Source organism: Mesorhizobium sp. WSM4904 (genome assembly GCF_029674545.1).
Classification (GTDB): domain Bacteria; phylum Pseudomonadota; class Alphaproteobacteria; order Rhizobiales; family Rhizobiaceae; genus Mesorhizobium.
Window position 1 is genome coordinate 1,578,401 of record NZ_CP121354.1, and the last position, 56,618, is coordinate 1,635,018.

Genomic DNA, 56,618 nt, shown 5'->3' on the forward strand with positions numbered 1-56,618 from the left:
GCCCCGGAAACGCCGATATATCTGGATGCAATCCTGGTCGATGCGCCGCTTACCGGTGGCCTGGAGCCGATGCTGGGTGAGCAGCATCTTCGCACACTGACCATCCTCGGCTTTCCGAACCTCACCCGGCCCGGAATCCTCGATACCCTCAATCATCAGGATTTCGCCTATCGCTGGATGACGCGCTTCATTCCGCTCGAGAAAACGGAAGCCACGAAGACGCTGACGCGATTGCGCCGGCAGTGGTTTGCCAAGCGCAAATCGATCGTGGCAATCCTACGCGAGGTCATTACCAACGAGCCGGTCCCGCTTGTCGATAGCGATGCCGACAACAAGGCGCTCGATGCCGACGAAGCCCTTCAGGCATTGGGCGGTGATCATGTGAGTTTCGGCTATCTCACCACCACCGTGACGGTGTGGGGCGAGGATCGCCAAGCCGCTGCAGAGAAGCTTCGCGCGGTCGAGCGCATCATCAATGGGCTCGGCTTCACCACGATCCGAGAAGGCGTCAATGCGGTCGAGGCTTGGCTCGGCTCATTGCCTGGCCATGTCTACGCTAACGTTCGCCAACCGCTCGTTCATACATTGAACCTTGCCCATCTCATGCCGCTGTCGTCGGTTTGGGCCGGTCCTGCGACAAACGAGCATCTCGCGAAAGTCACCCAAACCGAAGCGCCACCGCTTTTCGTTGCCGAGACCAGTGGGTCGACACCGTTTCGGCTTTCCACCCACGTCGAAGATGTCGGCCACATGCTGGTTGTTGGTCCGACCGGCGCCGGCAAGTCGGTTCTGCTTGCTCTGATTGCTCTGCAGTTCAGGCGCTACGCCGGCGCCCAGGTTTATGTCTTCGACAAAGGCAATTCGGCCCGTGCTGCAACACTTGCCATGGGTGGAGAACACCACGCGCTAGGAGCGGACGGTTCCCTTGCCTTTCAGCCACTGCGCAGCATCAACGACCAGGCTAGCCGAAGCTGGGCGGCCGAATGGATCGCCAGCCTTGTTGCCCACGAGAACGTCACCGTCACGCCGGAGGTGAAGGAGGCTATTTGGTCAGCGCTGGCCAGCCTTGCCACCGCGCCGGCGCAGGAACGCACACTGACCGGTCTTTCGGTCCTGCTTCAATCCAATGCGCTGAAGACCGCATTGATGCCCTACACGCTCGACGGTCCCTTCGGCCGCCTGCTCGATGCCGATCATGATGGGCTGGCCTTGTCGGATGTGCAGTGTTTCGAGACCGAGGAGTTAATGCACAGCCAAAGCGCTTTGCTGCCGGTGCTTACCTATCTGTTCCAGCGACTTGAGGAACGGTTCGACGGACGGCCCACGCTGATCATGCTCGACGAGGCGTGGGTCTATCTCGACAATCCGCTGTTCGCCGCCCGCATCCGCGAATGGCTGAAGGTGCTGCGAAAGAAGAACGTGTCGGTTGTCTTCGCTACGCAGTCGCTGGCTGATATCGCGGGCTCTGGCATAGCGCCGGCAATCATCGAAAGCTGCCCGCAGCGCATTTTCCTTCCCAATGATCGTGCCGTGGAACCCCAGGCGCGCACAGCCTACGAGCGCTTCGGTTTAAGCGAGCGGCAGATCGAATTGATCGCCCGCGCCACGCCGAAGCGTCAGTATTATCTGCAATCGCGCCGCGGCAACCGTCTGTTCGAGCTCGAGCTTGGCCCCATCGCTCTTGCGCTTTGCGGTGCTTCCGATCCGGCCACGCAGACTCTGATCGACAGGATCATGTCCGAAGACGGGCAAGGCAGCTTTGCCTCGCAGTTCCTGATCGCGCGCGGCCTCGATTGGGCCGGCGAACTTCTCAAGCAATTCCCTCAACCAGACAAGGAGCAATTCTCATGATGCGGCGACGCCTTCTCTCCGGCCTGATCACCGTTTCCCTGATCGCCAAGCCTATGGCCGACTATGTGCAGCCCGCCTACGCCCTTATCGTGTTCGATCCGTCCAATTATGCGCAGAACGTGCTGACGGCCGCGCGCGCATTGGAGCAGATCAACAACCAGATCCAGTCGCTGCAGAATCAGGCGACCATGCTGCAGAACATGGCGCGCAATCTTCAGCGTCTGGATTTCTCTTCCGTTGGCCAACTCACCGGTTCGCTCCATCGCATCGACGGCTTGATGGACCAGGCGAGTGGCCTCAGCTTTGATCTGGGCAAGCTTCAAGACCAGTGGCGCAGCCAATATCCGGAAAGCTACGACGCCACGATCAAAGTCAGCGATGTGGCGAGTGCTGCGCGGGAGCGTTGGCAAACCGCCATGCAGGCGTTCCGCCAGACCATGGGTGTCCAGTCGCAAATCGTCGAGAACGTCCGCGCCGACGGCGATCTGCTCGCCGATCTCGTCAACCGCAGCCAAGGGGCGGCCGGTGCGCTTCAGGCAAGCCAGGCCACCAACCAGCTGATGGCGCTTTCGACAAAACAGCAGATGCAGATCCAGACGCTGCTCGCAACGCAGTTTCGAGCTGAGGCCGAGGATGCCGCCCGCAAGGCCCAGTCAGACGAAGCCGCCCGCGAGATGACGAAGCGATTCTTGGGTACCGGCTCGGCTTATCCCGGCAATTAATCACGAGTTCATCACGACGAGAAAGGCAGCGGCATGAACGACCTTGGCGTCATCGATCGCTTCATGGAGACCTTCATCCGCTACATCGACAGCGGGTTCGGTCTGCTATCGGGCGACCTCGCCTTCCTCACTACCATTCTGATCGGCATTGACATCACACTTGCCGGCCTGGCGTGGGCGCTCGGCGACGAAACCAGCGTTCTCGGCCGGCTTGTCCGCAAGGTGCTCTATGTTGGCGTCTTCGCCTTCATTCTGAACAATTTCAAGAACCTCGCCGATATCGTTTATCGTTCTTTTGCCGGTCTCGGGATTAAGGCGTCGGCCGGCAATCTGTCGGCAGACAATCTCTTGCGCCCGGGCCGCATTGCCGCGACCGGTTTCGAAGGTGCTTGGCCAATGCTTGACCAAGCCAGTCAGCTCCTGGGCTTCCCGGAAATCTTCGGCAACGCACTGACCATCTTCGTGCTGCTGATGGCCTGGTTCCTGGTCATCATCGCCTTCTTCATCCTTTCCATCCAGCTTTTCATCACCATCCTTGAGTTCAAGCTCACCACGCTGGCAGGTTTTGTTTTGGTTCCATTCGCACTTTGGAACCGTTCAGCGTTCCTGGCCGAACGCGTGCTCGGCCATGTTATCTCGTCAGGCATCAAGGTGATGGTGCTCGCCGTCATTGTCGGTATCGGCTCCACGCTCTTCGGGGAGTTCGCTTCCGCATTGCAAGGCAAGGAGCCGGATCTTGCCGGTGCCATGTCCCAGGTACTGGGCGCACTGGCATTGCTTGGCCTTGGCATTTTTGGGCCGGGGATCGCGTCGGGTCTTGTCTCAGGCGCACCGCAGCTTGGGGCGGGCGCCGCCCTCGGCACGACCGCGGCGGCAGCGGGTGTATCACTCGTTGCTGGAGGCACAGCATTTGCTGGCGCGCGTATGGCAACCAGCGGCGGTGTCGCCGCCATCCGAGCCGGCACAACAATGGGATCGGCTGCTTCCACGTCATGGCAGATCGGGCGCGCAACCTCGCCCGACGCTGGCCTCTCCGGTGTGGCTGCTGGAATGCATGGTGTAACCAGTGCAGCTGGCGGCGCCGCTATACGCATAGCGCGATCCGCCACTGCAAGTGTTGGGCGCAACGCCGATGCCGGGCGCGATGCCGCGTGGACCGCGACCGGCGGCACGCCGACAGCGCCAATGACCGAACGCTCTGCCGGTTCGGCCACTGTTTCGGCGCCGACGTGGGCAAGGCGCCTACGTTCTGAACAGACCGCCCGTGCAAATCGCCACGCTGCCATGCAAGCTGTCCGAGACGGAGACCGGCCGGGAGGCAGCGCCACCCCCTCTCTCAACGACAAGGATGACTAGATGCTCTTCAAGCGACCCGTGCACCGTTACGGCAAAACACCCGAACCGGTCACGCCGTATCAAAAAGCCGCCCAGCTGTGGGACGAGCGCATCGGCTCATCTCGACTGCAGGCCAGGAACTGGCGGATCATGGCCCTTGGCTGCCTGGCCTTGGCGACCGGGCTTTCCGGCGGACTCGTATGGCAGTCGATGCAAAGCCGTGTCGTGCCTTATGTCGTCGAGGTCGATGGCTTCGGCGAGACGCGCGCCGTCGCGCCGGCGATCCGGAATTATGAGCCCTCGGATGCTCAGATCGCCTGGCATCTCGGCCGCTTCATCCAGAATGTCCGTTCCGTTTCCACCGATCCGGTTTTGGTACGGCAGAACTGGTTGGCAGCGTACGACTTTGCTAGCGATCGCGCAGCGCTCTTCCTCAACGAATACGCCAAGGCGAACGACCCCTTCGGTCAGATCGGAACGCGCAGTGTTTCGGTACAGGTCACCAGCGTGGTCAGAGCCTCCGAAAGTTCATTCCAGGTCAAATGGACCGAGCAGGTGTTTGAGCGCGGAAGCCTTGCCAGCACGATGCGCTGGACTGCGATCCTCACGATCGTGATTCGCTCGCCAAGCAATACGGATCAGCTGCGCAAGAATCCGCTCGGCGTCTTCATCAATGCCATTGACTGGTCACGCGAGCTCGACAGCGCCGTCCCAACCCCCCTTTCTCCGACGGAGTCCACCAATGAAAGGTAAAATGTCACCGATTCGTGCCGTGCTGATCCTATCGGTGTCGGCAGCGGTCGTTTCCGCTTGTGCATCGAAGAAGGTGCCGCCGCCTGAGATTTCCTATGACGCTGCCGACTTCAAACCGGCCGCGATCGAAAAGGCGCCGGAGAGGCCGATTAGAATTGTCGAGGTGCCAAAACCACTGCCGCTGCCTGGCCAAATGCAGCCCGAGCCCGGCAAGGCCGAGGACAAGCGCCCCCCTGAAGAACGCGTCGCTGATGCCAACAAAGCCGCGACCCAGCAACCCACCAAGTACGGGTATGTTAATGCCGTGCAAGTCTACCCCTTCACCGATGGCGCGCTTTATCAACTCTATGCCGCGCCGGAGCGCGTGACCGACATCGCTCTGCAGCCGGGCGAGAAACTAACCGCCGTGTCGGCTGGCGACACCGTGCGCTGGGTCATTGGCGATACCGCAAGCGGCACCGGTGACAATCAGCGCACCCATGTTCTGGTAAAACCCTTCGCGCCGGGTCTTGCCACCAATGTCGTCATTACGACGGACCGGCGGACCTATCATTTGCAGCTTCAAAGCACCGAGAAGACCGCAATGGCGGCAATCTCCTGGACCTACAGCCAAGACCAGATCATCGCGCTTCGCCAGCGCAATGCTCAAGCCGAGGCAGTTACACCGGTCGCGTCGAATATCGCGCTCGAAAACCTTCGCTTTCGCTACTCAATCAGTGGCGACACACCGCCCTGGAGACCGACGCGAGCCTTCGACGACGGCAGCAAGGTCTATATTGAGTTCCCTCGTCGCATAGATCAGGGCGAGGCGCCACCACTCTTCATCGTCGGCGCAGATGGGAGCAGCGAGCTCGTCAACTATCGCGTGCGCGGCAACTATTACATCGTCGATCGGCTCTTCGCCGCGGCCGAACTTCGCCTCGGCACCAAGCGGCAGCAGGTGATCCGCATCAGCAGGATTGACGGCAGGCAACCGCAACGGCGGATCTCGCTCTTTCGCGGCAGCCGGCGAGGTGAGGACTCATGATCGAAAATTCCCGCTCTGGCATCCCGCCGAAACTGGATCCCGAGGAACTGCAGCTTCGGGCCTCTCCCCGCCGCGTGGTGCGGTTCAGGCGCGGTGTGATCATCGCGATCGCAGCGCTCGGATCCGGCGCTGTCTTCGGCGTTACCATGATCGCCCTCCAGGGGCCGGCCCTTCGCATCAGGGATCAGGCGGAAGATCTCTACAACACTGAGCGCAAACCAACCGCCGAGGGGCTCGATACGCTTCCCCATGACTATTCCGGCATGAAGCCGAAGCCTCCCGTCCTTGGGCTACCTTTGCCGGGCGACCTCGGCCGCCCCATCCTCGAGCGGCAGCGCCAGCTCGGCATCGTGCCGGGCCAAGACATCTCGGCCGAGGAGCAGCGTCTAGCGCAGCAGGCGATCGAAGCGCGTGAATCGCGGGTGCTTTTCCGCGTCGAAAATCGAGCTCAAAAGACAGATGTCGGAGAGAGCGTGCAAACTGCTCAGCATCCATTTGAGGCGCTTCCCCAATCCGAAGCAGGACGCGCGTCAGCCTCGGTGGCGGCGGCGGAAGGCGACCAGAACAATCAGCAGCGAAAGCTTGATTTTCTCAGCCAGCGGAGCACTGGCGGGATCTACAATCCGCATGCGCTGCAGACGCCGATCTCGCCATATCAACTGATGGCTGGCAGCGTGATTGCCGCCAGCCTGATCACCGGCATCAATTCCGATTTGCCGGGCCTTGTCGTCGCGCAAGTCACCGAAAATGTGCACGACACGGTCACGGGCAACATATTGCTGATTCCGCAGGGCTCACGTCTTATCGGCGTCTACGACAGCGTCGTCGCGTTCGGGCAAAAGCGAGCGCTGCTGGTCTGGCAGCGCATTCTGCTGCCCGACGGCTCGTCGGCCGAAATCGACAATCTGCCCGCGAGCGACACCGCCGGCTACGCAGGGCTGGAAGACGAAGTCGATTTCCACACTTGGCAGATGATCAAGGGAGTGGCGCTTGCCACATTGCTCGGTGTCGGCACAGAATTCAGCCTCGGCGAAAACGAGAGCGATCTGGTCAAGGCGATCCGGGAATCAGCCCAGCAGAACGCCAGTCGAGCCGGCCAGCGCATCACCGAAAAAAACCTCAATATCCAGCCCACCATCGTCGTCCGCCCAGGTTGGCCACTGCGCGTCATCGTGCACAAGGACATCGTGCTGCGGCCATACGCCAGTTGAGCAGGAGTTATCATGGCTGACCTGAAACTTGGAAAACTTCCGGACCGAACAGCTTCGAAGATCACCATTACCGTCAGCGCGGAGCTGAGCCAAACACTCAAGGAGTATGCTGCACTTTACCGTCAGACCTATGGTCAGTCTGAAACCGTGGCAGAACTCATCCCTTTCATGCTGGCGGCGTTTCTGGAAGGCGACCGAGCCTTTGCCAAGGCCAGAAAGGAACGTCTGCCGACGGAGCTTGCCGGAAAATCGTGACTCCTCCGCTAGGGCAGCTGGAACATTGCCTAGCTGTCGCGACCTACCTGCTCCTCGCGAAGCATAGGATCAAACACCTTGGAATGCAGGTATGCGCAAGAGATGATGTGGAAGGAGATACCGCGCAACAGCCTAAGTTTGCATTTTCGATTTGGTCGGCCGTGAACTATCCGCAAGCCATTGATCTGGCCTGTTGATTGAGGCGGATAGCGGCTTTGGAATTGCAGGATTAGCGGTATTTGGACGCTGTTTTCCTGCAATTCGGTTTTGCGATTCCCTTGTGGCGCGGAGCGTGATTCACTCGGTTCGGCGGCGGCGAATCGAGGGGACAGCGAATGTCCAGGCCACGCGAGAAGCGCGAGACGGGAGAGCAGGACCTGTTCCGCTCCCGGCTCGACCAAATCATCAACATGAAGCACGAGCTGGTGCGGCTGGCGCAGGCGATCGACTGGCCGGTGCTGGAGGAGCGTTTCGGCGCCGTCTATTCGGACGGCCCCGGCATGCCGCCGCTGCCGACCCGGCTGATGGCGGGGCTGGCGATCCTCAAGCACACCTTCAACCTGTCGGATGAGGTGCTGTGCGAGCGCTGGGTGGAGAACCCTTATTTCCAGTATCTCACCGGCGAGACGTTCTTTTGCCATACGCTGCCGTTCGACCGCTCCTCGATGACGCGTTGGCGCAGCCGTATGGGCGAGGAGCGGATTATGGTGCTGTTGCAGGAGAGCCTCAGCCTCGCGGTCAAGACCGGGGCGATGAAACCGGCCGACACGCGCCAGGTGATCGTCGACACCACCGTGCAGCCGAAGAACGTCATGTTCCCGACCGACGCCAAGCTCATCCATCGGGCACGCGAACGGCTGGTGCGGCTGGCCAAGAGGACGGGTCTCCATTTGCGCCAGAGTTATGTGCGGGTCGGCAAGCTGGCGCTGATCAGCCACCAGCGCTATGCCCACGCCAAGCAGTTCAAGCGGGCCAACAAGGCGCTACGCAAGCTCAAGACCTATCTCGGCCGGACCATTCGCGACATTGGTCGCCAGATCGCCGGCGATCAGGGGCTGGACGCGCTGTTCAAATGGCCGCTCTACCAGGCCGCCACCGTTCTCGAGCAACGCCAGCGCCAGCGCGGCCGCAAGATCTACAGCCTGCACGCACACGAGGTGGAATGCATCGGCAAGGGCAAGGCGCATGCGCCCTACGAGTTCGGGGTGAAGGTGTCGGTGGCCACCACGCTGAAGCGCTCCAGGGGCGGCCAGTTCGCCCTGCATGCAAAAGCACTGCCCGGCAATCCCTATGACGGCCACACGCTGGCAAGCGTCATCCCCGACATGGAAAAGACCATCGGCAACGAGATCGGCCGCATCCTCGCCGACGCCGGCTATCGCGGCCACAACGCACCGCAGAGCCACAAGCTCAGGGTCTTCACCGCGGGCCAGAAACGCCGCGTCACCCCAGCCATCAAGCGCCAGATGCGACGGCGGTCGGCGGTCGAGCCCGTCATCGGCCACATCAAGAGCGAACACAGAATGGGCCGCAACTACCTCGCCGGCCAGCAGGGCGACACCCTCAACGCCATCCTGGCCGCCGCCGGCTACAACTTCTCCCTCCTGCTCAGGTGGCTGAAGGGGTTTTTGTCGCTCTTGATTGCCCTGCTTCAAATCCGGCCGAAGCCGGTCGCCGCTTAGGGCTCGGATTGTTCACGGTCGACGATTTGATGCGGTAGTCGCCTATGAGCGGTCAAAACGAACGCAGCTGGTTCGCCGATCGACCAAACGGCGAGCGCACTGTGCTTTGCTCAGACCGCCACCGAGTGCCTCGCCGTTCCCCCTTTGAAATATGTATCGAACTTGGCCGCGATGGTTCGAATGAAGGGGCGACTTTCAGTCCGTACGAGGAAACTGTCACCATCGAATTCAAGCGCTCGGGCAGGATCGTGGAGTGCGATGGACCTCGAGCGATGAAGGAGCTGCTCGCCGGCTTTGCCGAACCGCTCCACCAGGTCGACTGCCGAGAAGGCAAAATCACACATCAGCCGCTCGATGATCCAGCCACGGACGCGATCGTCGTCGGAAAGGGCAACGCCGCGGACGGCAGCCAACCCGCCATCCGCAACCATGCGCCCGTACCCGGCAGTCGAAGCCATGTTCTGCACGTAGCCTTGGCGAAAACGACCGATGGACGAAGGGCCAAGTCCGATCAGTGTCGGGCAGCGATCCTCAGTGTAGCCCTGAAAATTGCGATGCAAAACCCCTGCGCGGGCCGCTATGGCCAGCGCATCGTCGGGCTTCGCGAAATGATCGAGTCCTATTGCCTCATATCCCTTGGCGACAATTGCCCGCGCCGCGAGTTGAGATTGGGCGAAACGCTCAGTGGGACTCGGCAGCCATGCCTCGTCGATCATCGTCTGATGCTTCTTGAACCAGGGCACATGTGCGTAGCCGAACAGGGCCATCCGGTCTGGCTCCAAGGTCAGTGCCTGCGCCACCGTGGAACAGATCGTCTCGCGTGTCTGATTCGGGAGCCCGTAGAGCAGGTCCAGATTGACCGATTCGACGCCCCGCGAACGAACCCCGTCGACGACTGCCTTGGTCTGCAAAAAACTCTGCTCACGATTAATTGCTTTTTGCACTTGCGGATCGAAATCCTGCACGCCGAGGCTCGCCCGCGTTACGCCGATTTGAGCAAGTGCATCAAGGCGCGCCTTGTCCATGTCGTTGGTTTCGATTTCGATGCTGACCGTAGCATCCGGGAGAAGGTCGAAGCTGTCCCGCAAGGCCGCTCCAAGAGCAACCATATCATCGGGCCTCAGAATAGTTGGCGAACCGCCACCGAAGTGGATTGCACGGACATGTGCCTTGCCGCTCACCAGACCGGCAATCGTGACGATTTCGGCATTCAGCGAGCGCAGATAAGCGGCCACCGGCTCATATTGGTGCGTCTGCTTGGTGTGGCAGGCGCAGAACCAGCAGAGCTTGTCGCAGTAAGGAATGTGCAGGTACAGCGAGATTTCGTCGCCGCTTTCCAGCGTCTCCAACCAGCCACGGTAAATGGCAGCATCGATCCCCGAATGGAAATGCGGCGCCGTCGGATAGCTGGTGTAGCGTGGGACGTTCTCGCTGAGTTTGACAGCTATTTCCGATTGCATCTCGCGTTCACCGTGTTGCCCGCCGGAACACTGCACGCATCGCTGAAGCAGACCCTGATCTCGATCAGCCGCGCTCATGGACAAACCGCCGCAGGATTTCTCTACCCTGGATGGGTATCCTGCCGGCAGTTAGGATCGGGTAAGGCGAACGCATGACCTTTCGGCAAGACATTCATAGTTCCGGCATTCCTGTTCTTTGCTTCCCTTGCGAGGCACGGCGTCGCGGTGTCTGCGGTGCGCTCGATCCAGACAATTTGGTTGGGCTCGCCAAGACTTGCTCGCGTCGCCGGATCGAGTCAGGAATGGAGTTGACCGGCGAGGCACAGAACGTCGACAGCTACTCCAACGTGCTTTCAGGCGTGGTAAAGCTATCAAAGAGCCTGTCGGATGGGCGCCAGCAGATCGTCGGTCTCCAGTTTGCACCGGATTTTCTGGGACGTCCTTTCAAGGAGGAAAGCTCGATCAATGCGGAAGCGGCAACAGCAGTCACGCTGTGTTCGTTTCCGCGAGCGGCCGTCGAACGGATGATGAAGGCGTCACGGGAATTCGAGCATCGCCTGCTCAAACAGACGCTGAATGAACTCGATGAGGCGCGCGAGTGGATGGTGACGCTGGGGCGCAAGACAGCTCCGGAAAAGGTGGCGACTTTTCTCCTCATGATGGCCCGGAATATCGATTCCAGTCTCGATGCGGCTTCCGGGTCGGCCTCCTTCGATCTGCCGCTGACGCGTGCCGAAATGTCTGATTTCCTTGGAATCACCAGCGAGACCGTGAGCCGCCAACTGACGCGATTGCGGGCTGACGGGGTGATTCGGATTGAGAACGCACGCCATGTGACGGTGGACAGCATAAGCCGTCTGGAGAAGCGCTGTGGCGGCGGACGCGAGCGGCCCTAAGCGGCGAGGCCATGTCGCATGACTCCGGGGCGGGCCGTGTTTGCCTTTTAATGCGATGTCGCCGCGCCTTCGACGAAGCGGCGTCACGGTTGTCGAGACAAACAGCTTTCGGGCTTTGATAGGAACGTGACCAATCGCCAGGTGTGTTTCGGCACATACCGGCGAAGCATGGTCCTTAATCTGCCACGGCTCGGCGGAACGATCGCGTTCGTTTCCAATGGGATCCGAACAACGTTTGGCAGGGCATCGGCAATAGCATCCAACGCGCGCAGAGCCTCAGCTTTCGCCTCAGCGATCGCGTCTGCGCCCGCCCAACCCAGGGAACGCCTTCCATGAGGGAGTGAGCCCGCGCTGCGTTCCTCGTTCATTCGCCACCTGCTGATTGCGCCGCACAAAATCGTGCGGCCTGACATAGATCAGGGCGAGGGGGCGGCGGCTGCGCGATTAGTGCGCTGCGGATTTGGCATCCACCAGATTCGAGATCGGGATCTGCAATGAAATTCGGCACAGAGATCGTCCTTCTAAGCGTGTTCGCTTTTGCGGCCCTGGTGGCCGCCGGCTTCGGCGTGGATGAACCTTTCCGCCGACACATGTGGGTGTTGTTCTTCGCAGTGGCTGGTTTCACTGCGATCCTGTTGCGCAACACGGAGTTCAGGCCAGCAGCTCCGATTGACCCATCCGCTTACATGGATGGTCCGATCCGCTACGGCGCGATCGCCACCGTGTTCTGGGGTGTCGTCGGCATGCTGGTCGGCGTGGTGATCGCGCTGCAGCTCGCCTACCCCGATCTCAACATCCAGCCCTGGTTCAATTTCGGTCGTTTGCGGCCGTTGCACACATCCGGTGTCGTTTTCGCCTTCGGCGGCAACGCGCTGCTTTGCACGTCTCTGTATGTCGTGCAGCGCACCTGCCGCGCGCGCCTCTTCGGCCGTGATCTCGCCTGGTTCGTCTTCTGGGGCTACCAGCTGTTCATCGTCATGGCCGCGACCGGCTACCTGCTCGGCATCACCGAGGGCCGCGAGTACGCCGAACCCGAATGGTATGTGGATGTCTGGCTGACCATCGTCTGGGTCGCCTACCTCATTCTGTTCCTTGGCACGATCCTGAAGCGCAAGGAACCGCATATCTACGTGGCCAACTGGTTCTACCTGTCGTTCATCGTGACCATCGCGATGCTGCATGTGGTCAACAACCTGTCCATACCAGTCTCGTTCCCGGGCTCCAAGAGCTACTCCGCCTTTTCAGGGGTCCAGGACGCCTTGACGCAATGGTGGTACGGCCACAACGCGGTCGGCTTCTTTCTCACCGCCGGCTTCCTCGGCATGATGTATTATTTCGTGCCCAAGCAGGCGAACCGGCCAGTCTATTCGTACCGGCTGTCGATCGTCCATTTCTGGGCTATCATCTTTCTCTACATCTGGGCCGGGCCGCATCACCTGCACTACACCGCCTTGCCCGATTGGGCGCAGACGCTCGGCATGGTGTTCTCGATCATGCTGTGGATGCCGTCCTGGGGCGGCATGATCAACGGCCTGATGACGCTGTCCGGCGCCTGGGACAAGCTGCGCACCGATCCGATCATCCGCATGATGGTGATGGCCGTCGCCTTCTATGGCATGTCGACCTTCGAAGGCCCCATCATGGCGATCCGGGCGGTCAATTCGCTGTCGCATTATACCGACTGGACCATCGGGCACGTCCATTCGGGTGCGCTCGGCTGGGTCGGCATGATCTCGTTCGGCGCGATCTACTACATGGTCCCGAAGCTCTGGAACCGTCAACGGCTCTACTCGCTGAGGCTCGTCACCTGGCACTTCTGGCTGGCGACACTCGGGATCGTCGTCTACGCCGCGGTGATGTGGGTGTCCGGCATCATGCAGGGCCTGATGTGGCGCGAATATGGCGAGCAGGGCTTCCTGGTCTACTCCTTCGCCGAAACCGTCGCCGCCATGCACCCCTACTATGTCCTGCGCGCCATCGGCGGCGCCATGTACCTCTCCGGCGCCCTGATCATGGCCTGGAACATCACCAGGACCATCCTCGGCCACCAGCGCGAGGAGGAGCCGATGCCGAGCCCCGTCGCCATCCGACCTGCGCGATCAGGAGCCAGGTAATGGGCTTGATGGACAAACACGCAATCATCGAGAAGAACGCCACGCTTCTTCTCGTTGGCTCGCTGCTCGTGGTGACGGTCGGCGGCATCGTCGAGATCGCGCCTCTCTTCTATCTCGACAACACGATCGAGAAGGTGGAAGGCATGCGCCCCTATTCGCCGCTCGAACTTGTCGGGCGCAACATCTATATGCGCGAGGGCTGCTACCTCTGTCATAGCCAGATGATCAGGCCGTTCCGCGACGAAGTTGAGCGCTATGGCCACTACAGCCTGGCTGCCGAGTCCATGTACGATCACCCCTTCCAGTGGGGATCGAAGCGCACCGGGCCGGATCTCGCCAGAGTTGGCGACCGCTACTCGAATGCATGGCATGTCGCGCATCTTACCGACCCGCGCTCGGTGGTGCCGGAATCGATCATGCCGAGCTATGGGTTCCTGAAAGACACGCCGATCGACGTGAAGGATTTCTCGACGCATCTGGTCGCCAACAGGCTTGTAGCCGTCCCTTACACCGATGACATGATCGCCCACGCCAATGCGGATCTGGCGGCGCAGGCCGATCCCAATGCCGACACATCAGGCCTTGAGGCGCGTTACCCAAAAGCCAAGATCGGCGACTTCGACGGCAACCCGCAACAGGTCACCGAAATGGATGCCCTGCTCGCCTACCTGCAGATGCTTGGCACACTGGTCGACTTCAAAAATTACGACGAAGCCGCCGGCTACCGCTGAGGAGAACGCTGATGACCTACAATTTGATGCGGGCGTTTGCCGACAGCTGGGGCCTGGTTGCGATGGCGCTGTTCTTCGTGGGGTGCATCGCCTTTGCCCTACGCCCCGGCAGCCGAAGGCTGGCCGACGAAGCGGCCCGCATTCCGCTCGAGGACGAGTGATCATGAGCGACGAGCATATCGATGAAATCTCTGGCGTCTCGACCACCGGCCACGAATGGGATGGTATCCGGGAGCTGAACAACCCGCTTCCCAGATGGTGGGTTATCACTTTTTACGTCACCATTGTCTGGGCGATAGGCTACACCATTGCCTATCCAGCATGGCCTCTGTTGCACTCGGCGACAACGGGTGTGCTCGGCTATTCCAGCCGCAACGAGGTCAGGAACGAGCTGACCGCGGCTGAGGCCGCCAAGGGCAAATATATCTCGGCGGTGGAGTCCAAGAGCGTCTCGGAAATCGCCGCGGACGACGGCCTGCGCGAATTCGCAATCGCCGCCGGTGGCGCCGCTTTCAAGGTCAATTGCGTACAATGTCATGGCTCCGGCGCCCAGGGTTCCAAGGGCTTTCCCAATCTCAACGACGACGACTGGCTGTGGGGCGGCAAGGCCGAGCAGATCCAGCAGACGATTACGCACGGCATCCGCTTCGCATCCGATCCGGACACGCGCCTGTCGGAAATGCCGGCCTTCGGCGACATCATTACCGCCGACCAGATCGCACAAGTCAGCGCCTACGTGGCCAGCCTTTCCGGCAAGGTCCGCGATGCAAGTCTGATCCAACCCGGCGCCAAGGTCTTTGCCGAGAATTGCGTGGCCTGTCACGGCGACAATGCAAAAGGCAACAGGGAATTCGGCGCCCCCGACCTGACCGATGCGATCTGGCTCTATGGATCCGGTGAGACAGCCATCGCCGCACAGGTCCGTGCGCCAAAACAGGGCGTCATGCCGGCCTGGGTTGGCCGTCTCGGCGAGATCAAGGTCAAGGAACTTGCAGTTTATGTCCATTCGCTTGGCGGCGGAGAATAGGAATGGAAGGTCCTATTCTTCGGTCCCCCCTGCCAAGCGGACGAGGCCCGGCGTGAGCCGGGCCTCGACACCATCCCTAATGCGATCTGCACAACCCGGCAAGGCTATCCTACGGCGAGGCTTTACGACAGGTGCCCCTGACATTGGCTGGGAAAGTGGAGTTGCACATGCGTGACAAGACGCAGTTGACAGGGCTCGAAACAGAAACTGTCAATTCCGCCAAAACCCGCAAGCCGCTTTATGCCGCGCGTCAAAAGATCTTTCCGAAGCGCGCCTCGGGCAACTTTCGTCGCTTCAAATGGCTGGTGATGACGATCACACTTGGCATCTATTACCTGGCTGCGTGGCTGCCTTGGGCTCGCGGTCCATTTGCCCCGGACCAGGCAGTCCTGCTCGATCTCGCGAACCGGCGCTTCTACTTCTTCTTCATCGAGATATGGCCCCAGGAATTCTTCTATGTGGCCGGCCTCCTGGTCATGGCGGGCGTCGGTCTTTTCCTGATCACCTCGACTGTCGGCCGTGCCTGGTGCGGCTATGCATGCCCTCAGACGGTGTGGGTCGATCTGTTCCTCGTCGTCGAACGTGCGATAGAGGGCGACCGTAACGCTCGCATGAAACTCGATGCAGGCCCCTGGACCGCCCGCAAGCTGATGCTGCGCTTATCGAAGCACGCCGTCTGGCTGGTCATCGGTGCGGCGACCGGCGGCGCCTGGATTTTCTATTTTGCCGATGCGCCGACGCTGGTTGGCGAACTCTTCACCGGCACCGCGCCACCCGTCGCCTACATCACTGTCGCCGTGCTGACGGCTACCACCTACACGTTCGGCGGTCTGATGCGCGAGCAGGTCTGCACCTACATGTGCCCATGGCCGCGCATCCAGGCAGCGATGCTCGACGAAAGTTCTCTCACCGTCACCTACAATGACTGGCGCGGCGAACCGCGTTCTCGCCACGCCAAGAAGGTCCTTGCCGCAGGGCTGCCGGTCGGTGACTGCGTCGACTGCAATGCCTGCGTCGCGGTCTGCCCGATGGGGATCGACATCCGCGATGGCCAGCAGATGGAATGCATCACCTGCGCGCTGTGCATAGACGCCTGCGACGGGGTCATGGACAAGCTCGGCAAGGAGCGCGGGCTGATCTCCTATGCGACACTGTCCGACTACAACGCCAACATGATGCTGGCGACCGCGGGCGGCTCCAGTTCAGTCAACCCGTCGCAGGTCAGGACCGCTGATGGCCTGTTCTCCGACAAGGTGGCGCATTTCCATATCCGCAAGATCTTTCGGCCACGCACCTACGTCTACATGGGTATCTGGTCGCTGATCGGCCTGGGTCTGCTCTATTCGCTGCTGACGCGCGATCGGCTCGAAGTCAACGTGCTGCATGATCGCAATCCGCAATTTGTCACGCTGTCCGACGGCTCGATCCGCAACGGCTACACCGTCAAGCTGCTCAACATGATCCCCGAGCCAAGGACGATCGTTGTCGCGATTCAAGGCTTGCAGGGCGCCGAGATGAGCGTGGTCGGCGACGACATCCCGGAAGGCCGTTCTTTTGCCATTCCGGTCGAACCCGACCGCCTGAAAATGCTGAAGGTCTTCGTGCGCCAGCCGGCGGATCAAATCCAGGGCACAGCGCAGACCTTCAAGTTCCGTGTCGAGGACAAGGCGAGCTTCGAGGCGGACGAATACACCGCCACCTTCAACGCGCCGGAGACTGCCAGATGACCGCTAACGCTGAAAAACCCCGCGTATTCACCGGCAGGCACATGCTGGCCATCATCCTAGCCTTTTTCGGGGTGGTCATCGCGGTCAATCTGACGATGGCAACGCTCGCCAACACGAGCTGGACCGGCCTTGTCGTCGAAAACACCTATGTGGCGAGCCAGCAGTTCAACAAGAAGGCCGAGGAGGGGCGGGCGCAGGCAGCGCTCGGCTGGACCGGCAAGCTGACCATCGCATGGGGCGAGGTCCGCTATAGCCTTACCGACGCCGTCGGCAAGCCGATTGCCTTGCATGGCGTCAAGGTGCTGTTTCGCCATCCCGCCTACGAGAAAGAGGACAAGGCGGTCAACCTCGCCCTCGCCTCCGGCCAGGAATTCGCAGCCCAGCACATGCCGAAGGATGGCGTCTGGATCGTCGAAGTCGACGCTGACGCCGGTCTGGCCGAGCCCTACCGCGAAGTCCGCAGGATCATGATTTCCCATGGAGCGCTGAAATGAGTTGTTGTGCACCGGGCGCCGAAATGGCGCTTGATCTGGGCAGCACCACGTCGGTCCTGCCGTCTAGTCAAGAGATCAGGCTGGCGAGCCGATCGCTTGGAGATGATCTCCGCCAAACCGATCTTTCGGTGCCGAGCGTTCATTGCGCAGCTTGTATCCAGACGATCGAGACGGCGTTGGGAACGCTCGATCGCGTCGAGAGCGCCCGCGTCAACCTGTCGACGAAACGGGTCTCGGTCCGCTGGCGTGGCGACGAGGTTCCACCGTTCGTCGCCGCGCTTGGACGGCTCGGCTACCAGGCGCATCTCTTCGCCCCCGAGATTGATGAAAAGGACAGGACGCTTTCGGAGTTGATCCGCGCCGTCGCGGTTGCCGGGTTCGCGGCGGGCAATATCATGCTGCTTTCGGTCTCTGTCTGGTCCGGGGCCGAAGGGGCTACCCGCGACCTGTTTCACTGGGTCTCCGCATTGATCGCCATCCCAGCGCTCGCCTTCGCCGGCGGCATCTTCTTCCGCTCGGCCTGGAATGCACTGCGCCACGGCCGCATGAACATGGACGTGCCGATCGCGGTCGGAGTGTCGCTCGCTTACGCCATGAGCCTCTATGAGACGATCAACCATGGCGACCACGCCTATTTCGACGCGTCGGTTTCGCTGCTTTTTTTCCTTTTGATCGGCAGGACGCTGGATCACGTGATGCGCGAACGTGCCCGCACCGCGGTGAAAGGCCTGTCGCAGCTGGCCGCACGCGGCGCCATGGTGCTGCGCGGCGATGGCGCGCGCGACTATCTGCCGGTTGGCGAGATCGAACCGGGGATGCAGCTGCTGATCGCGGCCGGTGAAAGGATCCCCGTCGACGGCAAGATCATCCACGGAGCGTCTGATCTCGACTGCTCGCTGGCCTCAGGCGAAAGCGCGCCGAAAAACGTGGCGCCGGGCGAAGCCGTGCAGGCCGGCGTGCTCAATCTTACCGGCCCGCTGACGATCGAGGCGACCGCCGCCGCGAAGGATTCGTTCCTCGCCGAAATGGTTCGGCTGATGGAAGCCGCAGAGGGCGGTCGCGCGCACTATCGCCGCATCGCTGATCGCGTGTCGGCACTCTACGCGCCCGTGGTTCATCTCACCGCCTTCGTGACATTCCTGGGTTGGATGGCGGCGACGGGCGACTGGCACCGGGCGATGACGATCGCCATTGCCGTTCTGATCATCACCTGCCCGTGCGCGCTCGGCCTCGCCGTACCGATCGTTCAGGTGGTCGCCGCGCGGCGTCTGTTCGAGAACGGCATCATGGTCAAGGACGGTTCGGCCATGGAGCGCCTGGCGACGATTGATAACGCAGTGTTCGACAAGACCGGAACGCTCACGCTCGGACAACCCCGGCTCCTCAATGCATCGTCGATCGATCCGGCCATGCTGGCAATCGCGGCAGACATGGCCGCGCACTCGCGTCACCCGTTTTCAAAGGCCATAACCGGCTTTGCCGCTCCTGGCGGGCAACACAAATTCGATGCCGTCACAGAGCATCCGGGGTTCGGGATCGAAGCCACTGTCGCCGGAAGCATCTGGCGGCTGGGTCGACGCGGATGGGCTGGATGGAAGGCCCGGACCGGTGGTGAAGGCAACCATGGCTATGGCGGAACGGTGCTGACAAAAGACGGGTTCATTGTCGCGACCTTCGATTTCGAGGATGCGCTGCGCGCCGACGCGGCGGCGGCGATCAAGCGATTGAACGATACTGGGGTGTCGATGCAAATGCTGTCGGGCGATACCGCAGGTGCCTGCGGTGAAGTTGCAAGAATGCTGGGTGTCGAGGACTTCGTTCCGTGCCTGCTGCCGTCGGGCAAGGTCGAGCGCATCGAGACCCTGGCGAAAGACGGACACAAGGTTCTGATGGTTGGCGACGGCCTCAACGACACGCCGGCGCTGAGCGCGGCGCATGTCTCGATCGCTCCGGCCACCGCCGCCGACATTGGCCGCAATGCCGCCGACTTCGTATTCCTGCGCGAAAGCCTTCTGGCAGTGCCTCTCGCGCTGGACGTCTCGCGCAAGGCGGGACACCTGATCCGCCAGAACATCGCGATTGCGATCGTCTACAATGCCGTCGCCGTGCCGATCGCCATCCTGGGCCACGCCACGCCTTTGTTAGCGGCGATTGCCATGTCTGCCTCATCGGTGCTTGTTATTGGAAACGCATTGCGCTTGCACGGCTTCGGGGCGAATGCGACGCTGCAAGTTATTCAAAAAGTCGGACGCTCCGCAGTCAGCTATTCGGCATAATCCTCGTGACGACGTTGCTCTATCTCATACCAGTGGCCCTTTTTCTGGGTGCACTGGGTGTGTCCGGCTTCGTCTGGGCATTGCGAAGCGGTCAATACGAAGATCTCGACGGAGCCGCCGAGCGGATACTAATTGATCGGGACGACAAACCGGAACGCTGATTTCAATCCGCTGTGCATAAGATGCGCGGATCGCGCTCGTCAGTCGAGCCGGCTCGGTCGGGAACAAGCTGTCCATGCTCCATGCTCCATGCTCCATGCTCCATGCTCCATGACCATCTTGACCTAAGCTGCACACTACATTTGTGAAAAGCCTCTGTCGTGCGAAGGACTGCCTCCCATTGCACCCAGTATGAGGCGTGTGATGCCACGAGAGTACCTCGCGTGGCCGGACGAGAGCTTGGCAATGTGCGCACGGGTTCCAAAGTGGAACGTCACGGTCGATCACCTGACCGTGAACCGCCAGTGCCGATTGGTCATGTCTGGCTGATCCAGATCAGGGTCATACTCATCGGCGTGGTCTATTGACCAGTCTTCGACGGAGAAATGCATGACTTACGGAAAGATTGGTCGTCATTATCAGCACCTTCACGGTTCTGGGTTTTCTGTCGTGTGGTCGGCCATGCCTTGTGCTTACGGCGCAGCCATTAGCTGACCGGCGTCGTGTGTATCTCGCTTGCTGGCTGACCATCCGCGTGGCTTGCGCGGACAGGGGGCCGATCAACAGCTTTCGCCTTTGATGGGTTGTGTGCGTCGTTGCCGATCCATCCCGATTCCCGGCCCGCGCCTTGAGGCTATGCGACGGTACCGGAACCCAGCGCACGTCACGCGGTTCCGCGCGCGTGGTGTCCGCTCGTCACGACGATGAACGAACAAGCGGCTGGAGTACCATGAACACCGTACACATCATCGACTGCCACAATGCAAATGACTACTTCGCCGACAGGCAAGAGGGACCGATCGTGCAGCACTTGTTAAAGGCTGTCAACATCCGCGCGGAGCTCCAAATGGCGTTGAACCGAACGAAATTTGGTGAGGCTGTAGTACGAGCGATGGAGGCGGAGTGCGACGTGCTTCACATCGCCGGGCACGGCAATGGTGACGGGATCGCTTCGTCCAGTGGGCGAAGTGGCCTTCTTTGGGCTGACTTCGTAAAAATGTTCCAGGGCTCGCATCCAGCGCCGAAGATCCTCGTGATGTCAACGTGCTGCGGAGCATCATCGGGGTTGGGACGTGCGTTTTCGAAATCGATCAACCGTCCGAAGTTGATCATTGGTTCGAGTGACGCGCGCTATTTCGACGACTATGTCGCCGCGTGGGCTTTGCTCTATCGGCGACTGAATTGCAAGGACATCGACATCGAAGCCATGCAGCAGGTTCTTGATGAGATATGCGCGGTCGTGGATAAAAGTTTCCGCTACCTTGGCTGGGATGACGAGAGAGAGCGCTACGTTCGATACCCTCACCCTCGCAAGAGAGCCCGCTTCGACGTCGTGGAGCGTGAGTAGTATGCGCAAGGGTTCCAGGTGGAATGTGGCGATCGATGCGGCGCGGCCGTCGCTGACCAGCGTCGCGAGTGTCTCGCTTGCTGGCGGCGATCTGCGCGGCTGCGCGGCGAAAGGGCGGGATCGGTTAGCCGCATCCACCTCTGAGCGCTTTGAGTGCTTCGTTGCCGATCGATGCGAATCTCCCGGCCCAGCGCCTTTAGGCAATGCGGCGGGCACGGAGCTCATGTCACTCGGCTCAGTTCCACCGTTACACGAGGATAGGCGACCGGATGGCGGCACGCTGATGGGCTCTGACGATAATTTTGACATCGTTGTCGTTGGAGCCGGCCCGGTCGGCCTTTCGTTCGCTGCGTCGCTTGCCCAAAGCGAACTCAAGGTGGCAGTTGTTGAACAGAACACATTCGATAGTCTGGCGAATCCGGCTTTCGATGGTCGCGAAATCGCGCTGACCAACGCTTCGATCAGAACCCTTCGCGAGCTCGGCGCCTGGGATGTCATCCCGGCTTCGGACAAATCAGCACTTCAAGGCGCGCGCGTGCTCAACGGCTCGAGCGCATTCGCTCTTCGTTTCGATCCTCCCAGCAACTCTGGAGAACCGCTGGGGGTTTTGGTTCCAAATTGCCGGATCCGCGAGGCGCTGTTCAAAATCGTCCGCTTGCAGGATCGCGCCCGGCTGTTGTGCGGCCACTCGGTCGTCGATGCAACAAACAGCCAAGAAGGAGCAGTCGTAACGCTCTCTAATGGCGCGCGTTTAACTGCTCGGCTGGTTGTTGCCGCGGATTCGCGTTTGTCCGCCACGCGTGATCTGCTAGGCATCGGCGCCGATATCAACCGGCTTGGCCACTCGATGCTGATTTGCCGAGTGAGGCACGAGCGCGCCCACCACCAGATCGCCATCGAATGGTTCGATCACCATCAGACGATAGCGATATTGCCCCTCGCGGAGGGCATGTCGTCGCTGCTGCTCACATTGCGCTCAAACGAGGCCTATAGACTGCTTGCCTTCGATGATGATTTGTTCCTGTCGGAGTTGACGAAACGGTGTCGAGGGCGCCTTGGAAAAATGACCTTGGCAAGCAAGCGCCACACCTATCCGCTGGTCACGACCTGGGCGCACAAATTCCGGGCGCCGAGCGCCGCACTCATCGGCGACGCTGCCATCGGCATGCACCCGGTGACCGCTCACGGATTCAACATCGGTCTCAGCAGCCAGAAGCAACTCGCCCGTGGAATCATGACTGCGTGCCGCGACGGCCGCAATGTTGGCGACCCCGACATGCTGCATATATACGAAAGGCGGCTGCGCCTGTCGGCGGCGCCGCTCTACCATGCAACGAACATATTGGTTGGACTCTACTCCAGAGACCACCTGGCGGCACGGCTTGCAAGGCATCTGGGGCTTCGCTTTGCCCAACATGTTCCCCTTGTCCGGCATGGGATTTCGGCGGAGCTCCAGCGGTGATACTGCACCAGCAGTCGCATTTTTGCGCGTGCTGGGCGAGCGATGAGAGAGTGCATGATGCACCGGAGTAATCCTGCTCCCCGACGCTGATCTCCGATTGAAGAATTAACCCGTCCTTCAGGGGGGCTGCATAGGCTGCGGACAAGCAGGAGTAAGCAAGCTGACCCGTCCAGCCTTGGAAAAAGAAGATCCGCTGGAGGCGAGAATCCTTCAGGACCAGCTCGCTGATCTGAGGGCAGGCCTTTTCGTCTCAATGCCGATAAGCATTGTGCTGTCCGGGCTGATTTTGACCGTGCAGGCCCTTTCCGGGAACGGTCTTGCTGGCGCGGCCTGGTTTTCGGTCGTTAATGCGATAAATGCCGCCCGCCTTGCACTCGCCCGTCATCAGCTGAAGGAACCCGGAGTCCAGGATGATCTGACACGGGTTTGGCTGCGGCTTCGCTGGTTTGGCAGGCTTGCTCTTCTGGCGGGATTCACCTGGTCATTCCTTGCCGTCCTAACGGCTGGATACACGACGTCTCAAGCATCGCTGCATCTAATAATTCTGGCGGGCATTTCAGCTGGCGCGGTCACGTACGGCAGCTCATATGCTGCGGCAGCGATATGCTTCATCACACCGCCACTCCTCATTGCCGCCGCATGTTTGCTGACGAAGGGAGCCCCGGAAAACTACATTCTGGCTTTTGCCGTCCTGCTTTTCGAGGGCGGCCTGGTTCGATCCTCGTTCGTTGGACAAGCGCGCTTCCGTGACGCGAGCCGCCTGAGACATCAAGCCGAGCGGCTTGCCGCGGAAATGGAGCGCAATTCCAGGGAGGACCATCTTACCGCGCTCCTCAACAGGCGGGGCCTCGAACATGCAATCGATCAGTTTGAGAACACCGATGGACCCTTTGTGGCCATGCTGATTGATCTGGACGGGTTCAAATCTGTCAACGATACCTACGGTCACAGAACGGGTGACGAGCTGCTTGCCAGGATCGCCCGCCGAATAGAGGAAGAAGCACCGGAGGGCTCAACGCTCGCCCGCATCGGTGGGGATGAATTCGTGCTGGTTTTTTCTTCGCGAAAGAATTCTCCTTCTCCCACCAATCTCGCGTCCAATCTCATAGCCAAGCTTGCTCGCCCCTATCCTGGGATCGCATCAGTCCGCATTGGAGCGTCTATAGGAATCTACTTGGCTGAAAACCCCGGACTAACGGAAATGTTGTTGCGGGCCGACATCGCCCTTTACACAGCTAAGCGCCGCGGCAGGAATGAATTTTGTCTGTTCGATGCCGAGCTAGCCCGGGAGTTGCAACGCCGCCAGTCAATCGAACGCGATCTTCATTCGGCGATAACGATGAGAAGCTTGGTCGCTTGGTTTCAGCCAATCGTAAGACTCGAAACTGAAGCCGTCGTCAGTTTTGAAGCCTTGCTAAGATGGTCTCACCCGCTTCACGGTCCCATTTCTCCGCCCGAGATCATGACAGCGGCACGCGAAACTGGAATGCTTCAGCTGCTAACTCAAACGGTATTCGCCGACTGTTGCGCTCTTATCGAGGGCTTGGTCAAAGCTGACCGTCGTGATGTTCGTGTGGCGATGAATGTTTCACCGTGCGAGTTGGAAGCTGGCGATATTGACGAGATGATTCTTAATGGTCTGGCGGCAAAAGACCTCCCTGCAACGATGTTCGACATCGAGATTACCGAAGAAGCCCCAGTGGATCCGGACAGAGTGGATGAAAAGCTCGCCCGGCTTTCACATGCTGGCATTTCTATCGCGCTCGATGACTTCGGCACCGGTTTTTCGACGTTGGCATCGCTCAAGGACAGTCGGATCAGGAAGGTGAAAATAGATCAGGGCTTCGTTCGCGGCTTAGCCAAGTCCCGGGAGAATCGGCTGCTTGTCAAAGCGGTGATTGATCTTGGTAGGACGCTCGGGATCGAGGTCATGGCCGAGGGCGTTGAAACAGAGGCAGATCGGCAAACTCTGTACAAGCTTGGCTGCAGAACCGCGCAGGGCTTCCTGTTCTCTAAGGCAGTGCCTCTCCATTTGGCACTTGATTCGGTAGTAAAAGAGCACGCGAAGGAGTTGTGACCGGCCTCTCCGTCCGTGCTGCTCGCGGAACTTTCATGTGGGGTGGACCTGACGCGCGAAAGCCGTTTCGGACGGTAGAGTTATTACGGGGGCGAAACTGAGCACGTGGTTTGGATAGCAGCAATCCGGTCCACCGGCGCACATGCAGCGGCTTCATACAAGCGTTCAAGTTGCGAGATGAGCTTGAGTGAACGACGTCGGAGAATTGCGTCCTTTGGACGCTGGTTTCGCGGTTCCCGTAGGATTCGATTACGGGAAGCGTTCTTGGCTGCTTCTCGGCTCAGCGCTCATCGGGATGAACAACGTACCCGCGGTCAAGGTCTTCGCGACCTCAACCCAGTCACCATCCCGCAACAGCAGCGGTCGGGTCCTGATCAAGCGCTCAGCCTCAGCACAGGTGCTGGAGCAACGGTAGAGCGCGGAAAACGTGTATCGGAATGCGCTGGCTCACCATAGGAAGCTGCCACGGCATGTCGAATGTCCCCAGGGGGCGGACCGTTCCCTTGCATTTGTCTCGATGACGGGCTCTCAAAGCTAAAGCCAAGAGAGCTTTATAAAAATCGCACCCGATCGGCTGCGCAACGACGACCAGCTGAGGCCCGATCGGGTGCTAAGGTCGTGCCAAAAAAGGCGCGTCACTGTCGCATTTCTAGCCGGCTTGCGATCGGACGTCATCTCTTGGCGATCGCTGCCCCTTCTCTCAAATGCGCTTAGCGGCGCCGATGGCGAATAGCGCAAGCTTTTCCACCCGTTTCTACTCCACTACCGAGACTCGTCACCAACCTCCTTTTATTCGCTTCCATATGGCCCATCCTGTCTCCAATCGAGGAGGAGCGCGAACATGGGCCAAGCCGTAGAACGTCTCAGTCTCGGGAATTCTTCTGCTCGCCAAACTGCCGTTGTCGCCGGCACCATATTTGGCAGGGTGACAGTGCACGACAAGATATCAGGCGTTCTTGTCTGGGCTGAACTATGCTTGCAAGCCATAACCCAAAAATCGCCGATCCCTTTGAATTCGAGCCGGATGAATGGGTGTTTCAAAATTTTTGGCGGTTTTAGGCAGAACCCTCCGATGGCCCGCGTACCGGTCAAGCTTCGTGAGCACTTTAGGTTCGTCGATCAGGCATAGGTTTCTTTCCCATGCCACATGCTGGCCGTTTGCCTAGTTCGGAAGCCCTCGAGAGGCGTTGCTCGTCTTGGTATGGCGTCGCCCCTTTTTCCGATCCATCGGCCACGGAGCTAGAATGGTGTCTAGCTGTTGCCGCCTACTTGGTCATCCGGCATGGAGATGCCTATATACCGACCTTCGAAAGGCTGGAATACGAGGTCGAACAAATGCGGCGGAAGCTCGGAAATCGCGAGCGAGCGCAGCGCGTGCTGGCCACGCTCAACCTAAATGGCTCGGACAGCTGGAGCCGTGAGGTTGGTTCTCAAGGCCTGGATGGCGCCGCAATCACATTCGCCCGGGCGGGGTAAAAGCGATTTTTTGGAGCCACTCGCGCTTTTGCGCTAACGAAGGTCCCGCGCCGTATTTGGGCCGGATCCATTTGTGGCCCATCAGAGAAGCAATTACCTTCTCCGGCGCCTCAACTGCCGTCAGCCGGTCCTCGAAAGTGTGTCGCAGGCTATAAAGACTATGCTCGGAAGTCGGCAGAAGTTCCTTGCTGGCGAGCACCTTGTTGACGAGCGCTGAAAGTGACGCGGCCTTGTCGCGATAACGAGGAAAGCCGTCCGGATGGAGCTTGATGGCTGCAAGTGCGCCGCCAACCAAGGGAATGTCACGGGCTGAATGACCGGTCTTCAAGCGACGGCCATTGGGGCGCACCCGCACATGCGGGATTTCTCGATCGAGGTGGATTGTTTCGGTGGTGAGGTTTGCCGCTTCAGAAAGCCTGAGTCCGGTATCGGCAATCACATAGATTAGATGGCGGGCTTCGTCATTGAGTCCGTCGAGCGCGCCTTCAGCGAGTATCTTCTCCTGAATGAACTCCGCTGTGAACGCAGCGCGTTGCCCGGGGACGGCGCCGGAAAGACGCAGGTTTCGAAAAACCGGCTCCAGCTTGAGCTGGTGAGTCAGATCGACGACGCGCAGCATTTTCGAAACATGGCCGATGTCCTTGTTGGCCGTACCGATATCAAGTCCATCCTCAACGATCCGCTTTTGCCACCACTCGCGGAACGCGATTGCGTCGTCCCGAGTGAGGCTTGCGATCTCCTTGTCGCCAATGACTCCAACCAGATTGGCAACTGCGCGCTTTTTGGGGTTACGCCATTTCTTGATTTGGTTGGGCGACATGGTCAGCAAGTTCTGTTGCTCGATCGTCTCGAATTCCTTGATAAGACCGCTCAGGCGGACCGCTGGCCGCTTCTCCCCACCCATGACGGCCGAGACGTCCTGCGCGTCCTCGATCGATTTTTTGTCGAGGAGCAGCTTGATACGGGCCATGAGTTCGTCGAGCGGCCCCGCTGCTAGTTCCTCGTTAGTGCGATAGGCCAATCCAAATGACCGCGCGCGCTTCCTCGCGGCTTCGAAACGCAGCCCCGCCTCGGCGGATTGGCCTTCCCGCAGTCTACGCCAATACGCCTCCAGCCCCGCGCCGAGGCTTTGCACTGCATCTCGCGCCCGTACACCGCGGGGATCGTCAGCCACGGCGACGCCCGTGGAAATGCGTACTAGGCAGCGGCGATCAAACGCCGCGAATTCCTTCGGCACCCTGCGGACGAGATACCAGATGCCTTCACGTTTATGCGGCTTTGGCGCTGCGGAACGTCGCATTATCTTTCTCTAATGTTACACAGTTTGTTACACAGTCTAAGATATGTTTCGCTTCGTGCTGGTCAAGCGCAACAAGGAAGCTTTTGAAAGGAAAGGATTTTTATGGAAGCTAAATGGCGGAGAGGGAGGGATTCGAACCCCCGATACCCTTGCGAGTATGCCGCATTTCGAGTGCGGTGCATTCGACCACTCTGCCACCTCTCCGCGAGGTCATGGTCGGCCGTTGCCGGCGCGGCGCACTAGATAACGGCTGGCTGCCGCAGTTACAAGGCCTTATTCGACCGATTTCCCGCTTCTTGGAAAAGCGTCGGCGAGGCGACGACGATCTTCGCCGGCAACGCGGCTCGCGGCATTCTCCGAGAGCAGGGTCCGCTTGCCTTGACTCTTTCGCAACCTTCGGTTAGGGACAGCCCGCATTCGGCGTGGGGGCTTCTCCGCGCCGCTTGTTTTTTGAACCCGCAGACTGACAAAAAGACGGCCGAACCGCTTCAAGCGGCTCATCAAGGCCGACCGAACAGCGAAAGGCAAAAAATGTTCGCAGTCATCAAAACGGGCGGCAAGCAGTATCGCGTCGCCGCCAACGATCTCTTGAAGATCGAGAAAGTCGAAGCCAAGGTCGGCGAGATCGTCGAGATCGGCAATGTGCTCGCGCATGGCGAGGGCGAGAACGTGACGTTCGGCGCGCCGTTCGTCGATGGCGCCATGGTCACGGCGGAAGTCGTCGAGCAGGGCAAGAACCGCACCGTCATCGCTTTCAAGAAGCGCCGCCGCCAGAATTCGCGCCGCAAGATCGGCCATCGCCAGCTTTTGACCACGGTCAGGATCTCCGAGATCCTGCTGGGCGGCGCCAAGCCATCGAAGAAGGCCGCCGCGAAGGCCGAGGCCAAGGCGCCGGAGGCCAAGGCTGAGGTCGCCGCCGGGGCGAAGGCAGAAGCCGCGCCGAAGGAGGCCAAGGCCAAGAAGGAAGCCAAGGCAGAGGCTTCGAACGAAGAGGCCAAGGCCGCTCCGCTGTTCAAGGCGCCGAAGGGCGAGCCGGACGACCTCACGGTCATCAAAGGCATCGGCCCGGTCGCGGCGAAGGACCTCGCCGAACAGGGCATCGTCACCTTCGCGCAGCTCGCCAAGCTCACCGACAAGGATGTCGCCAAGATCGACGAGCACATGCCGTTCAGCGCCGACCAGATCAAGGACTGGCGCGAGCAGGCCAAGGAACTGGCGAAGAAGTAAGACGAGCGAAGAAAGTTAAGACGGCCGGCGACAATCATCGCCGGTACGCACTTGAAACGGAACGCGAACGCGTTCATAAGACCATTCAAGCGCCTCACGGCGCATCGGAGTTAGTTAGATGGCACACAAGAAAGCTGGCGGTTCGTCGCGCAACGGTCGCGACTCGCACTCCAAGCGGCTCGGCGTGAAGAAGTTCGGCGGCGAAGCAGTCGTTGCCGGCAACATCATCATTCGTCAGCGCGGCACGCAATGGCATCCGGGCACCAACGTTGGCATGGGCACGGACCACACCCTTTTCGCACTCGAGGCAGGCGCAGTCGCCTTCAACAAGAAAGCCAACGGCCGAACCTACGTGTCGGTAAACCCGATTACCAAAGCAGCGGAGTAGCCGGTTCCGCACCATAACACCGGCGCCCATCTCGGGAACCGGTGTCTGGCCAGGCCAGGAAAAGGATCAGGAGAGATGGGCTTCCATCTCTCCTTTTTCATTTTTCTTTGCCCTGGAGGACTAAAAATGGTTGCCGAAGCGGAAGACACCGAAGACGAAAGTTACGCGATCGATTGCCCGGTGCTCGCCACCGAGCGCTTGGTCATGCGCGCCCCGCGCGAGAGCGATCTCGAACAACTCGTTGCCTTGGCCGACAACCGACATGTCGCGGAAATGCTGGCCCGCATGCCGCATCCCTACGGCGAAGCCGAAGCCAGAGCCTTCCTCGCCATGGCGGCCTCCCGCCGCGCCGGCATCGTCTATGCGCTGACGCTTGCCGGCACCGGCACCTTCGTCGGCTGTGCGGGGCTCAACATCACCGATCGCGGGCTGGAGCTCGGCTACTGGATCGGCGAACCCTACTGGAAGCGCGGCTATGCGACGGAGGCTGCGCATGCGCTGGTCGACCTCGCCTTCCAGAAGACCTCGATCCAGGTGCTGCATGCCTCGACCAGGGTCATCAATCCGGCCTCGCGCCGCGTCATCCACAAGTGCGGCTTCCAGTATGCCGGCCAGGGTATGCTGAACTCGATCGTCGCCGGCCAGGTGCCGGTCGAGCGCTACCGACTGGATCGGAAGACGTGGACCAGCCTGCGCAACTGGGTGCATTTTTAGATGGGTCGATATTCAGGTGATGCCGGCCTGCGAGTGGCGGCTTCCTGCGCTTCCGGTGCTCACGTGCGTCAAGCACGCTCCGCTCCGGTTCTCGGAAGTCGCCGCTCTCGGCTCGGCCTGACCTGAATCTCGATCCATCTTGGGTGCCGTGATGGTGAAAGCTCAGCCCAGCTCGACCCAGACCGGCAGGTGATCCGATCCACGCGCCTGCCGGTCGACCCACAGGCGCTTCAGCGAGCCCGCGAGCGAGGCGCTGGTGAAGATATAGTCGATGCATTTGTGGCGGCCGGTATCGTCGGGCTGCTTGGGGTCGATCCAGGTGACGAGATCGGAAACGTCAAGGCGCTGGGCGACGTCGACGGCGAGGTCGGCGGTGAGCGGCATGCCGAATTCATGGTCCGGGCGTCCGGCGAGTTCGACATATTCGGGCGATCCGGGCAGCATGTTGAAATCGCCCATGACGACGAAAGCCTCCGGATAAGGCAGGTCCGGCAATCCGATCTCGGGAATGCCGGAAAGCCCGCCGCCTTCCAGCGCATAGTTGAGCAGGCGCTGGCGCAGGAAACGGATCTGGCTCTGGCGCTCGACGGGGCTGCGATGGTCGAGATGGGTGGAGTAGAAGCGGATGAAACCCAGCGGCGTCTCGATCAGCGCCTCGAGCGCGCCGCGCTGGAAGTTCATCCGCTCCAGGCTGCGGCTGCGCGGCAAGAGGAGATTGCGCGACAGATGAATGGGTGTCTTCGACAGCACCATGTTGCCGAGCTGGAAGGTCCGGGTAACGGCGCGGCCGGCATCCAGGCGCGAGCCGATATTGACCTCGAAATTGCTGCCATAGGCGACGAAATAGTCCGGCAGCGCCTCGCCGATCTCGGCCACCATGTCGCGGTCGCCGTTGCGCGGGTTGTTGCGGGTCACCTCCTGCAGGGCGATGACATCGGCGCCGCGCACGGCGTCGGCGATGCGGCCGACATCGTATTGGCCGTCGAGGCCGATACCGTACTGGATGTTGTAGGTGACGAGCTGCATTCCGCTACTCCAACACTGACCCGGGGCCGCGAAAACCGGAAACGGTTGTCGCGCGGAATTATTCCCAATCGGGCAGTGCTGGGATGTTCACCGCGTGCCCAAAAGCGTGTGCCAGCGCTTTCGTCGCAAAACAGCCTCGCCCTTGGCCCCGCCTTGGTTTAGAGCAATCGCGCAAAGCAATCAGCAGAAACCTCGAAAATCCGATGAAATTCCTCGACCAGGCCAAAGTTTACATCCGTTCCGGCGATGGCGGCGCCGGTTCGGTGTCGTTCCGGCGCGAGAAATTCATCGAGTTCGGCGGCCCGGACGGCGGCGACGGCGGCCGCGGCGGCGATGTCTGGGCGGAAGCCGTCGATGGGCTGAACACGCTGATCGACTACCGCTACCAGCAGCATTTCAAGGCCAAGACCGGCATGCACGGCATGGGCCGCAACATGACCGGCGCCAAGGGCGCCGACGTGACACTGAAGGTGCCGGCCGGCACCCAGGTCTTTGCCGAGGATAACGAGACGCTGATCTGCGACCTGACCGAGGTCGGCCAGCGCTTCCTGCTCGCCAAGGGTGGCAATGGCGGCTTCGGCAACCAGCATTTCAAGACCTCGACCAACCAGGCGCCGCGCCGCGCCAATCCGGGCCAGCCGGGCGAGGAAATGAGCATCTGGCTGCGGCTCAAGCTGATCGCGGATGCCGGCCTCGTCGGCCTGCCCAATGCCGGCAAGTCGACCTTCCTCGCAGCCGTCACCGCCGCCAAGCCGAAGATCGCCGACTACCCTTTCACGACGCTCTATCCCGGCCTCGGCGTCGCCCGCATCGATGGCCGCGAATTCGTGCTGGCCGATATTCCAGGCCTGATCGAGGGCGCGCATGAAGGCGTCGGCATCGGCGACCGCTTCCTCGGCCATGTCGAGCGCACGCGCGTGCTGCTGCATCTGGTCTCGGCGCTGGAGGAGAATCCTGGCAAGGCGTACAAGGTCGTGCGCGCCGAGCTCGAAGCCTATGGCCATGGGCTGGCCGAGAAGGCCGAGATCGTCGCGCTCAGCCAGGTCGACATCCTCGACGCGGACGCCCGCAAGAAGAAGGCGGCGTCGCTGAAGCGCGCCGCCGGCCGCGCGCCGATGCTGTTGTCGGCCGTCACCGGCGAAGGCGTCGAGGCCGTTCTGCGCGCACTGATGGCGGTTGTCGCCGAGGCCCGCGACGCCGTCCCCGCTCCTGTCGACACGCGCTGGCAGCAAAACCCATGAAATCGCTGAAAACATACCGGCGCATCACCGTGAAGATCGGCTCGGCGCTGCTTGTCGACCGCGCGAGCGGCTTGAAGCGCGACTGGCTGACCTCTTTGGCCGACGACATCGCGGCGCTCGCCGAAGCCGGCGCGGAGGTGCTCGTCGTCTCGTCGGGCGCCATCGCACTCGGTCGCACCATTCTCGACTTGGGAAAAAGGGCGCTGAAGCTCGAGGAGAGCCAGGCCGCAGCCGCCGTCGGCCAGATCGCGCTCGCCGGCGCCTGGTCGGACGCGCTCGGCAAGAACGGCCTGAAATCGGGCCAGATCCTTCTGACCCTCGGCGATACCGAGGAGCGCCGCCGCTACCTCAATGCGCGCGCGACGATCTCGACCTTGCTCAAGATGAAGGCGGTGCCGGTCATCAACGAGAACGACACGGTGGCGACCTCGGAAATCCGCTACGGCGACAACGACCGGCTGGCGGCCCGCGTGGCGACCATGATGGGCGCCGACCTTCTGGTGCTGCTCTCCGACATCGACGGGCTCTACACGGCGCCGCCGGCCAAGGACCCGCAGGCGAAGTTCATCTCGGTGGTCGACCGCATCACCTCCGACATCGAGGCGATGGCAGGTGCCGCCGCTTCCGAAATGTCGCGCGGCGGCATGCGGACAAAGCTGGACGCCGGCAAGATCGCCAACGCCGCCGGCACGGCGATGATCATCACTTCCGGCACGCGGCTGTCGCCGCTGATGGCGATCGAGCGCGGCGAGCGCGCGACCTTCTTCCGTCCGAGCGCCAACCCGGTGAAGGGCTACAAGACCTGGATCGCCGGCCAGCTCGAGCCGGCCGGGCGGCTCACCGTCGATGCCGGCGCGGTCGGCGCGCTGAAATCGGGCAAGTCGCTGCTGCCGGCGGGCGTGAAGCTCGTCAGCGGCAATTTCTCGCGCGGCGACACGGTGGCGATCCTGTCGCCCGAGGGCCGGGAGATCGCGCGCGGGCTGGTTGCCTATGATGCCGCCGATGCCGTAAGGATCGCGGGTTTGAAGACGGCCGAGATCGAAACCGTGCTCGGCTACGAGGCGCGCTCGGCGATGATCCATCGCGACGACCTTGTGGTAAGTGTCGCCGGCGACCAAGTATTGGCCAGCGATTAGAGCAATTCCAGGAAAAGTGTGACGCGGTTTTCCATCCGGAATTGCGATAAAAGGAAGACCCAGCGGAGGATGAACCATGCTGAAGCTGCATGAAAAATCCGGGGAAGACACGGCAGCGCTGATGGCCGACATCGGCCGCCGCGCCCGCACTGCTGCCCGACCGCTGGCGGTCGCCACCACCAAGGCCAAGAATGACGCCTTGGCCGCCATGGCCGACGCCATCCTGCGCAACGAGCAGGCGATCCTCGAGGCCAACGCCGTCGACATGTCGAACGGCGAGGAAGCCGGGCTTTCGGCGTCCTTCATGGATAGGCTGAAGCTGACGCCGTCGCGCATCAAGGCGATGGCCGACGGCATTCGTGAGATCGCCGCGCTCAAGGATCCGATCGGCGACGTCATCGCCGAATGGGACCGGCCGAACGGGCTCCACATCGAGCGCGTGCGCACGCCGCTCGGCGTCGTCGGCGTCATCTATGAAAGCCGCCCGAACGTGACCGCCGATGCCGGCGCGCTTTGTCTCAAGGCCGGCAATCCGGTGATCCTGCGCGGCGGCTCGGATTCGATCAATTCGTCCTCGGCGATCCATGCCTGCATGGTCGAAGGGCTGAAAGCCGCCGGCCTGCCGCAAGATGCCATCCAACTGGTGCCGACCACCGACCGCGCCGCCGTCGGCGAGATGCTCAAAGGTCTCGGCGGCAATCTCGACGTCATCATCCCGCGCGGCGGCAAAAGCCTGGTCGGGCGCGTGCAGAGCGAGGCGCGGGTGCCGGTGTTCGCCCATCTCGAAGGCATCTGCCATCTCTATATCGACCGCTCGGCCAAGCTCGACATGGCAGTGAGGATCGCCGTCAACGCCAAGATGCGGCGCACAGGCGTGTGCGGCGCGGCTGAGACGCTGCTGGTCGACCGCGCGGTGGCCTCCACCCATCTGGTGCCGATCCTCGAAGCGCTGCGCGCGGCGGGCTGCGAGATCCACGCCGATGCCGGGGTGATGAAGGCGTTCGCGGATGCCAGCCCGGCGACCGATGCCGACTGGGTGACGGAGTATCTCGACGCCATCATCGCGGTGAAGCTGGTCGACGGCGTCGCCGGCGCGATCGAGCATATCGAGACCTTCTCCTCGCATCACACCGAGGCGATCGTCGCCGAGGATGCGCAAGCGGTCGAAAGATTCTTCAACGAGATCGACTCTGCGATCCTCCTGCACAACGCCTCGACGCAGTTCGCCGATGGCGGCGAGTTCGGCATGGGCGCCGAGATTGGCATCGCCACCGGCAAGATGCATGCGCGCGGACCGGTCGGCGTCGAGCAGCTGACCTCGTTCAAGTACCGCGTGCGCGGGTCGGGACAGGTGAGGCCTTGACGTTTTTCGCCGCTAGGATCTGAGGGTGCCGCGCCCAGCCACCCCCCTCTGTCCTGCCGGACATCTCCCCCTCAAGGGGGGAGATCAGCTGTCATTTGGGGTTTCGCAAATTGCCGACGTCGCAAGATTTGAGCCTGCGATCGAGCTGCTAATCTCCCCCCTTGAGGGGGAGATGCCCGGCAGGGCAGAGGGGGGTGCCTAGCACCATGCTTTCCCAGCCCGAGCACCCCGTCCCCGCGCCTTACCTTCGCATGCCGCATGCCGGCAGGGGGCTGGCCGTCGGCCTGTTCGGCGGCTCGTTCAACCCGCCGCATGCCGGTCACGCGCTGGTCGCCGAGATCGCGCTGAGACGGCTGGCGCTCGACCAGCTGTGGTGGATCGTGACGCCCGGCAATCCGCTGAAAAGCGCACATGAACTGGCGCCGCTCGCCCAACGCATCGTGCTGTCGGAAAAGATCGCCAGGAATCCGAAGATCAAGGTCACCGCCTTCGAGGCGGCGCATCATGTCCGCTACACCGCCGACACGCTGGCGCTGATCAAGGCGCGCAATCCGGGTGTCGACTTCGTCTGGATCATGGGCGCGGATAGCTTGCGCGATTTCCATCGCTGGCAGCGCTGGCGCGAGATCGTGCTCACCTTCCCGATCGCGGTCATCGACCGTCCGGGCGCCACGCTCTCCTTCCTATCGTCGGTCGTCGCCAAGACCTTCGACTATGCCCGCATCGACGAAGGCGACGCGCCGCTCCTTGCCCGCATGCGGGCGCCGGCCTGGACCTTCATCCACGGGCCGCGCTCGTCGCTCTCCTCCACCGCGATCCGCAACGCGGGGAAGGGTTGAGCGCTTTTACCTTCTCCCCTTAGGGGAGAAGGTGTCGCCGAAGGCGACGGATGAGGGGTGTTCCAGGGAACGCCAGCGTCTCACTCCGATGGAGCACCCCTCATCCGTCTTGCCGCTTCGCGGCAATCCACCTTCTCCCACAAGGGGAGAAGGGAAGTTTGGCCATGTCGCTTTTACGGCTGCTTTTCGCCCGCGGGCGGGCGATGCTGCAAAGCCATGCTGGAGAAGAGCCGCATCACGACCGATCCGGGCGCGCAATCGGCGCCGCTGATCGCCATTGCCAGCGTCATCGTGTCGATGGCGCTGATCGCGATCGGCAATGGGCTGATGTTCGCCTTCATTCCCGTGCGGCTCGGCGCCGATGGCTTCGATCCGACCTGGGCCGGATTGATCGTCACCGGCCTTTCGGCCGGCGGGCTTGCCGGCTGCATCCTGACCGGTCCATTGGTGCGCCGGGTCGGTCATGCCCGCGCGTTCATGGTGCTTTCGGCGCTGATAGCGCTCTCCAACGTCGCGATCGGCGCTGGACCGATCCCGTTGCTCTGGATCGCGGCGCGGGCGCTCTATGGCTTTGCCATCTGCGGCCTCTTCATCGTCGCGCAGAGCTGGCTCAACGATGCCTTGCCGAACGCCATACGCGGCCGGGTCATGGCGGTGTTCTATGTCGCCTATATCGGCGGATTGGGCGTCGGCTATGCGACGCTCGCCGCGATCGACATCCACACGGCGGCCGCGCCGCTGATCGGCATCGCCTTCACCGCTTTGTCCATCCTGCCGGTGGGCATGACGCGGCTTGCCCAGCCGCCCGCGCCGCAGGCGGCTTCGGTGGCGCTCGGCCAGGCCTGGAAGATCTCGCCGGTCGGCGTAGTCGGCATGCTCGCCGTCGGCGGCCTGTCGATGATCATTTCCGGTTTCGCGCCGATCCACGCCACCGCCAAGGGCTACAGCCAGGCGGATGTCGCGCTGCTGTTGTCGGCGATGCCGGTCGGCACGCTGATCCTCCAGATTCCGCTCGGCTGGCTCTCCGACCGCACCGACCGGCGCTATGTGCTGTCGGGCGCGGCGGCGCTCGCGGTGGTGGCGAGCCTGCTCGCCATCGCCTTCGACGGCGGTGCGCTGATGGCGCTGGTGGTGATCTATCTCATCTGGGACGGCGCATCGGAATCGATCTATTCGCTCTCCAGCGCGCATGCCGCCGACCGCGCCAGGAAGGACGAGCTGCTGGCGCTGTCGAGCTCGCTGCTCTTTGCCTGGTCGCTGTCCGGCTTCATCGTGCCCGGCATCGTCACGGCGCTTTCAGCCGTCTTCGGCACCGAGACCTTCATCTATGTCGGCATCTTCATCGCTTCGGCGTTCTGCCTGTTCGTGCTGTGGCGGGTGTTTGCGGCGCGACCGACGCCTGCCGCCGCAACCGGCAGCTTCGCGCCGATGTCGGCGCAGACGCCCCTGCCGGTGGAACTCGCCTTCGCGCCGGACGAGCCCACAAAGCCGGCCAAGGACTGAATTGCTCTACTGCTTGCGAGCCTCCGCAGCCGGCAGTTCGGGCGGCGGCAGCGGAATCGAAATGCCCTCGTTGTCGAAGGCCTGCTTGGCGCGCTTGGTCATGTCGGCCTGGGTGGCGAAATAGTCGGCCGCCGTCGTCCAGTAGCGCAGGGTGAGCGAAACCGTGCTCTCGCCGAGGTCCGCCACGAAGGCGATCGGCGCGGGCTCTCGCCTGATGCGCTTCTCGGCGCCGGCGATGCCAAGCAGCGTCTTCTGCCCGCGGTCGATGTCGTTCCACGAGCCGATGTTGAGCGTGATGTCGGTGCGGCGCACGCCGTTGCGGGTGAAGTTGCGCACCGGCTGGTTCCACAGCGTCTGGTTGGGCGCCAGTATGTACACGCCGTCGACCGTGCGCAGCGTGGTGGCGAACAGGCCGATCTCCTCGATCGTGCCGGCGATCGGGCCGACCTCGACATTTTCGCCGATGCGGAAAGGCCGCAGCGCTAGAAGCATGATGCCGGCGGCGATGTTCTGCAGCGTGCCCTGCAACGCCAGTCCGATGGCCAGGCCGACGGCGCCGATGGCGGCAATGATGGAGGCCGTCTGCACGCCGAACTGGCCGAGCACCATGATGACGACAAGGACGAGGATCGCGTAGCGTACGATCTTCGAGAAGAAATGGCGCAAGGTCGCGTCGAAGCCGTGGATGTGGCCGAGGCCGGCGAAGATCGAGCGCTCGGCAAGGCCGGCGACGAAGTAGCCGGCAATCAGAAGGATGATGGCGCCGATCGCCGAGAAGGAATAGGAGACGATCAGCGTTGAGAGCTGCGCAAGCCCGGCCTGGATGGTGATGAGGGCGCTTTGCGGATCGGTTGGCATGGTTGGGATCCCCTTTGTCCGGTGAGCCGATAACCCGTGCCGTGAGCATCAGTTCCCATCTTTTCCGGCTTGCCGCCGAGCCATCCGGACGACCATCACGCGCCGGCCGTGGGGCGGTCGTCTTGAAACTGCAACGGAACTCTGCCTATCTAAGTGGTGTCACCTGATTTGCGGGGTGATTTGGTTGTTCTTATTGGGAAAGGAAACACACTGAGAACAGCACTGCGGAAGAAGGCCGATATCGTGCCTTCGCCGGCCGGGATCAGCGGAAACGATGCTGCCTCCCTCGCCATCAACACAGTCCTTGCCAGTCTGGAAGACTCCAAGGCCGAAAACATCGTCTCAATCGACATCCAGGGTAAATCGAGCCTCGCCGACTATATGGTCGTCGCGTCGGGCCGATCGCACCGTCATGTCTCGGCTGTCGCCGATCACCTCCTCAAGGCGCTCAAGGATGCCGGTCTCGGCATGGCGCGCGTCGAGGGGCTGGGCAGCGCCGACTGGGTCCTGATCGATTCGGGCGACATCATCGTCCACGTCTTCCGCCCCGAAGTCCGCGAATTCTACAATCTCGAAAAGATGTGGCAGGCGCCGGACCTCGAGGAAGAGACCTTGCACTGAGCCGTATCGCGTGCCGTGACCGTTCCGGTCCGGCGCCGATCAAGGCTCGCCGAGGCGAGGATGAAGATCACCGTCCATGCCGTGGGCCGGATGAAGACCGGCCCCGAGAGAGAGCTCGCCGACCGCTATTTCGAGCGCTTCGCCAAGAGCGGATCTGCGGTCGGGCTGGAATTTGCCGGCATCGTCGAAATCCCCGAGAGCCGCGGACAGAGCGCCGACGAGCGCCGCCGCGAGGAGGGCCAGAAGCTGCAGGGTCAGCTGCAGCAGGGCACCGTGCTCATCCTGCTCGACGAACGCGGCAAGGCGCTTTCCTCCGAGGATCTGGCGGCCCGCATCGGCCAGTTGCGCGACGGCGGTCGCAAGGCGTTGGTCATCGCGATCGGCGGCGCCGACGGCCATGACAAATCCTTGCGCGAAGAGGCCGATCTGGTGGTGTCGTTCGGGGCGCTAACCTGGCCGCATCAGCTGGTGCGCGTCATGCTGGGCGAGCAGCTCTACCGGATCGCCACTATCCTGTCCGGACATCCCTATCACCGCTCGTGAGTCGTGGTCAGAGGGCTGGAGGAGGGGCTGGACGAGGGGTCGCCAGGAACAATCTCGGCTGGTGTAGCAAATATTGACAATATTTGCGACGCCTTCCATAATTTGGAGGGAAGCAAAGGATCGGTTCATGGCCGCAGATAACAGCATTCATGTCCGCGTCGGTGGTCAACTCCAGGCTCATCTGCAACAGCAGATTGGCGAGAATGGCCTTTATGAAAACGCCAGCGAATATATCCGTGCCCTGATCCGCCGCGATCTGCAGACGCGCAACGAAGCGTGGGACTGGCTGAAAAGGCAGCTTGAGCCGGGTCTGAGGGCCGAGGAGAGCGAATTCCGGGCCGTATCGGCCCAGGATGTTGTTCGGCGCAATCAAGGCCGACGCCTCTAAGCGTGGCAGGGTACCTGTTCTACCCGCCAGCGGACGCAGCGCAGGACCACATCTGGAGCGATACCGTTGAGAAATGGGGCGAAGCCCAGGCCATTCGCTATATCGCGGACTTGCATCAGCACTTGCAAACCCTTTCCGAAGTACCTGCCCTCTGGCGAAAGCTTCCAGGCAATCTGGCAATTCCGGCCGATTTGAAGATGGACGCCTATTTCAGTCACTACGGACGTCACTACGTGTTCTTTCGCAAGCTTTCCGGCGACCGGATCGGCGTCATAAGCATCCTGCATGATCGGATGGACGTGCCTGTACGCTTGGCCGAGGATCTGCGGACCTTGGAAGCGCGATCGGGAGACAGCTAGATCAGGATGAGGTTTCGTTGAATCGTCATCCTGATCTAACTCCTTTTCTGGAGCATGATCTTTTCCGAAAACCGGTTCCCACTTTTCGGAATGATGCTTTGGTTCTCCGGATTTCCGCCTCAATGACCCGACATCACGGTTGATGCGGGTGCTTCCAACATGGTTGATGGTTCGTTAACGAAGCGGTGGATAGACTCGAGGCCTGATGTCTGAAGGCTGGAATTCGAGAACGCGCGCCTGGCGCAGCCGCTGCGGCTTGACACTTGTCGCCGCGCTGGTTGCGTTCGGGCCGGCCATGGCCGCGGAAAACACGCTCGACGTCGCGCCGGATCCCGACCAGAGCCGAGCCGAATACGAGCAGGTTTCCAGGGAAATCACCTTGTCGTCGGAGCGGCTGGCCAAGCTTGCCGCCGACGTCGCGACGGTCAAGAAGGACCATGCCTCGATCAGCGCGGCGCTCATCCAATCGGCCATGACCGAGCAGAAGCTCGGCCAGGACATCGAGGATATCGGCGCCAAGCTCGAAGGGCTGAAGACCGAGGAAGAGAAGCTGCACGCCTCGTTGGTGGCGCGCCGCGACGTGCTTGCCGAAGTGCTTGGCGCGCTGCAGCGCATGGGGCTCAACCCGCCGCCGGCGATCCTGGTCAAGCCGGAGGACGCGCTGTCGTCGGTGCGCAGCGCCATCCTGCTCGGCGCCGTGGTGCCGGAACTGCGCCAGCAGACCGACAGGCTGATGGCCGACCTCAAGGAGCAGACCCGGGTGACGGCGTCGATCGAGGCCGAGCGGGCGCGGCTCACCGCCGCGGTCACCGAACAGACGGCGGAAAAGAAGAGGCTCACCATGCTGCTCGAGGCCAAGCAGAAGCTGCAGGCCGATACCGAAGCGGCTTTGACCGCCGAGCAGCAGCGCTCGCAGCAGCTGGCGGCCAGGGCCAGCAGCCTCAAGGACCTCATCGCCTCGCTCGAGGCCGACAAGGCGCGAAAGGCGGCAGACCAGGCCAAGGCGGGCGAGCAGAAATCGGCAGATGGCGACACGACGGCGTCCACGACCGAGCCCGCCGATCCGCCGGTGCCGGAGGGCAACCGCTTGACCGCTTCCGCCCCGTTCGCGGCGCTGCAGGGCCAGATCGCGCTGCCGGTCATCGGCAAGATCAAACGGCGCTTCGGGACCGACGACGGCAACGGCGCAATGATGCAGGGCGACATGGTTGCGACACAATCGGGAGCCATCGTCACCGCGCCGGCGGATGGAAACGTGCTTTATGCGGGGCCGTTTCGCTCCTATGGTCAACTCTTGATCCTCAATGCGGGCGATGGGTATCATGTCGTCCTGGCGGGGATGAGCAGAATCAGCGTCGCGACCGGACAGTCGGTGCTCGCAGGAGAGCCGATCGGCGCGATGGGAGAGGCCCGGGTGGCAAGCACCTCGGCCTCGCAGAATGGAAATGCGACGCCGGAGCTCTATGTGGAGTTCCGCAAGGATGGAAAACCCGTCGATCCGAACCCTTGGTGGGCGGAGCGATTTTCTGGAAGGACGTGAAATGATGCGGAAATTGTCGCTTCTGTTTGCCGGCGCGCTGATGGGCGCATCGGCAATGAGCCTGGTCTACGGCGCACCCGGCTCGGCGGCGAACGCTGCGGGCTCCGAAACCTACAAGCAGCTGGCGATCTTCGGCGACATCTTCGAGCGCGTGCGCGCGCAATATGTAACGCCGCCGGATGACAAGTCGCTGGTCGAGAACGCCATCAACGGCATGCTTGCCTCGCTCGACCCGCACTCCTCCTACATGAATGCGGAGCAGGCGCAGGATATGCGCGTGCAGACCAAGGGCGAGTTCGGCGGCCTCGGCATCGAGGTCACGATGGAGAACGATCTCGTCAAGGTGATCACGCCGATCGACGACACGCCGGCCGCCAAGGCGGGCGTGCTTGCCGGCGACTACATCGCCAAGATCGACGGCGAGGAGGTGCGCGGCCTGACCCTCAACGACGCCGTCGAGAAAATGCGCGGCCCGGTCAACACGCCGATCAAGCTCACGATCCTGCGCCAGGGTGCGGACAAGCCGATCGAGCTGACGGTGGTGCGCGACATCATCAAGGTCAAGGCGGTGAAGTACCGGGTCGAGAACGACGTCGGCTACATGAAGATCACCTCCTTCACCGAGAAGACCTATGACGATCTCGAGAACGCCATCGAGAACATCAAGAAGCAGGTGCCGAACGACAAGCTGAAGGGCTATGTGCTCGACCTGCGCCTCAATCCGGGCGGCCTGCTCGACCAGGCGGTGAGCGTGTCGGATGCCTTCCTGAAGCGCGGCGAGATCGTTTCGACCCGCGGGCGCGACCCGAAGGACGTCACCCGCTTCGACGCCAAGCCGAAGCAGAACGACGACATCAACGGCAAGCCGCTGATCGTGCTGGTCAATGGCGGCTCGGCGAGCGCGTCCGAGATCGTCGCCGGCGCGCTGCAGGATCTGCGCCGCGCCACCGTCGTCGGCACTCAGTCCTTCGGCAAGGGCTCGGTGCAGACCATCATCCCGCTCGGCGAGAACGGCGCGCTGAGGCTCACCACGGCGCTCTATTACACGCCGTCCGGCAAGTCGATCCAGGGCAAGGGCATCACGCCGGACGTCAAGGTCGAGCAGCCGCTGCCGCCGGACCTGCAGGGCAGGGATCTGACCCGCGGCGAATCGGACCTCAAGGGCCACATCAAGGGCGCCGACGAGAGCGCCACCGGCTCGGGTTCGGCCGCCTATGTGCCGCCGGAACCGAAGGACGACCTGCAGCTGATCTATGCCGAGCAGCTGCTGCGCGGCCAAAAGACCGATCCGTCGTTCCCGCCGAACCCGGACAGGGCCGTTTTGAACCAGTAAAGGCGTGTCGGCCGGGGCAAGCCTCTGGCCGACCGACCGAAGCGATGCAATGCTGCCGGGACCCGCGAGGTTCCGGCAGTTTGATTCGGGGACAAGTCGATTCGCGAACGGGCGCCGGGGGGCGCCGAAGGTTTTGAATTTCGCACGTGACCGCTGACGATCCGATCGGCTGGATCACGGGCTTGGGGATGCGGCTTGGCTGACATCGGCAAGGACATCGAACGCCCGCTCGGACAGACGCTCCGGGCTCAGCGCCCTGCTTCGCGCCGCATCAGCGCCGGCATGCTCGGCGCGGCGGTCGTCGTCCTCGGAGTGATCGGCATTTCCGGTGCGATCGCATTGCGTGAGAAACCTTTCCGCAAGCCGGACGAGATGGCCGTTTCGACGCCGAAGGTGACCGCGGCGCCAACCCCTGCGCCGGCACCGGCGCCGACGCCGGCTGAAGTGGCGACGGCGAACCCCGGCGCGAGCACGCCGATGAAGAGCGGGGGCCCGCAGATCATCCACGTACAGACCGAAGAGGGCGACGGCCCGCCCAAAGCGGGTATCGTCATCCGCGATCCTTCGGCGCTTGGGCAGAATCTCAAGGTCGCGCACATCCCGGACAGGGCGCTGATCGAGGCCAGCGACAGCGGACCGCTGCCGATCCGTTCCGCCGACGGCAGGCGGCCGTTCGACGTCTATGCGCGGCCGTGGTCCGGCGCGCGCGGCGCGCGCGTGGCGATCGTCATCGGCGGGCTCGCCGTCTCGCAGACCGGCACGCAGGCGGCGATCGCCAAATTGCCGGCCGAGGTGACGCTGGCCTTCGCGCCGCAGGGCAACAGCATCGACCGCTGGATGAAGGCGGCACGCCAAAGCGGACATGAGATCGTCATGCAGATACCGCTCGAGCCGTTCGACTATCCAAACGTCAATCCGGGGCGCAATACGCTGACGGTCTCGGCGAGCCAGGACGAGAACCTGAAGAGCCTGCACTGGGCGCTGTCCAGAACGACCAACTACACCGGCGTCATGAACTATATGGGCGCGCGCTTTTCCGCCGACGCAAACGCAATGGGACCCTTCATGGCCGAGCTCGGCAAGCGCGGCCTTGCCTATGTCGACGATGGCTCGTCGGCGCGGAGCGTCGCGTCCGATCTCGCGCTGAAGGACGGCGTGCCGTTCGTGGGCGGCGACATGGCCATCGACGCGGTGCAGGATCGCGGCGAGATCCTGAAGAAGCTGGACAGCCTCGAGGCGACCGCGCGGGCCAAGGGCACGGCCGTCGGCATCGGCTCGGCCTTCGATATCACCGTCGACACGGTGACGTCCTGGGTCGCCGAGGCGAAGAAGCGCGGCATCGAGATCGTGCCGATCTCGGCTGTCGCCATCGATCCGCAAAAAGGCTAGTCATCGGCTTCTCGCCGATACTGGAATCCGGAAATGTCCAAGAAGATGATCGATCCCGAGACGTTGCCTTATCGTCCCTGCGTCGGACTGATGATCCTCAACCGCGTCGGGCTGGTCTGGGTCGGCCATCGCATCGCCGAGCCGGACAGCGAGTTTTCCGGCACGACGAAACTGTGGCAGATGCCGCAGGGCGGCATCGACGACGGCGAGGAGCCGCTCAACGCAGCGGAGCGGGAGCTCTACGAGGAAACCGGCATGCGCAGCGTGTCGCTGCTGGCCGAGGCGCCGCATTGGATCAATTACGACCTGCCGCCGCATCTGGTCGGCGTCGCCTTCAAGGGGCGCTACCGCGGCCAGACGCAGAAATGGTTCGCCTACCGCTTCGAGGGCGACGAGAGCGAGATCCGGATCAATCCGCCGCCGGGTGGCCACAAGGCCGAATTCGATCAATGGTCATGGCGGCCGATGCGGGAGCTGCCTGACCTCATCGTGCCGTTCAAGCGCCAGGTTTATGAACAGGTTGTGGGGGCTTTCGAGCATCTGGCCGGTTAGCTGCAAGCGTCGTGTGCCGCGGGCGTGTTGGGGTCTTGCGAGCGGATTCGGTTGAGCAACAGTTCGCACCGTTCGGAATCATGCTCTATTGATGCTGATGCGCTTCAAGCAAGAGGCAGGCATGAACGACACATGGCAGGCGCACTTTAACGGGACGTCGGCGCCGCCCCTCACCTGCCTGCCGGCATCCTCTCCCCGTATAGTGACGGGGAGAGGGGCGGTCTCATCGCCGGTTTCGCCAATTGCCAGCGTTGCAGGAAGGGCGCCGAGGTTGCGGCAAGCCCCTTCTCCCCGTCACTATACCCGGCAGGGCGATGAGGGGCGGCGCCGACGTCGGCAACCGGTCGGTTCCGCAACGAGTGCAGACCGTCTTTGTCCGGAGCGATTGCCCCGATGAACGACACCAAAGCGTCTTTGCCGCAAATGACCGCCACCAGCGGTTCGATGGTGAGCGAGGCAGCCGCCGGCGCGATCCTGACCATCGATCTCGGCGCCGTCCGCGAGAACTACCGGCGGCTCAAGGCGCGGCTGGCGGGCGTGCGCTGCGCCGGTGTGCTCAAGGCCGACGGCTATGGTCTCGGCGCCGCGCAGGTGGCGTCGGCGCTGATCAAGGAAGGCTGCGACATCTTCTTTGTCGCGCTGCTCGGCGAAGGCATCGCCTTGCGCAAGGCGCTTGGGCCAGGACGTGACATCTTTGTCCTGAATGGCCTGCCACCAGGCTCGGCACCGGAAGCGCTTGCGGGCGGACTTCACCCCGTCATCAACAGCGTCGCTCAGTTGAAGGCGTGGCGCGAAACGGCACGAGCCGCCGGTCGAAAGTTGCCTGCCGCGGTCCAGGTCGACAGCGGCATGTCGCGGCTCGGCATGCCTCCGGCCGAAGTCGCCGCGCTCGCCAAGGATGCTTTCGACGGCATCGATATCCGGTTCGCAATGAGCCACCTCGCCTGTGCCGATGAGCCGCGCAATCCCGCCAACGAAGCACAACGGCTGGCTTTCGAGCGGCTGCGCGGGATGTTGCCCGAGGCCCCGGCCTCGCTCGCCAACTCGTCCGGCATTTTCCTCGGGGCCTCCTACCACTACGATCTCGCTCGTCCGGGCGCCGCGCTCTACGGCATCAACCCGACGCCGGGCGAAGCCAACCCAATGCTGCCGGTGGTGCGGCTGCAGGCGAAGGTGGCGCAGACGCGCAGCGTCGAAGACGGCGCCGGCATCGGCTACGGCCACACTTACCATGCGCGCGGACCGCTCAGGCTGGCGACGATCTCGCTCGGCTATGCCGATGGCTGGCACCGGCGCGCCGCTTCGGCCGCCTGGTTCGAGGGCGTGCGGCTGCCTTTCGTCGGGCGGGTATCGATGGATTCGATCATCCTCGATATTTCGGCGCTTCCGGCCGGCAGGCTGGGCGAGGGCGACCTCGTCGAGCTCATCGGCCCGTGGCAAGGCGTCGACGACGCCGCCGCACATGCCGGCACCATCGGCTACGAGGTGCTGACCAGCCTGGGCGCGCGCTTTCACCGCCGCTATATCGGCGCATGACCGCGCTTGGCGGACGCAACAAAATCCGGCAGACAGATGAAAGGGCCAACGCCGTCAGGCGTTCGGTCGGCTTTGAGGGAGCATAGAATGAAAGTCCTGGTGATGGGCGGCGGCGTGATCGGGGTCACCACCGCCTACTTCCTTGCAGAGGCCGGCCATGAAGTCACGGTGATAGACCGGCAGCAGGGGCCAGCGCTGGAAACCAGCTTCGCCAATGCCGGCGAAGTGTCGCCCGGCTATGCCTCGCCTTGGGCCGGACCCGGCATCCCGGTGAAAGCGGTCAAATGGCTCTTGATGAAATACGGTCCGCTGGTGGTCCGTCCCGCCTTCGATCCGCATATGTGGACGTGGCTCCTCAAGATGCTGCGCAACTGCACGGCCGAGCGCTATGCGCTCAACAAGTCGCGCATGGTGCCGGTCGCCGAGTACAGCCGCGACACGCTGAAGGCGCTGCGTGCCGCGACCGGCATCAGCTATGACGAGCGGTCCAAGGGCACGCTGCAGCTGTTCCGCAAGCAGAAGCAGCTCGACGGTACCGGCGGCGACGTCGAGGTGCTGAAGAAATATGGCGTTCCCTACGAGATCCTCGATCGGGACGGCTGCATCGCGGCCGAGCCGGCGCTGGCGGGCGTGCGGGAAAAATTCGTCGGCGGGCTGAGATTGCCCGGCGACGAAACCGGCGACTGCAAGATGTTCACCGAGAAGCTCGCCGAACTCTGCGTCGCGCGCGGCGTCACCTTCGAATACGCCACGACGATCCGGCGCGTCGTCAGGAACCGCAATCGCGTCGTCCAGGTCGGCACCGACAAGGGCTGGCGGACGGCGGATGCCTATGTGATGGCGCTGGGCAGCTATTCGGCTCCCTTCATGCGCAAGATGAAGCGGCCGATACCGGTCTATCCGGTCAAGGGCTATTCCATCACCGTGCCGATCACGAATGCGGAAGCAGCGCCGGTGTCGACCGTCATGGACGAGACCTACAAGGTGGCGATCACCAGGCTCGGCGACCGCATCCGCGTCGGTGGCACCGCGGAGATTTCGGGCTTCGACCTGCGCCTGCATGAATCGCGCCGCCGCACGCTCGAGCATTCCGTGGGCGACCTGTTTCCGGGCGGCGGCGACCTCAAGGCCGCGATCTTCTGGTGCGGCTTGCGGCCGATGACGCCCGACGGGCCGCCGCTGGTCGGCCAGAGCGAGCTGTCCAACCTCTATCTCAACACCGGTCACGGCACGCTGGGCTGGACCATGGCCTGCGGCTCGGCCAAGGTGCTTTCCGACATCATGTCCAACCGGGTGCCGGAGATCAACGCGCTCGACCTCAGCCCGGACCGGTACGTCAAGGCGTAGAGCGGTTGGCGCAATTCCGGACGGAAAGCCGTCACACTTTTCCTGGAATTGCCCTAGAGCAGTTCACCGTTTCACGGAAACGCCGAACCGCTCTAACTCTTTGTTTTTACGCAATTCCGGGCGGAAAACCGCTCACACTTTTCCTGGAATTGCTCTGAAGCGCGTCGCGACAAAAAGGGATTGAGGCGAGGCAGTTTAAGCTCTCGAAGCACCGGTCGTGCTATCGTCGCCTAAGGCGGGAGACGTTTTGATGCGGCCAATTCTTTTGATTGCAGCGACCGGATATCTGGTCTGCGCCTCGGCGGCGCTTGCCGCGGACAAGACCGTTCACGACAAGGAGCATGGCTTTTCGCTGACCTATCCCGAGGGATGGACGAGCGAGGCCCCGTCCGGTAACTCCATACGGCTCAGGATCCGATCCGGGGAAGGCCTGGTCTGCCGGGTGTCGGAGAATCCCTACGACCCGTCCAATCCGGACAATCCGCCCGATCCCAAGGCTTTCATCGAGAAGGACTGGTCGCCGAGCGACTGGCAGACGATGATCGGCGTCGCCTTTGGCTCGGCCAGCTTCAGCAAGGACAGGCTTGCTCGATTTCCGGACGGCTACCCCGTGCGGATAGCAGATATGGATTTCTACTATTTCGATGACAATGTCAGCTTCCACGGTCATTCCAGCATTGCGCTTACGCTGCGTCGCGCGCATTTCGGCTTCGTGAACTGCGGGATCACGGGCGACGACGCCGAAGAGGCGGCGCGGAAGTGGGCGCCGGTGGCGGAAGAGGCCGAAAAGGTGGTGAGCTCGTTCGTGCTCGACGCGGATTAGTTCCTCAACGCCGGGATTTGAAAGGTTGCAGGCCTCTGCGGGCAAGATTTTCACCATCCATTTCGGTGAAATCAGCGCAGGCGTTGGGGATTGGCTGAAGCCTCCCAACGAGGTCGGACCGTCTCGGCCAATGTTCAAGGCATAGCAGCTGTCAACGCGAACATAGCCGACCGGTCGACGTTTCTGTGCCGGGGAACGTTTCGCTTAAGCGGTCACAGCTAGATAATGTTCTAGACAAAAAGCCCGCGTTCCCGCTCGACGGCCTTGGTGATGAAATTGGCGACGAGCTGGACGCGGCGCAGCGGCCTCACCGATTCGTGATAGACCAGCCAATAGGCGCGGCGGATGGGCGCGACGATGTCGACCGGCACCAGCTCGGGCATCGAGCGGGCGACGAAAGTGTGCAGGATGCCGATACCCGCGCCGGAGCGCACCGCTTCCGCCTGGCCGAGCGCCGAGGAGATGGCGAAGCTCGAGCGCCAGTCCGGGCTGAACTCGGCGGCGTAGTCGAGCGAGGGACTGACGATGAGGTCGGGAACGTAGCCGATCAGCGTGTGCCGGCCGAGCTCGGCTGCCATCCTGGGCAGGCCATTCGCCTCGGCATAGGCGCGGGAGGCGAATAGCCCGAGCGTATAGTCGACCAGCTTTCCCGCCACCAATCGTCCCTCGGTCGGCCGCTCGACGGTGATGGCGATGTCGGCCTCGCGCCGCGACAGCGAGAAGGAACGCGGCACCGGCACCAGCTGGATGGTGAGCTCGCGGTGCAGTGTTGTGATCTCGCCCAGGCGCTTGGCGAGGAAAGCGACGCCGAAACCGTCGGGCGCGCCGATGCGCACCGTGCCGGAGACGTCGTCGCCCTCGCCGGCGATGGTCGAGCGCGCGGCGATCATGTCGCCCTCCATGCGTTCGGCAATGTCGAGGAAGCGCTCGCCGGCCGGTGTCAGCTCGCTGCCGGTGGTCAGGCGGCGGAAAAGCTTCGTGCGCAGCGCTTCCTCGAGCGCCGCGATGCGACGCGAGACGGTGGCATGGTTGAGCTCCAGGCGTTTTGCCGCGCCGAGGATCTGCCCGGCGCGCGCCACGGCGAGGAAGATGCGCACGTCATCCCAGTTCATGGGGATGACCTTGATGATAACGGTCAAAGCCGCGTTCCTTCGCTCCCCCCTCTGTCCTGCCGGACATCTCCCCCACAAGGAGGGAGATCGGCAGCTCCGCCGCCGGCTCATCTGTTTCGACGTTGGTGATTGGCGAAGGCAAAAATGAGAGCGCAATCTCCCCCCAAGTGGGGGAGACGTCCGGCAGGACAGAGGGGGGTGTGAAGGAACGCAAGCCTCTACTCCTTTGAGCGTCCAGGCCGCACCGCCATTTGCGGCAATTAATGCACGGCTTCGCGCAGTTGTCTATTTTCCGCACAACGGTTGCGATCTTCCTCGCGTTGCCATCGCCGGCGCAAAGGCGGACAATGCCTCATCACCAAACAGGGAGAGAAACCATGATCGAATACGGTCATTTCATCGGCGGCAAGCGTGTCGCCGGCACCAGCGGCCGCAAGCAGGATGTCATGCAGCCGATGGACGGCTCCGTCCGCGCCACGGTGGCGCTGGCCTCGGCGCAGGAACTGCGCGCCGCGGTCGAGAACGCCAAGGCCGCGCAGGTCAAGTGGGGCGCCACCAATCCGCAGCGCCGCGTGCGCGTGCTGATGAAGTTTCTCGAGCTGGTCCAGCGCGACTATGAAGAGCTGGCCGACATCCTGGCGCGCGAGCACGGCAAGACGATCGCCGACGCGCGCGGCGACATCCAGCGCGGCCTCGAGGTGGTCGAGGTCTGCATCGGCGCGCCGCACATGATGAAGGGCGAGTTCACCGACGGCGCCGGCCCCGGCATCGACACCTATTCGATGCGTCAGCCGCTCGGCGTCGTCGCCGGCATCACGCCGTTCAACTTCCCGGCGATGATCCCGCTGTGGAAGATCGCTCCGGCGATCGCCTGCGGCAACGCCTTCATCCTGAAGCCGTCGGAGCGCGATCCGGGCGTGCCGATCCGCATCGCCGAGCTGTTCATCGAGGCCGGCCTGCCGGAAGGCGTGCTGAACGTCGTCAACGGCGACAAGGAAGTAGTAGACGCCATCCTCGACGATCCGGACATCAAGGCCATCGGCTTCGTCGGCTCGACGCCGATCGCCCAGTACATCTATGCGCGCGGCTGCGCGGCGGGAAAGCGCGTGCAATGCTTCGGCGGCGCCAAGAACCACATGATCATCATGCCCGACGCCGACATGGACCAGACCGTCGACGCCCTCGTCGGCGCCGGATACGGCTCGGCCGGCGAGCGCTGCATGGCGATCTCGGTGGCCGTGCCGGTCGGCAACGACACCGCCAACCGGCTGATGGAGAAGCTGGTGCCGCGCGTCGAAAGCCTGAAGGTCGGTCCGTCGACGGATTCTTCCGCCGATTTCGGCCCGCTGGTAACGGCGCAGGCACTGGAGCGCGTGAAGGGTTACGTCGATCTCGGGGTCAAGGAAGGCGCCAAGCTCGTCGTCGACGGCCGCGGCTTCAAGATGCAGGGCTACGAGAGCGGCTACTACATGGGTGGCTGCCTGTTCGACAACGTGACGCCGGACATGCGCATCTACAAGGAAGAGATTTTCGGGCCGGTCCTGTCCGTGGTGCGCGCGCCGACCTACGAGAACGCCATCAAGCTCGCCAACGACCATGAGATGGGCAACGGCGTCGCCATCTTCACCCGCGACGGCGACGCCGCGCGTGACTTCGCTTCCAGGGTCCAGGTCGGCATGGTCGGCGTCAACGTGCCGATCCCGGTGCCGATCGCCTATTACACCTTCGGCGGCTGGAAGGCCTCGTCCTTCGGCGACCTCAACCAGCACGGGCCTGACGCGTTCCGCTTCTATACCAAGACCAAGACGGTCACCTCGCGCTGGCCGTCGGGCATCAAGGATGGCGCTGAATTCGTCATTCCGACGATGAACTAGCCCGACGGTTTCCTTGTTTGCGCGTCCTCGCGGCGTCGCGGCTGCGGGCGCGCGGCAAGGCATCAAGGACGGCGCTGAATTCGTCATTCCGACGATGAACTAGCCCGACGGTTTCCTTGTTTGCGCGTCCTCGCCGCGTTGCGGCTGCGGGCGCGCGGCAAGGCATTAAGGATGGCGCTGAGTTCGTCATCCCGACGATGAACCAGCCCGACGGTTTCCTTGTTAGCGCGTCCTCGCCGCTTTGCGGCTGCGGGCGCGCGGCAAGGCATCAAGGATGGCGCTGAATTCGTCATTCCGACGACCAACCGACCTGAGAAAGCCAACAAAGAAGAAAGCGTGGCGCCGGCCGCGCTTTCTTTTTGGGCTTATGGAGGGAGGCTCGTTGGCCTTCACCTCATTCATATTGCAGGCAAGCTTGTCACGCTGCCCGGTGCACGTCTCGACAAGCGCGGTGCAGCTTGAAGGATATGACTTTCGACGCGACACGCGCCGAGCGCATCTGCACATCCTAATAATTCCGCCGGTGTGTGATGGAACCAACAGGCGGCCATCCGCCTTAGCCTGTATTCCTGCGATGCGTGCAGGCTAATCAACAGCGCCGGTTGCTGCCGGGGTTCTCGTCTGGCGCGAGGAGGTGTCAGATGACACGATTTCTTTTGGCGACGACGTTCCTTGCTGTGGCTGCGGTGGCCGGCGGGACCATCCAGGCCAATGCGGCCGCGCAATGCGCACCACGCGCCGACATCATCAAGGCGCTCGGCGACAAGTTCCACGAAAGCGAAGCAGGGCGCGGGCTGATCAATCCGAACGTCGTGCTCGAGATCTTCGTCTCCGACCAGGGCAGTTGGACTGTCCTTGCCTCCGACACCAAAGGGCAAAGCTGCATCCTTTCCGTCGGCGAAGGCTGGGACAGTCCTTCGATCAAGGCTGCCTTGCCGGGCGCCTGAACAGCCAGGCGGCCTGGCTAAAGCACCCCAACGGCTCTTAAGCGAACATCGGCCGAGGCGCTCCCAACGCCTGCTTGTTTACGAGGCCGGGGTTCACCATATCGAATCCAGGGAGTCATGATCTCCCTGCGACAGACCGGAAACCAGAAGGAGTGACGCGATGAAGACGTCCAATCCGGCCTGGAGCGTTCCGGCACACTGAGGCGGCCAAATGTGCCTCCCTTGCCGGAATGCGAAGGCAAAGGAGGTGCCCTATGGCACGCATTTTTTCGTATCGATGGATGAAGCCGGCGGCCATCGGCTCCGTGATGATGTTGTCGTCATTCCCCGCGCAATCGCAAGTCATCTGCGGCGGCCATGACTATCTGGTCTCGAGACTGACGGCGGCATTCGAGGAGAAACGGCTCGGCTACGGCGTGGCCGGAGAAGCCGCCATCTTCGAGGTCTTTGTGTCGGCAAGCGGAACCTGGACCATCCTGATGACCGACGTCAAAGGCCAAAGCTGCATCCTGGCGGCGGGCGACGGATGGGAAGACACGCTGGCCACCGCAGTCAGGCAGCCGGGCGGTTGAAACGCCTGGGCAAGTGAAGACCTGCCGGCTCAACGCGTCGCGGCCACCTCGGCGTGGCCGCGCAGCAGCGTCATCAGCTTCTTGGCATCCTTGGCGGCGGCTTCCTCGTCGCCGTCCAGGATCGAGCGGATCAACGCGACATGATGCTCGGCCGACTCGGCAAGGCCAGTATCCGCCTTATAACGGAACCAGAAGCGGCGGCTGTGCGTCTGCAGGGGGGCGGCGACGCGCGCCGCGAAGGGGTTGTCGGCCGCGATCGCCAGGGCTTCGTCGAGCGCCTTGTCGGCCTGGATGAAGGCAAGCACGTTGCCGGAGATCACCGCCTTCTGCATGGCCAGCGCCGCATCGTGAAACAGGTCCGCGGCCTCGCGGGTGACGAAGCGGGCGGCGGAGCGGGCAAGCACCACCTCGATGCCGCGCCTGGCGTCGATGACGCGCAGCCAGTCGCCGGGGTGAAGCGGCGCCACCGCGATGCCGGCGCGCGGCCTGACGTCGAGCAAGCCCTCCCAGGCCAGCCTCTGGATCGCCTCGCGCACCGGGGTGCGGCCGAGGCCCAGCCGCTCGATTAGCGCGCCCTCGGTAACGAAGCTCGCCGGCGCCAGTTCGAGGGTCACGATCATGTGCTCCAGCACGCGATAGGCCTTGGTCGCGACCGGCTCGAAGGCCGGGTTCGTCTCGATGGATATCAGTGGAGATATCAAAGTCAGGCTCCTGATATATTTTTTATATATTATAGCGGATTCAGCGTTGACAGGCCAATTCTTAATAAATATACGGCTGATATATCAGATGGAGATCAGCCATGTGGGCCGGAGTTTTCCCCGCAGTCACGACCAAATTCACCACCGACGACCGCCTCGACCATGCCGAGATGGAACGCTGCTACGGATTGCAGATGGAGGCCGGCTGCGACGGCATCGTCGTCTGCGGCTCGCTCGGCGAAGGGCCGATGCTGTCGCCTGACGAGAAGATCGAGGTGCTGAAGACGGCGCAGAAGGTCGCCGGCAACAAGCCGGTGCTTCTGACCGTCAACGAGCCCGGCACGCGGGAAGCAACAAGCATCGCGCGCCGCGCCGCCAGGGAGGGTGCCAATGGCCTTATGGTGGTGCCGAGCCCGATCTACCACACCGACCGCCAAGAGACGGTCGCCGCTCTTCGCGCCGTCGCGGAAGCCGGCGACCTGCCGGTCATGATCTACTCCAACCGGCTCGCCTATCGCGTCGACGTCACCGTCGACCTGATGGAGGAGCTCGCCTCCGACAAGCGCTTCGCCGCCATCAAGGAATCGTCCGACGACATCCGTCGCTCGACCGAAATCATCAACCGCCTCGGCGACCGCTACGACCTCTTCACCGGCGTCGACAACCTCGCCTTCGAGGCGCTGTCGGTCGGCGCCATCGGCTGGGTGGCCGGCCTGGTCACCGCCTTCCCACGCGAGACCGTCGCCATCTACCAGCTGATGAGAAAGGGCCGCCGCGAGGATGCGCTGAAGATCTACCGCTGGTTCCGGCCGCTGCTCGACCTCGATGTCTCGACCTATCTGGTCCAAAACATCAAGCTTGCTGAAGTGCTGGCGATCGATACCAATGACCGCGTTCGCATGCCGCGCCGGCCGCTGTCGGGCGAGCGCCGCAAGGCGGTGGAAAAGATCGTCAGGGATGCGCTGGCCGTGCGCCCGGTACTGCCGGCCTTTTGAAGGTGAAAATGTTGCAGGGCGCGGAGCGAGGCGAAGACATGCGGCGCGGCATGCAGCCATGACAAGCGATATTTCGATCGACATCGCCGTCATCGGCGGCGGCATCATCGGCATCTGCGCGGCGGCGCTGCTCACCGAGGCGGGCCGCGGCGTCACCGTCTTCGATCGCACCGGCATCTGCGAGGAGACGAGCTCGGGCAACGCCGCCGCCTTCGCCTTCTCCGACGTGCTGCCGCTGGCGCATAAGGGCATGATCAGGCAGTTGCCGAAATGGCTTGCCGATCCGCTCGGGCCTCTGACCATTCCGCCCGCCTATCTGCCCAAACTCCTGCCTTGGCTATTCCGCTTCTGGCGCGCCGGTGCCGGCAAGCATTACGAAGCGAGCCTCGCGGCGCAGGTCGGCATGATGAAGCTCGCCGAGGCCGAATGGATGGGCCTGCTCGACCGCTCCGGCACGAAGCCGATGCTGCGCGAGGAGGGCTCGCTCGAACTCTACGGAAGCGAGGCGGAGTTCCGCGCCTCATTGTCTGGTTGGGCGGCTCGCGAGCGCTTCGGCATCGGCTTCCGCCATGTCGAGGGCGAGGAGATGGCGGCTCTGCAGCCCGGCCTGTCATCGCGCTTCGTCAAGGGCACCTTCGTGCCGAGCTGGAAGACGGTCGCCGATCCGCAGCTGCTCGGCAAGGCGGTTTGGGCCTATGCGGAGCGGCTCGGCGCCCGCTTCGAGCATGGGCGCATCGATCGCGCCGAAGCCGGCGCGGATGGCGCCACGATCGTGCTTGCCGACGGCACGAGGCGGAAGGCGAGGCGACTCGTCATTGCGGCCGGCGCGTGGTCGCATCTGCTGGCCAGGAATCTCGGCGACCGCATCCCGCTGGAGACCGAGCGCGGCTACAACACGACGCTGCCGGCGTCGGCCTTCGACGTGAAGCGGCAATTGATCTTTTCCGGGCACGGCTTCGTCATCACGCCGCTGCAAACGGGCCTGCGGGTCGGCGGCGCCGTCGAGCTCGGCGGCATCGAGCGGCCACCGAATTTCCAGCGCTCGAAGGCGATGCTGGAAAAGGCAAAACGCTTCCTGCCGGGGCTCGATCCGTCGGGCGGCCGCGAATGGATGGGGTTCCGACCGTCGCTGCCGGATTCGCTGCCGGTGATCGGCGCGGCGCGGGCGCCGAACGTCTTCTACGCGTTCGGTCACGGCCATCTCGGCCTGACCCAGGCTGCTGCGACCGGCCGCTTGATCCGCGATCTCGTTCTCGGGCAGGCTCCATCGCTCGATCTCGCCCCTTTCCGACCGCAACGGTTCTGACATTCCCCAAGAATTCTGATATTTCAGGGAGCCATCATGGCCAAGAAATCCTTCTTCTGCATAGACGGCCACACCTGCGGCAACCCGGTGCGGCTGGTCGCCGGCGGCGGGCCGCTGCTCCAGGGCGCGACGATGATGGAGCGGCGCGCGCATTTTCTTGCCGAGTATGACTGGATCCGCACCGGGCTGATGTTCGAGCCGCGCGGCCATGACGTGATGTCGGGCTCGATCCTCTATCCGCCGACGCGCGAGGACTGCGATATCGCGATCCTGTTCATCGAGACCTCGGGCTGCCTGCCGATGTGCGGCCACGGCACGATCGGCACCGTCACGATGGCGATCGAGCACGGTCTGGTGAAGCCGAAGACGCCGGGTGTGCTCAGGCTCGACACGCCGGCCGGCCTCGTCATCGCCGAATACAGCCAAGTCGGCGAATATGTCGAGGAAGTGCGCATCACCAACGTGCCGTCCTTCCTCTATGCCGAAGGACTGACGGTCGAATGCCCGGTGCTTGGCGAGATCAGCGTCGACGTCGCCTATGGCGGCAATTTCTACGCCATCGTCGAACCGCAGAAGAACTATCGCGACATGGCCGATCATTCGGCCGGCGATCTCATCGCCTGGAGCCCGGTGGTGCGCCAGCGGCTCAACGAGAAATACTCATTCGTGCATCCGGAGAATCCCGGCATCAACCGGCTGTCGCACATGCTGTGGACCGGCAAGCCGAGAGATGCCGAGGCCGATGCGCGCAACGCCGTCTTCTATGGCGACAAGGCGATCGACCGCTCGCCTTGCGGCACCGGAACCTCGGCGCGCATGGCACAGCTCCACGCCAAGGGCAAGCTCAAGGCCGGCGACAGTTTCGTGCATGAATCGATCATCGGCTCGCTGTTCAAGGGCAGGGTCGAAAAAGAGGTCAGCGTGGCCGGCAAACCGGCGATCATCCCCTCGATCGGCGGCTGGGCGCGCATGACGGGATTGAACACCATCTTCATCGACGAC

General features: G+C 62.5%; 52 protein-coding genes and 1 tRNA gene (2 of these 53 running past the window's edge). 46 read left to right on the forward strand and 7 right to left on the reverse strand.

Going from position 1 to position 56,618, the window contains the following annotated elements; translation table 11 throughout:
• From trbE to QAZ47_RS07395, 8 genes are all read left to right on the forward strand, one after another.
• Positions 1-1,851, forward strand: the 3' portion of a protein-coding gene (gene trbE / locus QAZ47_RS07360) for a conjugal transfer protein TrbE (RefSeq protein ID WP_063169232.1). Its footprint begins 600 nt before the window's first position; the window shows 1,851 of its 2,451 coding nt (coding positions 601-2,451); its start codon lies off the left edge, out of view; the stop codon is at positions 1,849-1,851.
• A complete protein-coding gene (trbJ, locus tag QAZ47_RS07365) occupies positions 1,848-2,573 on the forward strand; it encodes a P-type conjugative transfer protein TrbJ (RefSeq protein ID WP_024502854.1) in 726 nt (241 codons plus the stop codon). The genes trbE and trbJ overlap by 4 nt, the downstream gene beginning before the upstream one ends.
• A 33-nt stretch (positions 2,574-2,606) precedes the next feature.
• Positions 2,607-3,929 (forward strand): P-type conjugative transfer protein TrbL, encoded by a 1,323-nt coding sequence (trbL, locus tag QAZ47_RS07370; protein ID WP_063169231.1) that lies wholly within the window; start codon positions 2,607-2,609, stop codon positions 3,927-3,929.
• Positions 3,930-4,661, forward strand: coding sequence for a conjugal transfer protein TrbF (trbF, locus tag QAZ47_RS07375; RefSeq protein ID WP_063169230.1), 732 nt, complete (start codon positions 3,930-3,932; stop codon positions 4,659-4,661). It begins immediately after the preceding gene.
• 1 nt (position 4,662) lies between these two features.
• Positions 4,663-5,688 (forward strand): P-type conjugative transfer protein TrbG, encoded by a 1,026-nt coding sequence (gene trbG, locus QAZ47_RS07380; RefSeq protein ID WP_164548809.1) that lies wholly within the window; start codon positions 4,663-4,665, stop codon positions 5,686-5,688.
• On the forward strand, positions 5,685-6,899 hold the full coding sequence (locus QAZ47_RS07385) for a TrbI/VirB10 family protein (RefSeq protein WP_063169228.1): 1,215 nt from the start codon (positions 5,685-5,687) through the stop codon (positions 6,897-6,899). The genes trbG and QAZ47_RS07385 overlap by 4 nt, the downstream gene beginning before the upstream one ends.
• A 12-nt stretch (positions 6,900-6,911) precedes the next feature.
• On the forward strand, positions 6,912-7,154 hold the full coding sequence (locus tag QAZ47_RS07390; protein ID WP_024502859.1) for a DUF2274 domain-containing protein: 243 nt from the start codon (positions 6,912-6,914) through the stop codon (positions 7,152-7,154).
• Between the two features lie 335 nt (positions 7,155-7,489).
• Positions 7,490-8,836, forward strand: a complete 1,347-nt coding sequence (locus QAZ47_RS07395; RefSeq protein ID WP_063169227.1) for an IS5 family transposase — start codon at positions 7,490-7,492, stop codon at positions 8,834-8,836.
• 110 nt (positions 8,837-8,946) lie between these two features.
• Here QAZ47_RS07395 and hemN read toward each other — a convergent pair whose 3' ends face one another.
• On the reverse strand, positions 8,947-10,296 hold the full coding sequence (gene hemN, locus QAZ47_RS07400; protein WP_063169226.1) for an oxygen-independent coproporphyrinogen III oxidase: 1,350 nt from the start codon (positions 10,294-10,296) through the stop codon (positions 8,947-8,949).
• A 152-nt stretch (positions 10,297-10,448) separates the two neighbouring features.
• Here hemN and QAZ47_RS07405 point away from each other — a divergent pair, with 152 nt between their 5' ends.
• From QAZ47_RS07405 to QAZ47_RS07460, 12 genes are all read left to right on the forward strand, one after another.
• The gene (locus QAZ47_RS07405; RefSeq protein ID WP_024502861.1) at positions 10,449-11,192 is read left to right on the forward strand and encodes a Crp/Fnr family transcriptional regulator; all 744 of its coding nucleotides are present in this window, start codon (positions 10,449-10,451) and stop codon (positions 11,190-11,192) included.
• A 494-nt stretch (positions 11,193-11,686) separates the two neighbouring features.
• Entirely contained in the window at positions 11,687-13,306 is a 1,620-nt protein-coding gene (gene ccoN, locus QAZ47_RS07410; protein WP_063169225.1) for a cytochrome-c oxidase, cbb3-type subunit I, read from the forward strand.
• Entirely contained in the window at positions 13,306-14,037 is a 732-nt protein-coding gene (ccoO, locus tag QAZ47_RS07415) for a cytochrome-c oxidase, cbb3-type subunit II (RefSeq protein ID WP_063169224.1), read from the forward strand. The genes ccoN and ccoO overlap by 1 nt, the downstream gene beginning before the upstream one ends.
• A gap of 11 nt (positions 14,038-14,048) precedes the next feature.
• On the forward strand, positions 14,049-14,198 hold the full coding sequence (locus QAZ47_RS07420) for a cbb3-type cytochrome c oxidase subunit 3 (protein WP_024502864.1): 150 nt from the start codon (positions 14,049-14,051) through the stop codon (positions 14,196-14,198).
• Between the two features lie 2 nt (positions 14,199-14,200).
• Entirely contained in the window at positions 14,201-15,064 is an 864-nt protein-coding gene (gene ccoP, locus QAZ47_RS07425) for a cytochrome-c oxidase, cbb3-type subunit III (RefSeq protein WP_063169223.1), read from the forward strand.
• Positions 15,065-15,231: 167 nt separating this feature from the next.
• Positions 15,232-16,791: a cytochrome c oxidase accessory protein CcoG gene (ccoG, locus tag QAZ47_RS07430; RefSeq protein ID WP_063169222.1), complete on the forward strand. Its 1,560-nt coding sequence runs from the start codon at positions 15,232-15,234 to the stop codon at positions 16,789-16,791.
• Positions 16,788-17,285 carry a FixH family protein gene (locus QAZ47_RS07435; protein WP_063169221.1) on the forward strand — a complete coding sequence of 166 codons (498 nt, stop codon included), beginning with the start codon at positions 16,788-16,790 and terminating at the stop codon, positions 17,283-17,285. Before ccoG ends, QAZ47_RS07435 begins: the two co-directional genes overlap by 4 nt.
• Complete coding sequence (locus QAZ47_RS07440; RefSeq protein ID WP_063169220.1) at positions 17,282-19,561, forward strand: cation-translocating P-type ATPase; 2,280 nt, start codon at positions 17,282-17,284, stop codon at positions 19,559-19,561. The genes QAZ47_RS07435 and QAZ47_RS07440 overlap by 4 nt, the downstream gene beginning before the upstream one ends.
• Before the next feature lie 5 nt (positions 19,562-19,566).
• Positions 19,567-19,722, forward strand: coding sequence for a cbb3-type cytochrome oxidase assembly protein CcoS (ccoS, locus tag QAZ47_RS07445; protein WP_081714250.1), 156 nt, complete (start codon positions 19,567-19,569; stop codon positions 19,720-19,722).
• A 728-nt stretch (positions 19,723-20,450) separates the two neighbouring features.
• Positions 20,451-21,068 carry a hypothetical protein gene (locus QAZ47_RS07450; protein WP_063169219.1) on the forward strand — a complete coding sequence of 206 codons (618 nt, stop codon included), beginning with the start codon at positions 20,451-20,453 and terminating at the stop codon, positions 21,066-21,068.
• 280 nt (positions 21,069-21,348) lie between these two features.
• Positions 21,349-22,530 (forward strand): 5-demethoxyubiquinol-8 5-hydroxylase UbiM, encoded by a 1,182-nt coding sequence (gene ubiM, locus QAZ47_RS07455; RefSeq protein WP_024502870.1) that lies wholly within the window; start codon positions 21,349-21,351, stop codon positions 22,528-22,530.
• Between the two features lie 175 nt (positions 22,531-22,705).
• Positions 22,706-24,607: an EAL domain-containing protein gene (locus QAZ47_RS07460; protein ID WP_082826564.1), complete on the forward strand. Its 1,902-nt coding sequence runs from the start codon at positions 22,706-22,708 to the stop codon at positions 24,605-24,607.
• A 1,453-nt stretch (positions 24,608-26,060) separates the two neighbouring features.
• On the opposite strand, the gene QAZ47_RS07465 is transcribed toward QAZ47_RS07460, so the two are convergent.
• Together QAZ47_RS07465 and QAZ47_RS07470 are read right to left on the reverse strand one after the other, a co-directional pair.
• Positions 26,061-27,383 (reverse strand): integrase, encoded by a 1,323-nt coding sequence (locus QAZ47_RS07465; RefSeq protein ID WP_063169217.1) that lies wholly within the window; start codon positions 27,381-27,383, stop codon positions 26,061-26,063.
• Positions 27,384-27,497: 114 nt separating this feature from the next.
• A tRNA-Ser gene (locus QAZ47_RS07470) sits at positions 27,498-27,587 on the reverse strand.
• Positions 27,588-27,914: 327 nt separating this feature from the next.
• On the opposite strand from QAZ47_RS07470, the gene rplU reads away from it, so the two are divergent.
• From rplU to QAZ47_RS07485, 3 genes are all read left to right on the forward strand, one after another.
• Complete coding sequence (rplU, locus tag QAZ47_RS07475; RefSeq protein WP_278232805.1) at positions 27,915-28,610, forward strand: 50S ribosomal protein L21; 696 nt, start codon at positions 27,915-27,917, stop codon at positions 28,608-28,610.
• Between the two features lie 118 nt (positions 28,611-28,728).
• The gene (gene rpmA, locus QAZ47_RS07480) at positions 28,729-28,998 is read left to right on the forward strand and encodes a 50S ribosomal protein L27 (protein ID WP_059189273.1); all 270 of its coding nucleotides are present in this window, start codon (positions 28,729-28,731) and stop codon (positions 28,996-28,998) included.
• A gap of 126 nt (positions 28,999-29,124) precedes the next feature.
• Positions 29,125-29,712 (forward strand): GNAT family protein, encoded by a 588-nt coding sequence (locus tag QAZ47_RS07485; RefSeq protein WP_278206054.1) that lies wholly within the window; start codon positions 29,125-29,127, stop codon positions 29,710-29,712.
• Between the two features lie 162 nt (positions 29,713-29,874).
• Here QAZ47_RS07485 and QAZ47_RS07490 read toward each other — a convergent pair whose 3' ends face one another.
• Positions 29,875-30,738, reverse strand: coding sequence for an endonuclease/exonuclease/phosphatase family protein (locus QAZ47_RS07490; protein ID WP_278232806.1), 864 nt, complete (start codon positions 30,736-30,738; stop codon positions 29,875-29,877).
• A 203-nt stretch (positions 30,739-30,941) separates the two neighbouring features.
• On the opposite strand from QAZ47_RS07490, the gene obgE reads away from it, so the two are divergent.
• From obgE to QAZ47_RS07515, 5 genes are all read left to right on the forward strand, one after another.
• Positions 30,942-31,979, forward strand: coding sequence for a GTPase ObgE (gene obgE / locus QAZ47_RS07495; RefSeq protein ID WP_278232807.1), 1,038 nt, complete (start codon positions 30,942-30,944; stop codon positions 31,977-31,979).
• On the forward strand, positions 31,976-33,115 hold the full coding sequence (gene proB / locus QAZ47_RS07500; protein ID WP_278232808.1) for a glutamate 5-kinase: 1,140 nt from the start codon (positions 31,976-31,978) through the stop codon (positions 33,113-33,115). Before obgE ends, proB begins: the two co-directional genes overlap by 4 nt.
• Positions 33,116-33,191: 76 nt before the next feature.
• Positions 33,192-34,478, forward strand: a complete 1,287-nt coding sequence (locus QAZ47_RS07505; RefSeq protein WP_278232809.1) for a glutamate-5-semialdehyde dehydrogenase — start codon at positions 33,192-33,194, stop codon at positions 34,476-34,478.
• 251 nt (positions 34,479-34,729) lie between these two features.
• Complete coding sequence (locus tag QAZ47_RS07510; RefSeq protein ID WP_278207792.1) at positions 34,730-35,317, forward strand: nicotinate-nucleotide adenylyltransferase; 588 nt, start codon at positions 34,730-34,732, stop codon at positions 35,315-35,317.
• Positions 35,318-35,533: 216 nt separating this feature from the next.
• A complete protein-coding gene (locus tag QAZ47_RS07515; RefSeq protein ID WP_278232810.1) occupies positions 35,534-36,820 on the forward strand; it encodes an MFS transporter in 1,287 nt (428 codons plus the stop codon).
• A gap of 6 nt (positions 36,821-36,826) precedes the next feature.
• Here QAZ47_RS07515 and QAZ47_RS07520 read toward each other — a convergent pair whose 3' ends face one another.
• On the reverse strand, positions 36,827-37,678 hold the full coding sequence (locus QAZ47_RS07520; protein ID WP_278206060.1) for a mechanosensitive ion channel domain-containing protein: 852 nt from the start codon (positions 37,676-37,678) through the stop codon (positions 36,827-36,829).
• A 243-nt stretch (positions 37,679-37,921) separates the two neighbouring features.
• On the opposite strand from QAZ47_RS07520, the gene rsfS reads away from it, so the two are divergent.
• From rsfS to QAZ47_RS07575, 11 genes are all read left to right on the forward strand, one after another.
• Positions 37,922-38,299, forward strand: a complete 378-nt coding sequence (gene rsfS, locus QAZ47_RS07525) for a ribosome silencing factor (RefSeq protein WP_278206061.1) — start codon at positions 37,922-37,924, stop codon at positions 38,297-38,299.
• A 60-nt stretch (positions 38,300-38,359) separates the two neighbouring features.
• Positions 38,360-38,842 carry a 23S rRNA (pseudouridine(1915)-N(3))-methyltransferase RlmH gene (rlmH, locus tag QAZ47_RS07530; protein WP_278206062.1) on the forward strand — a complete coding sequence of 161 codons (483 nt, stop codon included), beginning with the start codon at positions 38,360-38,362 and terminating at the stop codon, positions 38,840-38,842.
• 127 nt (positions 38,843-38,969) lie between these two features.
• Complete coding sequence (locus QAZ47_RS07535) at positions 38,970-39,230, forward strand: transcriptional regulator (protein ID WP_278206063.1); 261 nt, start codon at positions 38,970-38,972, stop codon at positions 39,228-39,230.
• A 2-nt stretch (positions 39,231-39,232) separates the two neighbouring features.
• Positions 39,233-39,589: a type II toxin-antitoxin system RelE/ParE family toxin gene (locus QAZ47_RS07540; protein ID WP_278077754.1), complete on the forward strand. Its 357-nt coding sequence runs from the start codon at positions 39,233-39,235 to the stop codon at positions 39,587-39,589.
• A gap of 205 nt (positions 39,590-39,794) precedes the next feature.
• The gene (locus tag QAZ47_RS07545; RefSeq protein WP_278206065.1) at positions 39,795-41,129 is read left to right on the forward strand and encodes a murein hydrolase activator EnvC; all 1,335 of its coding nucleotides are present in this window, start codon (positions 39,795-39,797) and stop codon (positions 41,127-41,129) included.
• A gap of 1 nt (position 41,130) precedes the next feature.
• A complete protein-coding gene (locus QAZ47_RS07550) occupies positions 41,131-42,462 on the forward strand; it encodes a S41 family peptidase (RefSeq protein ID WP_278232811.1) in 1,332 nt (443 codons plus the stop codon).
• A 195-nt stretch (positions 42,463-42,657) separates the two neighbouring features.
• Positions 42,658-43,851 carry a divergent polysaccharide deacetylase family protein gene (locus tag QAZ47_RS07555; protein ID WP_278232812.1) on the forward strand — a complete coding sequence of 398 codons (1,194 nt, stop codon included), beginning with the start codon at positions 42,658-42,660 and terminating at the stop codon, positions 43,849-43,851.
• 33 nt (positions 43,852-43,884) lie between these two features.
• Complete coding sequence (locus QAZ47_RS07560) at positions 43,885-44,403, forward strand: RNA pyrophosphohydrolase (RefSeq protein ID WP_278232813.1); 519 nt, start codon at positions 43,885-43,887, stop codon at positions 44,401-44,403.
• Positions 44,404-44,796: 393 nt separating this feature from the next.
• On the forward strand, positions 44,797-45,939 hold the full coding sequence (gene alr, locus QAZ47_RS07565) for an alanine racemase (protein ID WP_278232814.1): 1,143 nt from the start codon (positions 44,797-44,799) through the stop codon (positions 45,937-45,939).
• Between the two features lie 87 nt (positions 45,940-46,026).
• On the forward strand, positions 46,027-47,286 hold the full coding sequence (locus QAZ47_RS07570; protein ID WP_278232815.1) for a D-amino acid dehydrogenase: 1,260 nt from the start codon (positions 46,027-46,029) through the stop codon (positions 47,284-47,286).
• Positions 47,287-47,536: 250 nt separating this feature from the next.
• Positions 47,537-48,109 (forward strand): hypothetical protein, encoded by a 573-nt coding sequence (locus tag QAZ47_RS07575; RefSeq protein ID WP_278206070.1) that lies wholly within the window; start codon positions 47,537-47,539, stop codon positions 48,107-48,109.
• A 230-nt stretch (positions 48,110-48,339) separates the two neighbouring features.
• Here QAZ47_RS07575 and QAZ47_RS07580 read toward each other — a convergent pair whose 3' ends face one another.
• Entirely contained in the window at positions 48,340-49,221 is an 882-nt protein-coding gene (locus QAZ47_RS07580; protein ID WP_278233777.1) for a LysR family transcriptional regulator, read from the reverse strand.
• A 377-nt stretch (positions 49,222-49,598) separates the two neighbouring features.
• On the opposite strand from QAZ47_RS07580, the gene QAZ47_RS07585 reads away from it, so the two are divergent.
• The 4 genes from QAZ47_RS07585 to QAZ47_RS07600 all read left to right on the forward strand — a co-directional run bounded on the left by QAZ47_RS07585 (position 49,599) and on the right by QAZ47_RS07600 (position 52,614).
• On the forward strand, positions 49,599-51,095 hold the full coding sequence (locus QAZ47_RS07585; protein ID WP_278232816.1) for a CoA-acylating methylmalonate-semialdehyde dehydrogenase: 1,497 nt from the start codon (positions 49,599-49,601) through the stop codon (positions 51,093-51,095).
• 219 nt (positions 51,096-51,314) lie between these two features.
• Complete coding sequence (locus QAZ47_RS07590) at positions 51,315-51,557, forward strand: hypothetical protein (protein ID WP_278232817.1); 243 nt, start codon at positions 51,315-51,317, stop codon at positions 51,555-51,557.
• A gap of 179 nt (positions 51,558-51,736) precedes the next feature.
• Positions 51,737-52,042, forward strand: coding sequence for a hypothetical protein (locus tag QAZ47_RS07595; protein ID WP_278232818.1), 306 nt, complete (start codon positions 51,737-51,739; stop codon positions 52,040-52,042).
• A gap of 254 nt (positions 52,043-52,296) precedes the next feature.
• Positions 52,297-52,614, forward strand: coding sequence for a hypothetical protein (locus QAZ47_RS07600; RefSeq protein ID WP_278206073.1), 318 nt, complete (start codon positions 52,297-52,299; stop codon positions 52,612-52,614).
• Positions 52,615-52,643: 29 nt separating this feature from the next.
• Here the strand turns inward: QAZ47_RS07600 and QAZ47_RS07605 are convergent, their stop codons facing one another.
• On the reverse strand, positions 52,644-53,303 hold the full coding sequence (locus QAZ47_RS07605) for a GntR family transcriptional regulator (protein ID WP_278233778.1): 660 nt from the start codon (positions 53,301-53,303) through the stop codon (positions 52,644-52,646).
• Positions 53,304-53,416: 113 nt separating this feature from the next.
• Between QAZ47_RS07605 and QAZ47_RS07610 the strand changes: the two genes are divergently transcribed.
• The 3 genes in view from QAZ47_RS07610 to QAZ47_RS07620 are tightly spaced (at most 58 nt apart) and all read left to right on the forward strand, a layout consistent with a single transcriptional unit that may run on beyond the window.
• The gene (locus QAZ47_RS07610; protein ID WP_278232819.1) at positions 53,417-54,310 is read left to right on the forward strand and encodes a dihydrodipicolinate synthase family protein; all 894 of its coding nucleotides are present in this window, start codon (positions 53,417-53,419) and stop codon (positions 54,308-54,310) included.
• 58 nt (positions 54,311-54,368) lie between these two features.
• Positions 54,369-55,616: an FAD-binding oxidoreductase gene (locus QAZ47_RS07615; protein WP_278232820.1), complete on the forward strand. Its 1,248-nt coding sequence runs from the start codon at positions 54,369-54,371 to the stop codon at positions 55,614-55,616.
• Between the two features lie 36 nt (positions 55,617-55,652).
• Positions 55,653-56,618, forward strand: partial view of a 4-hydroxyproline epimerase gene (locus QAZ47_RS07620; protein ID WP_278206077.1) — the 5' portion only. It continues 36 nt past the right edge of the window; the window shows 966 of its 1,002 coding nt (coding positions 1-966); the start codon lies at positions 55,653-55,655; the stop codon falls past the right edge of the window.

Excerpts from the sequence above, each read along its gene's own strand:
- trbJ (WP_024502854.1), top strand. The coding sequence starts at position 1,848 with ATGATGCGGCGACGCCTTCTCTCCGGCCTGATCACCGTTTCCCTGATC.
- trbL (WP_063169231.1), top strand. The coding sequence starts at position 2,607 with ATGAACGACCTTGGCGTCATCGATCGCTTCATGGAGACCTTCATCCGC.
- trbF (WP_063169230.1), top strand. The coding sequence starts at position 3,930 with ATGCTCTTCAAGCGACCCGTGCACCGTTACGGCAAAACACCCGAACCG.
- trbG (WP_164548809.1), top strand. The coding sequence starts at position 4,663 with ATGTCACCGATTCGTGCCGTGCTGATCCTATCGGTGTCGGCAGCGGTC.
- QAZ47_RS07385 (WP_063169228.1), top strand. The coding sequence starts at position 5,685 with ATGATCGAAAATTCCCGCTCTGGCATCCCGCCGAAACTGGATCCCGAG.
- QAZ47_RS07390 (WP_024502859.1), top strand. The coding sequence starts at position 6,912 with ATGGCTGACCTGAAACTTGGAAAACTTCCGGACCGAACAGCTTCGAAG.
- QAZ47_RS07395 (WP_063169227.1), top strand. The coding sequence starts at position 7,490 with ATGTCCAGGCCACGCGAGAAGCGCGAGACGGGAGAGCAGGACCTGTTC.
- hemN (WP_063169226.1), bottom strand. The coding sequence starts at position 10,296 with ATGCAATCGGAAATAGCTGTCAAACTCAGCGAGAACGTCCCACGCTAC.
- QAZ47_RS07405 (WP_024502861.1), top strand. The coding sequence starts at position 10,449 with ATGACCTTTCGGCAAGACATTCATAGTTCCGGCATTCCTGTTCTTTGC.
- ccoN (WP_063169225.1), top strand. The coding sequence starts at position 11,687 with ATGAAATTCGGCACAGAGATCGTCCTTCTAAGCGTGTTCGCTTTTGCG.
- ccoO (WP_063169224.1), top strand. The coding sequence starts at position 13,306 with ATGGGCTTGATGGACAAACACGCAATCATCGAGAAGAACGCCACGCTT.
- QAZ47_RS07420 (WP_024502864.1), top strand. The coding sequence starts at position 14,049 with ATGACCTACAATTTGATGCGGGCGTTTGCCGACAGCTGGGGCCTGGTT.
- ccoP (WP_063169223.1), top strand. The coding sequence starts at position 14,201 with ATGAGCGACGAGCATATCGATGAAATCTCTGGCGTCTCGACCACCGGC.
- ccoG (WP_063169222.1), top strand. The coding sequence starts at position 15,232 with ATGCGTGACAAGACGCAGTTGACAGGGCTCGAAACAGAAACTGTCAAT.
- QAZ47_RS07435 (WP_063169221.1), top strand. The coding sequence starts at position 16,788 with ATGACCGCTAACGCTGAAAAACCCCGCGTATTCACCGGCAGGCACATG.
- QAZ47_RS07440 (WP_063169220.1), top strand. The coding sequence starts at position 17,282 with ATGAGTTGTTGTGCACCGGGCGCCGAAATGGCGCTTGATCTGGGCAGC.
- QAZ47_RS07450 (WP_063169219.1), top strand. The coding sequence starts at position 20,451 with ATGAACACCGTACACATCATCGACTGCCACAATGCAAATGACTACTTC.
- QAZ47_RS07465 (WP_063169217.1), bottom strand. The coding sequence starts at position 27,383 with ATGCGACGTTCCGCAGCGCCAAAGCCGCATAAACGTGAAGGCATCTGG.
- rplU (WP_278232805.1), top strand. The coding sequence starts at position 27,915 with ATGTTCGCAGTCATCAAAACGGGCGGCAAGCAGTATCGCGTCGCCGCC.
- rpmA (WP_059189273.1), top strand. The coding sequence starts at position 28,729 with ATGGCACACAAGAAAGCTGGCGGTTCGTCGCGCAACGGTCGCGACTCG.
- QAZ47_RS07485 (WP_278206054.1), top strand. The coding sequence starts at position 29,125 with ATGGTTGCCGAAGCGGAAGACACCGAAGACGAAAGTTACGCGATCGAT.
- QAZ47_RS07490 (WP_278232806.1), bottom strand. The coding sequence starts at position 30,738 with ATGCAGCTCGTCACCTACAACATCCAGTACGGTATCGGCCTCGACGGC.
- obgE (WP_278232807.1), top strand. The coding sequence starts at position 30,942 with ATGAAATTCCTCGACCAGGCCAAAGTTTACATCCGTTCCGGCGATGGC.
- proB (WP_278232808.1), top strand. The coding sequence starts at position 31,976 with ATGAAATCGCTGAAAACATACCGGCGCATCACCGTGAAGATCGGCTCG.
- QAZ47_RS07505 (WP_278232809.1), top strand. The coding sequence starts at position 33,192 with ATGCTGAAGCTGCATGAAAAATCCGGGGAAGACACGGCAGCGCTGATG.
- QAZ47_RS07510 (WP_278207792.1), top strand. The coding sequence starts at position 34,730 with ATGCCGCATGCCGGCAGGGGGCTGGCCGTCGGCCTGTTCGGCGGCTCG.
- QAZ47_RS07515 (WP_278232810.1), top strand. The coding sequence starts at position 35,534 with ATGCTGGAGAAGAGCCGCATCACGACCGATCCGGGCGCGCAATCGGCG.
- QAZ47_RS07520 (WP_278206060.1), bottom strand. The coding sequence starts at position 37,678 with ATGCCAACCGATCCGCAAAGCGCCCTCATCACCATCCAGGCCGGGCTT.
- rlmH (WP_278206062.1), top strand. The coding sequence starts at position 38,360 with ATGAAGATCACCGTCCATGCCGTGGGCCGGATGAAGACCGGCCCCGAG.
- QAZ47_RS07535 (WP_278206063.1), top strand. The coding sequence starts at position 38,970 with ATGGCCGCAGATAACAGCATTCATGTCCGCGTCGGTGGTCAACTCCAG.
- QAZ47_RS07545 (WP_278206065.1), top strand. The coding sequence starts at position 39,795 with ATGTCTGAAGGCTGGAATTCGAGAACGCGCGCCTGGCGCAGCCGCTGC.
- QAZ47_RS07550 (WP_278232811.1), top strand. The coding sequence starts at position 41,131 with ATGATGCGGAAATTGTCGCTTCTGTTTGCCGGCGCGCTGATGGGCGCA.
- QAZ47_RS07560 (WP_278232813.1), top strand. The coding sequence starts at position 43,885 with ATGTCCAAGAAGATGATCGATCCCGAGACGTTGCCTTATCGTCCCTGC.
- alr (WP_278232814.1), top strand. The coding sequence starts at position 44,797 with ATGAACGACACCAAAGCGTCTTTGCCGCAAATGACCGCCACCAGCGGT.
- QAZ47_RS07570 (WP_278232815.1), top strand. The coding sequence starts at position 46,027 with ATGAAAGTCCTGGTGATGGGCGGCGGCGTGATCGGGGTCACCACCGCC.
- QAZ47_RS07575 (WP_278206070.1), top strand. The coding sequence starts at position 47,537 with ATGCGGCCAATTCTTTTGATTGCAGCGACCGGATATCTGGTCTGCGCC.
- QAZ47_RS07580 (WP_278233777.1), bottom strand. The coding sequence starts at position 49,221 with ATGAACTGGGATGACGTGCGCATCTTCCTCGCCGTGGCGCGCGCCGGG.
- QAZ47_RS07585 (WP_278232816.1), top strand. The coding sequence starts at position 49,599 with ATGATCGAATACGGTCATTTCATCGGCGGCAAGCGTGTCGCCGGCACC.
- QAZ47_RS07595 (WP_278232818.1), top strand. The coding sequence starts at position 51,737 with ATGACACGATTTCTTTTGGCGACGACGTTCCTTGCTGTGGCTGCGGTG.
- QAZ47_RS07600 (WP_278206073.1), top strand. The coding sequence starts at position 52,297 with ATGGCACGCATTTTTTCGTATCGATGGATGAAGCCGGCGGCCATCGGC.
- QAZ47_RS07610 (WP_278232819.1), top strand. The coding sequence starts at position 53,417 with ATGTGGGCCGGAGTTTTCCCCGCAGTCACGACCAAATTCACCACCGAC.
- QAZ47_RS07615 (WP_278232820.1), top strand. The coding sequence starts at position 54,369 with ATGACAAGCGATATTTCGATCGACATCGCCGTCATCGGCGGCGGCATC.